39 protein-coding genes and 1 pseudogene (1 of these 40 only partly in view) are annotated in these 57,671 nt (G+C 37.1%); 3 read left to right on the forward strand and 37 right to left on the reverse strand.

Annotated features, from left to right (window positions below):
- Window positions 1-57: 57 nt before the first annotated feature.
- Window positions 58-1,365, forward strand: a complete 1,308-nt coding sequence (locus tag Bccel_RS07970) for a radical SAM protein (RefSeq protein WP_036941385.1) — start codon at window positions 58-60, stop codon at window positions 1,363-1,365.
- Window positions 1,366-1,415: 50 nt separating this feature from the next.
- On the opposite strand, the gene Bccel_RS07975 is transcribed toward Bccel_RS07970, so the two are convergent.
- The 31 genes from Bccel_RS07975 to Bccel_RS08125 all read right to left on the reverse strand — a co-directional run bounded on the left by Bccel_RS07975 (window position 1,416) and on the right by Bccel_RS08125 (window position 49,527).
- Window positions 1,416-2,156 (reverse strand): DUF1189 family protein, encoded by a 741-nt coding sequence (locus Bccel_RS07975; protein WP_036941382.1) that lies wholly within the window; start codon window positions 2,154-2,156, stop codon window positions 1,416-1,418.
- 177 nt (window positions 2,157-2,333) lie between these two features.
- A complete protein-coding gene (locus Bccel_RS07980; protein WP_036941379.1) occupies window positions 2,334-2,831 on the reverse strand; it encodes a GNAT family N-acetyltransferase in 498 nt (165 codons plus the stop codon).
- Between the two features lie 115 nt (window positions 2,832-2,946).
- Window positions 2,947-4,005 carry an HAD-IIIC family phosphatase gene (locus Bccel_RS07985; protein ID WP_242853116.1) on the reverse strand — a complete coding sequence of 353 codons (1,059 nt, stop codon included), beginning with the start codon at window positions 4,003-4,005 and terminating at the stop codon, window positions 2,947-2,949.
- An 11-nt stretch (window positions 4,006-4,016) separates the two neighbouring features.
- Window positions 4,017-5,150, reverse strand: coding sequence for an acyl-CoA dehydrogenase family protein (locus Bccel_RS07990; protein WP_036941375.1), 1,134 nt, complete (start codon window positions 5,148-5,150; stop codon window positions 4,017-4,019).
- Between the two features lie 82 nt (window positions 5,151-5,232).
- Entirely contained in the window at window positions 5,233-5,478 is a 246-nt protein-coding gene (locus Bccel_RS07995) for an acyl carrier protein (protein ID WP_036941373.1), read from the reverse strand.
- 27 nt (window positions 5,479-5,505) lie between these two features.
- Window positions 5,506-6,354, reverse strand: a complete 849-nt coding sequence (locus Bccel_RS08000) for a 3-hydroxyacyl-CoA dehydrogenase family protein (protein WP_036941369.1) — start codon at window positions 6,352-6,354, stop codon at window positions 5,506-5,508.
- A 14-nt stretch (window positions 6,355-6,368) separates the two neighbouring features.
- Window positions 6,369-7,619: an SDR family oxidoreductase gene (locus Bccel_RS08005; protein ID WP_050753262.1), complete on the reverse strand. Its 1,251-nt coding sequence runs from the start codon at window positions 7,617-7,619 to the stop codon at window positions 6,369-6,371.
- Window positions 7,620-7,646: 27 nt separating this feature from the next.
- A complete protein-coding gene (locus tag Bccel_RS08010) occupies window positions 7,647-8,489 on the reverse strand; it encodes an NAD(P)-binding domain-containing protein (RefSeq protein ID WP_036941366.1) in 843 nt (280 codons plus the stop codon).
- Between the two features lie 78 nt (window positions 8,490-8,567).
- A complete protein-coding gene (locus Bccel_RS08015) occupies window positions 8,568-8,831 on the reverse strand; it encodes an acyl carrier protein (protein ID WP_050753263.1) in 264 nt (87 codons plus the stop codon).
- A gap of 36 nt (window positions 8,832-8,867) precedes the next feature.
- The gene (locus tag Bccel_RS08020) at window positions 8,868-9,233 is read right to left on the reverse strand and encodes a carboxymuconolactone decarboxylase family protein (RefSeq protein WP_050753264.1); all 366 of its coding nucleotides are present in this window, start codon (window positions 9,231-9,233) and stop codon (window positions 8,868-8,870) included.
- The gene (locus Bccel_RS08025) at window positions 9,211-10,293 is read right to left on the reverse strand and encodes a PLP-dependent cysteine synthase family protein (RefSeq protein WP_050753265.1); all 1,083 of its coding nucleotides are present in this window, start codon (window positions 10,291-10,293) and stop codon (window positions 9,211-9,213) included. The genes Bccel_RS08020 and Bccel_RS08025 overlap by 23 nt, the downstream gene beginning before the upstream one ends.
- Window positions 10,290-11,453: an LL-diaminopimelate aminotransferase gene (locus tag Bccel_RS08030; protein WP_036941361.1), complete on the reverse strand. Its 1,164-nt coding sequence runs from the start codon at window positions 11,451-11,453 to the stop codon at window positions 10,290-10,292. The genes Bccel_RS08025 and Bccel_RS08030 overlap by 4 nt, the downstream gene beginning before the upstream one ends.
- Window positions 11,450-12,961, reverse strand: a complete 1,512-nt coding sequence (locus Bccel_RS08035; protein ID WP_036941359.1) for a class I adenylate-forming enzyme family protein — start codon at window positions 12,959-12,961, stop codon at window positions 11,450-11,452. Before Bccel_RS08035 ends, Bccel_RS08030 begins: the two co-directional genes overlap by 4 nt.
- Before the next feature lie 40 nt (window positions 12,962-13,001).
- A complete protein-coding gene (locus tag Bccel_RS08040) occupies window positions 13,002-13,973 on the reverse strand; it encodes an ornithine cyclodeaminase (RefSeq protein ID WP_036941356.1) in 972 nt (323 codons plus the stop codon).
- An 85-nt stretch (window positions 13,974-14,058) separates the two neighbouring features.
- The gene (gene sbnA / locus Bccel_RS08045; protein ID WP_201781949.1) at window positions 14,059-15,027 is read right to left on the reverse strand and encodes a 2,3-diaminopropionate biosynthesis protein SbnA; all 969 of its coding nucleotides are present in this window, start codon (window positions 15,025-15,027) and stop codon (window positions 14,059-14,061) included.
- A 51-nt stretch (window positions 15,028-15,078) separates the two neighbouring features.
- Window positions 15,079-19,215, reverse strand: coding sequence for a non-ribosomal peptide synthetase (locus Bccel_RS08050; protein ID WP_050753266.1), 4,137 nt, complete (start codon window positions 19,213-19,215; stop codon window positions 15,079-15,081).
- Between the two features lie 49 nt (window positions 19,216-19,264).
- Entirely contained in the window at window positions 19,265-21,136 is a 1,872-nt protein-coding gene (gene asnB / locus Bccel_RS08055; RefSeq protein WP_036941354.1) for an asparagine synthase (glutamine-hydrolyzing), read from the reverse strand.
- A 31-nt stretch (window positions 21,137-21,167) separates the two neighbouring features.
- Complete coding sequence (locus Bccel_RS08060) at window positions 21,168-26,291, reverse strand: SDR family NAD(P)-dependent oxidoreductase (RefSeq protein ID WP_050753267.1); 5,124 nt, start codon at window positions 26,289-26,291, stop codon at window positions 21,168-21,170.
- Window positions 26,292-26,319: 28 nt separating this feature from the next.
- Window positions 26,320-27,648 (reverse strand): glycosyltransferase, encoded by a 1,329-nt coding sequence (locus Bccel_RS08065; protein ID WP_050753268.1) that lies wholly within the window; start codon window positions 27,646-27,648, stop codon window positions 26,320-26,322.
- Window positions 27,649-27,650: 2 nt separating this feature from the next.
- Window positions 27,651-30,818, reverse strand: a complete 3,168-nt coding sequence (locus tag Bccel_RS08070; protein WP_050753269.1) for a non-ribosomal peptide synthetase — start codon at window positions 30,816-30,818, stop codon at window positions 27,651-27,653.
- Between the two features lie 23 nt (window positions 30,819-30,841).
- Window positions 30,842-32,035, reverse strand: a complete 1,194-nt coding sequence (locus tag Bccel_RS08075) for a U32 family peptidase (RefSeq protein WP_036941350.1) — start codon at window positions 32,033-32,035, stop codon at window positions 30,842-30,844.
- A gap of 49 nt (window positions 32,036-32,084) precedes the next feature.
- Window positions 32,085-33,119, reverse strand: a complete 1,035-nt coding sequence (locus Bccel_RS08080; protein WP_036941346.1) for a PIG-L deacetylase family protein — start codon at window positions 33,117-33,119, stop codon at window positions 32,085-32,087.
- 35 nt (window positions 33,120-33,154) lie between these two features.
- Window positions 33,155-34,321 carry a U32 family peptidase gene (locus tag Bccel_RS08085; protein ID WP_036941342.1) on the reverse strand — a complete coding sequence of 389 codons (1,167 nt, stop codon included), beginning with the start codon at window positions 34,319-34,321 and terminating at the stop codon, window positions 33,155-33,157.
- Complete coding sequence (locus Bccel_RS08090; protein ID WP_036941338.1) at window positions 34,308-35,747, reverse strand: condensation domain-containing protein; 1,440 nt, start codon at window positions 35,745-35,747, stop codon at window positions 34,308-34,310. Before Bccel_RS08090 ends, Bccel_RS08085 begins: the two co-directional genes overlap by 14 nt.
- A 40-nt stretch (window positions 35,748-35,787) precedes the next feature.
- Window positions 35,788-37,053, reverse strand: coding sequence for an ACP S-malonyltransferase (locus Bccel_RS08095; protein ID WP_036941335.1), 1,266 nt, complete (start codon window positions 37,051-37,053; stop codon window positions 35,788-35,790).
- 114 nt (window positions 37,054-37,167) lie between these two features.
- Window positions 37,168-37,872, reverse strand: coding sequence for a thioesterase II family protein (locus tag Bccel_RS08100; RefSeq protein WP_050753270.1), 705 nt, complete (start codon window positions 37,870-37,872; stop codon window positions 37,168-37,170).
- Window positions 37,873-37,895: 23 nt separating this feature from the next.
- Entirely contained in the window at window positions 37,896-41,003 is a 3,108-nt protein-coding gene (locus tag Bccel_RS08105) for a cyclic peptide export ABC transporter (RefSeq protein WP_036941332.1), read from the reverse strand.
- Window positions 41,004-41,028: 25 nt separating this feature from the next.
- Window positions 41,029-42,267 (reverse strand): macrolide family glycosyltransferase, encoded by a 1,239-nt coding sequence (locus Bccel_RS08110; protein WP_036941330.1) that lies wholly within the window; start codon window positions 42,265-42,267, stop codon window positions 41,029-41,031.
- Between the two features lie 28 nt (window positions 42,268-42,295).
- A complete protein-coding gene (locus tag Bccel_RS08115) occupies window positions 42,296-46,789 on the reverse strand; it encodes a non-ribosomal peptide synthetase (RefSeq protein ID WP_036941327.1) in 4,494 nt (1,497 codons plus the stop codon).
- A 503-nt stretch (window positions 46,790-47,292) separates the two neighbouring features.
- A complete protein-coding gene (locus Bccel_RS08120; protein WP_036941323.1) occupies window positions 47,293-48,084 on the reverse strand; it encodes a LuxR C-terminal-related transcriptional regulator in 792 nt (263 codons plus the stop codon).
- A gap of 435 nt (window positions 48,085-48,519) precedes the next feature.
- The gene (locus Bccel_RS08125; RefSeq protein ID WP_050753271.1) at window positions 48,520-49,527 is read right to left on the reverse strand and encodes a radical SAM protein; all 1,008 of its coding nucleotides are present in this window, start codon (window positions 49,525-49,527) and stop codon (window positions 48,520-48,522) included.
- 645 nt (window positions 49,528-50,172) lie between these two features.
- Here Bccel_RS08125 and loaP point away from each other — a divergent pair.
- Window positions 50,173-50,685: an antiterminator LoaP gene (gene loaP, locus Bccel_RS08130; RefSeq protein WP_036941320.1), complete on the forward strand. Its 513-nt coding sequence runs from the start codon at window positions 50,173-50,175 to the stop codon at window positions 50,683-50,685.
- Between the two features lie 29 nt (window positions 50,686-50,714).
- Here loaP and Bccel_RS08135 read toward each other — a convergent pair whose 3' ends face one another.
- The 5 genes and pseudogenes from Bccel_RS08135 to Bccel_RS08155 form a co-directional block, all read right to left on the reverse strand.
- Window positions 50,715-51,851, reverse strand: a complete 1,137-nt coding sequence (locus Bccel_RS08135) for a trans-sulfuration enzyme family protein (RefSeq protein ID WP_036941317.1) — start codon at window positions 51,849-51,851, stop codon at window positions 50,715-50,717.
- Between the two features lie 12 nt (window positions 51,852-51,863).
- Window positions 51,864-53,027: a trans-sulfuration enzyme family protein gene (locus Bccel_RS08140; RefSeq protein WP_036941314.1), complete on the reverse strand. Its 1,164-nt coding sequence runs from the start codon at window positions 53,025-53,027 to the stop codon at window positions 51,864-51,866.
- 111 nt (window positions 53,028-53,138) lie between these two features.
- A pseudogene (gene cysK, locus Bccel_RS08145) lies at window positions 53,139-54,070 on the reverse strand (cysteine synthase A).
- A gap of 186 nt (window positions 54,071-54,256) precedes the next feature.
- On the reverse strand, window positions 54,257-54,433 hold the full coding sequence (locus Bccel_RS08150; RefSeq protein WP_036941309.1) for a hypothetical protein: 177 nt from the start codon (window positions 54,431-54,433) through the stop codon (window positions 54,257-54,259).
- A gap of 17 nt (window positions 54,434-54,450) precedes the next feature.
- A complete protein-coding gene (locus Bccel_RS08155; protein WP_036941306.1) occupies window positions 54,451-55,431 on the reverse strand; it encodes a glycoside hydrolase family 43 protein in 981 nt (326 codons plus the stop codon).
- Window positions 55,432-55,782: 351 nt separating this feature from the next.
- Between Bccel_RS08155 and Bccel_RS08160 the strand changes: the two genes are divergently transcribed.
- A complete protein-coding gene (locus Bccel_RS08160; protein ID WP_036941303.1) occupies window positions 55,783-56,202 on the forward strand; it encodes a VOC family protein in 420 nt (139 codons plus the stop codon).
- A gap of 606 nt (window positions 56,203-56,808) precedes the next feature.
- Here Bccel_RS08160 and Bccel_RS08165 read toward each other — a convergent pair.
- On the reverse strand, window positions 56,809-57,671 hold the 3' portion of the coding sequence (locus Bccel_RS08165; RefSeq protein WP_036941300.1) for an MATE family efflux transporter. The gene runs 487 nt beyond the window's last position; 863 of the gene's 1,350 nt are visible here — the last part of the coding sequence; the start codon falls outside the window, past its right edge — the gene reads right to left on this strand; the stop codon is at window positions 56,809-56,811.

Raw genomic sequence — 57,671 nt, forward strand, 5'->3', positions numbered from 1 at the left:
ATATACTATTTATGTTAATCTTGTACTTATTTAACTGTTATTCTTTAGGAGGTTTTTTTGCAAACATTAGTAATTATCCCAAATCTGATGTGTAAATTTTCATTTTCAGCCCCTTTAGCATGGCTTTTCAACGAAAATATCGAAAAAGTTAAAGGAATATACAGCTTCGAATTGAATACATCAATTGTGAAACAATATAAATCATTTATAGTTGAACTAAACTGGTTTATTGAATTGTATGAATTTACATTGATTACACAATTTATTAAAAAACACAATCCAGATTCAGTTATAATGTTTGGCGGTTTATATAGCCAACTGAAATACAAAGAAATTTTTCAGAAATGTCCCGTCGATTATTTTATAAGAGGTGATGCAGAACTTCCAATGAAAATGTTCTTAAATGATGAAGACCCGAAAACCATTCCTAATATGATTGGGCGTGATTTTGAGAATGAACATACATATATTTGTACAAAAGAAGAGCTTAAATCAATTCGTTATAATATGGATTGGCTACCTAAGTACTTTGATTTAATTCCACAGACTGCTGCTCCTGCAGATATTCCTCCAAAATACGATAAACTGCCATTATATCCGAAATATTGGGAAAGACCAGAAGAAAAGAAACAACCTGACGAATATAGGTGGCGTGTACCGGCAAAAGGCGGCCGATACCATTTACCTATGGTTATTACGTCAAGAGGGTTGTGTGCTGCACATCATGAGGGATGTGATTATTGCATGGGATCAAAAGGCCATACCATACAAAATATTTATAGAAGGCCCTCATTAATTTTGGATAACGAAACAATAATATTACACTTGAAGGATATAGAAAGGAAGTTTAAGAGTGTCTGTTTGTTTATTAACTCTGAATTTAACTATGATTTTACTGGATATTACTTTGACTTGGAAGCAACAATTGAAATTGATTCGCCATGCAAGGCCGAGGATTTAAAAAAAGTTATATACGCATTCCGTAAAACAATTGTTCATACTGCCATTTATCAAGAAGGGCTGACAGGAAAGAAAATAATTGAAAACATTCAAGAATTTCAAAACTTAGAAAATGAAAATCACAAAATTTATTTTTTTGCGTTTGATGAAGATGCGAAGCTTATTCCAGAAAACAGAAGGCTTTATGCTGAAGTGGTTTTACCGTATTGGACTGACTGGAATTTTTATAATGTTTTTGAAAATGCCATGAAGAAGAGTCGTGAATGGTACTTTGTTACCGGACATGTAAATCTTTATCCGCCTCAGAAACAATTGGTTATGAAAGTTCTGAACGTTATTCAAAAGCGTATTTTATATATTCTAAACCGATTAAAAATTATTGATATGAAAAAGAAGTTGATTTAATAATGAGTCATGCTCTTTTTTACCAACCTATAGGATTGCTATCATCATTTTTAACGGCATAAATGGAACCATATAAGTATATTAATGTAATTATAGAATACAGCACATAAATAATAGTTTGATCTTATGTATAAAATTTCCGACACGCTTTTAACAATTATTGGCAGTGTCATAGCATAAAGGCTTAAATTGAGTAATTCTGAATAAGAAAAATAAGTTTTTGCTTTACGATTTATTACTATTCCTATTAAAGCAATAATTAACGATATTAAAATATATATAATAACGTTTATTAATGTTTTTGCCAGTACTCCAAAAACAGCCAGATATTTTGCTGTTTTGAAAGTATTAATTAAAAATGTTTTATTGAAATCGTTAGATATATCACGAGGTTTCAGTTGATTTGAATCTTTTTGAATCAATGCCTTTCCTGTTATTATCATAACAGAATTATATTTACTCATTATAGAATCTTCAATTTTATCACTATCACTTATAATAATTAACTCATCCTTAATTTCCACAATTACAGGAAGTTTTACGTCAGTATAAATTTTTCCATCCTTTATAGAAAATTCAGGTACTTCTTTATCAATTTTATCATTAATCTCTTTAAATGTAATGTTTAAATCATTTATTGAACGAATAACTGAAAATGAGCTCATAACCATGGATAGAATAAGTATATATTTTATTGATTTGCTAATTGGGGGTGCTAAAAAGTGCTTGTAATCCTTAAGGCAAAAAATACTTACAATAAGTTTTTGTAAAAAGCTATAATTTTTACTCAAAAACCAACACCACCTTTTAGTAATTGGTTAGCCTTTTTAATATAATTGATGTATTAAATTCTTTATTCTCTATCCAAAGGAAAATTCCTGCAATAAATAACAACATACTTTCAGCATTCGCGAATTTTTGAATGTTAATTTCGGATCAAGAATTCGCGAACACTGAAATCTAAAGATTTATTGCATATGTTTTTCTAAAACAAAACTACCTTCCTCCATATTTTTCGGATTTTCAATTTTTACAGCATGGAAACCGCATTTATTTATATAAAAATGATGGTTTCTCATTGAAAATATTGGGGTTTCAGTATGCCAGCAAACAGTTTTTGAATAATAATTTTCTATATAATCCCAAACTTGTTTGCCAACATTCTTGTTTTGAATTGTACTGTCAATAAAAAGGTTTCCAAGATAGTTATGCTGTGTTTCCTGGTTTATCCATAGAATAATGGCACCAATTGTCTGTCCTTCCAGTAAAATTTTAAACGCCGTTGATTTTTCATTAAGCCCATACTCCCGTAAAAATTCTCCATTATCATAACCTGGAGGTCCACCACTTTCTTTACCGAGATGAATTCGGGAATCTTCATCAAAAGCTCTTTTCATAATGGGCGTCAGTTCTTCAATATCACTTTCTTCCAGAGGTACAAGTGATATTCCGTTAGATATTTCCATTTTTATTGCCTCCTGTGTGGATTATTTAAGTAAAGCGAGTATTATACATTATTTTACATTATACAATATCCTGGAAATTCATTCAAGTCAAATACTGATATATAATTTATTAAAATCAAATGTTTACTTTTAGTTTTATATAGTTTGGTATCCCTTGTATTCTTTCCAAGCTGTTTTCAAAAACAACCAGGCTATCATTCTCCTCTACTTCCCTAAAACCTGCAAATTTGTATGTTACATACATCATTCTGTTTTTGTCTGTAGGAACAAATTCTGCTCTTAATTTTACGCCTTTATCTTTAGCCATCTTCATTATATAGTTGAGCACAACAGTTCCAACACCCCTTGACATTACACGACATGACATCAGCAAAAGTTTAATAATCCACACATCATCATCATACTCCATCAGTATAAGACCTATTTTTCCGTATGTGCCATATTTGTCATTAAGTCCCATTATAAAAAGCTTATATCGGTCTGAACTGCTAAAACTTTTCAATTCCTCATAAGAATATGTGTAACCTGTTGTGTTTAACTGATGAGTTCTTACGGTAAGTTCCTCAGCTCGTTCCAGATCTCCTTCTTCTACAGGAGCAATTGTTAATTCCATCTCCAGCGATTCTAAAAACTTTTCCTGTGGCCCATCAAATTTTTCTTCAATAAGATTTCTTTTAATGTCACTCATATACATAATTCTTCTATTTTTAGAATCATCTGTTAAAAATCTAGGAATCATTTCCGGCATATCTATTAATCCGCTTAAATCAATTGCATCTATACAAAGAACTTCGGGAATTGAAAAACTGACTTCCTCACGCTCAAACTGTTGATCATCTATAAATGCCAATGTGTCGGTTCCAATATTTATAAGATTTGCAATGGTAAGCACCGATGTCGACTTACTGTTCCAGTTAATTTGCGGGTAGATAAAATACTCATCCAATTTAAATTCCTTCAGCTTTTCCATAGCACTGTTGTAATCATTGCGGCTGGCTATCGATTGAAGGATTCCCCTGCTGTCTAATGTTTTAATAATATCAGTAATACCATTTCTCAAAGTAACATTTTTATCCTCAAGCAATATACCATTCCAAATAGTATTATCCAGATCCCAAACTACACATTTGATTCTCTTGCTGTTTTTTTTACCTTTAGCCATTTTTAATTCCAATTAAATACACCTCACATACCTCTAAAAGCGTTTGTAGCAATTAGAACCTCATGCATTTGTGTCGTGCCTTCAATAATTTCGTTTATTTTGGCATCTCTGTAATATCTTTCAACAGGATAATCCCGGCAGCATCCATTTGCCCCATGAATCTGCACAGCATCACTGGCAACCTTGTTGGCCATTATAGAAGCAAAATATTTAGCATTCCATACTTCCATAATGGAATCAGGGTCCCCTGCTTCCTTCATATATCCTGCACTCCAGCAAAGAAGCCGTGCTGCCTTTATATTCACAACCATTTCGGTAATCATCTTTTGTATCAATTGATTTTGCCTCAAAGGTGCACCGAATTGCTTTCTTTTTCTACAGTACATTATGCTTTCCTCCAGACATGCTTGTGCAAGACCTACACAACCACACGCAATAGTATACCTTCCATAATCAAGGCTTGATAAAGCTATATGTGATAATCCAGTACCAATGCTCCCAATAATATTGTCCTTAGGAATAAGACAATTATCCATAAACAACTCTGCAATCATTGATGCTCGGGAGCCCATTAAACCTTTCATAGGTTTGGTGGAAAACCCAGGGCTATTCTTATCAACAAGAAAAGCTGTCGGTTTGCCTTCAGTCAGTGCAATAATCAAAAAAACATTAGCGATTTGACCCATGGTTGTCCATTTTTTCCTACCGTTTAAAATATAATGCTCTCCCTCAAGAACCGCAGTGGTTTCAACACTTTTTGCATCGCTCCCCACATTAGGTTCAGAAAGACCGAATGCACCTATTATTTCACCACGTGCCATTTTCGGAAGCCAATACTCTTTCTGCTCACGGCTTCCCCAACGCTCAATAGCCATTGCTACCATGCCATGAACCGTTAACAGGCTTCGAATCGAAGAACATCCTCTTCCTATTTCTTCATTTAAGATACCTATTGTAAGCATATCCATACCTTGTCCGCCATATGTACTTGAAATCATTGACCCTAAATAGCCTCTTTCAATTACTTTATTAATAATTTCATCCGCCACGGTTTCCATTAAATCATTTTGACCGGCATATGGAGATATTTCATTATCAACAAAGCTCCTAAACTCAGCTTGTCTTTTTATTTGTTCTTCAGTTAACTCAATCTTCATTCTTTCACCTCTTTTCAACATATTTACACTCGAATTCAAGCCTTTACAGTGTGATTTAGGGGCATTTCCATTGACCAGTTAATTATTTGTTAATACTTAGTTTATTTTCAACAAAAGCAGCTATGGAATCGATGGTTCTGAAATGGTTAAAGTCAAGGTCCTTGTTATCGATTTTTATTTCAAATTCCTTTTCCAAAAACATAACCAACTGCATTGCAAAAAGTGAATTGACAAATCCCAGTGAAAATATATCTTCATCCTCCTTCAGAGTACGTTTTCTGAAAAATCGGGAAAGAAAAGCTCTTATTTGAAGTTTGATTTCTTCCATTTAAACATTCTCCTTTCAAAAATATATTTAATCATATATGTAAAATCCCTTCCCAGACTTCCTGCCTAGAAGACCGGCGTAAACCATTTTACGAAGCAATGGGCAGCAGCGGAATTTTGAATCCTGATAGCTTTCATACAAAATATCTAGAGAGTTTACAACCGTATCCAGGCCTATTAGATCCGCCGTCTCCAGAGGTCCCATTTTATGCCCGTAGCACTTCCTGAATATATCATCCACATCCTCAGGTTCAGCTATCTGATCTTGGACCACAAAGGCCGCTTCATTCATAAAAAGATGGGATATTCTGTTTGATACAAAACCTGGTAAATCGTTTACAATTATACATTCCTTCCCCATCCTATTTAATAGAACTTTAGTAGCTTCAATAGTGTCTTCTGAAGTGTGGTAACCACGAATAGCTTCAACAGTTGATTTAAGCGGGACAGGGTTCATAAAATGTACTCCCATTACCTTTTTCGGCCTCTTGGTCAGTGAAGCAATTTGGGTAATGGATATGCACGAAGTATTCACTAAGAAAATAGATTCATCTTTGCAGAAATGCTCCAACTTTTCATAAACAGTTTTTTTTACATCCCATTTTTCAGTTACATTTTCTATGACAAAGCTTGCATCCCTTAGAAGACTATAATCATTTCCAAATTGGATCCTAGATAATACGCTTTCCGAAGTCTCCAACTGATCCCCTTTTGAAAAAAGAGATTGAAAACGAACACTGTTTTCAATCTCTTCTCTTGCCTTTTTAAGCTGTTCCTCCCCAACATCTATAAGAATAACACAGCATCCCGATTGAGAAAGGTTCTGGGCTACTCCTGCTCCCATAACTCCTGCACCTATAACTCCTATAACCTCCATACCCAAAGCCCTCCTTATACTATTTCCGGTAACAACTGATCCCATACCGGCTTCTTAACAAATCCAATTGTGTAAAAGTAATCAAAATAGACTTGGAGTAGTTCTTTGCTTATTTTAGGGCATTCAATCCCTGTGCCTGCTAGTGCTTGATAAGTATTAGTCTGATCATACAACACATGAGAATTGTTAAAATGTCCACCCCTGATAAATGGGATAACAATAAGTGACGCACTTTGGGCAGATTTTTTAGATGCAGCAACTAAAGCCGTTTTCCATTGGTTGAAATTCATGGTTTTAAGGGAGAACCCCAGAGTAGAGACTATCTTGTAAAATTCAGCTGCAGTCATAAATTCCGGGTTACCCAGGTGATAATTCTTTCCTAATGCATCTTCTTTTTGTGATATTTTCACAATTGCACTGCTTACATAATCCACAGGTGCCATATCAATGAGCATCTCTATATCCGGAACTGCTTGAATTTCAATACAAGCCTTCATGCTTCTCCATAACAGATCTTCAGGCTGACAGGCTCCTGTATTAACATCGCCTGTTATTCTACCCGGTCGATATATGCTTACAGGCAATCCTCGTTCCCGTGCAGCCACCATCAACCGTTCTGCAACCAGTTTACTCTGGGCATATCCAGGCCCATAGTTTTCATTACGAGTGAATATCTCCTGTTCTCTGATCAACGTTTTTTCTTTATATGTATTATAAAAAAATGTGTATAGTGTTGAAATATAGTGTACAGGCTTAATCCTATAACGCACTGCAAGCTTGAGAATCTCATGCGTTCCAAGTACATTGGCACTCCTGTGGTGTGAATATGTGTACAGAAAGTTAACCATGGCACCGCTGTGATAGATAGCATGAATTGTAGCTGATAAATTATCAAATTGCTCTTCTGAAAGGCCGAGGAGCGGCATGGACAAATCTCCCAGCACCGGAATGATTCTAGAATCGTATGCTTTATCCCAGGTTAGATATTTTTCAAAACACTCTTTTAGCCTGTGTATCCCTTCCTGCTCATCAGAAGCCCTCACAAGACAGTATATATCCGCTTTGGTCTGATTTAAAAGCTCACTTAGCAAATATGTTCCTAAAAAACCCGTTGCTCCTGTAAGAAAAATTTTATTTATTTCCTTTACCGGAAGCATAGCACGGGCTTTTGAAGGGTCAATTGCATCATCAAGGATAGAATCCTTTTGCATTTCAGATAATCCGTCTCCATCTTCCACAAGGTATTTTTCCTCTGAAATATTCATCTTAACCTCCCAATAATAATTGTTTCGTCATAAATCAGTCCTCAGATTTGAATTAAACTGTGTTTTTAAAACCCCTTTTATCTCTCCATGCTTTTCCAGAGTATTCTTAAAAAGGCTGTCAAACAAGGAAGGAAGCCCTTTTCGAAGCACTTCAACACCTCTTTCTGTAATACCTCCGCTTGTGGCAACACGTTTAATAATTTCATTAAATCCCAGATTTCTTTCCTGCATCAGTTTGGCTGTGCCATAGAACGTACTTACAAGCATATCTTCAGTATCACTAGGTGAAAAATCACTGTACGGCAGTGAAGCCTTGATATACTCCAGAAATATGGCAGAAATCAGCCCAGGTGCACAACTGGTCAAATCAGCAGCTATCTCAAAATGTTTCTCTTTTATAACTTTAATTGATCCTATAGCATTAAAAAGACTTTCAACCACCAAGGCATCTTCAGATCCCACCTTACTGTTGTGGCAAATTAGGGACACCCCGAATCCTACTTCTGAGGTTACACTGGGTATCACTTTTGTAACTTTACCATTAAAGACACTTTCCAGATATTCGATAGTTACACAAGCTGCAATGGAAACAAGATGGAGTTCTCTCGAAACTTCTTTTCTGATTTCATCCAAAATTCTCTTTACTTCCATCGGTTCGACACATACAAATAAGATTTTACACTCTTTCGCCAATAATCTGTTGTCTTTTACTGTTTGAATTTTGGGGAAACGCTGCTTTAATAGTTCTAATTTTGTCTGTGTCCGCGTAGATATAATAATTTCTTCCTGCTTTAGAATTTGTGAGGATAAAAAGGCATCAATGAGCATACTGCCCATACTTCCATAACCAATCAATCCAATCTTTTGCATAAAACCTCCAGTTAATCTTCAAAACAAATTCACTTGCTATTTTGTAAACATCAATGTTATTGTGAGAAAACAAATTCTTTAATTATTCAATTTTACTATGTACTTTGCGAGATCTTCTATTGAGAATATGGATTCATTGCCCATCTCCTGCATATCAATTTCCACATCAAATTCGTTCTCTATATCCACCAACATTCTAATTAAGCTAAGTGAATTGAGCCCAAGCTTTTTAATCCCGTCTTTACCCTCTTCAATCATATCCTTATCCATCTTAAAATCTGCTACCGAAATTATAATCTCCTTTATTTTATCCTGTATATCCAATACATCTTGATTTTTCATTAATAAGCCCTCCTTTAGCCTTTTTAATCATCATTATCATTTTTGTTTTTCTTCCTGCTCCTTTACTTCAGCCAGAAGTTTTATGGAGAAGTTCATTGCAGATAATCCCCCAAATAAAAATACCAGATTGGAAACAGAATGAAGCTCCTTCCAAGTTGCACCCAATCTTCGTGAAGCAATGGCATGAACCTTTGCACCTTCCCTCATATGAGAGGACAATATCCCAAAAAGTATTAATTGAGCTGTCTTTTCCTCCAAAGCTTCGGAATGGATACAGCTTTTTCTAAATTCCTCCTGTATGTCCAGTATTTCAGGAAACACCTCGGCTGAAAATGCATGTCTTTTCTTTGTCAATTCAGGTACAAACCCAAAAATCTTTTCATATGGCTCTTGAATGCTCATTACCAAATACCTCCTCCTTGATACAATTAACTAGAACGCTATAATCCTTTACCCCATCAATATTTAATATTTGTATAGGGTTTTCATTTTCTTTATCCAAAGTTATCCCATTGTTCCTGAGCCATTCGTCAGAGTATATGGAATCTAAATATTTCTCACCGCCGTCAGGAAGGATACATAGAATGTTTCCTTCAAATTGCCTGGACATTTCTACAGCTGTATATAAAACTCCACCCGAAGATCCTCCGACAAGGACTCCTTCTTTTAATGCAAATTTTCTGCACATGTTAAAGGCATCCTGGTCCGATACCTTGATACCTTGGTCAATATGGTCATATACAAGATTTTTGGGTTTAAAGTAATTTCCGGGTCCCTGCTGCAGATATGAACCCTTTTCTCCACCGAAAAGTGTGGAGCCCTCTGGTTCTACACCGATAATTTTAATGGAAGAATCATATTCCTTGATTTTTTTCGATACCCCTGTGATGGTGCCGCCAGTGCCGACGCTTAAGAATATGGCATCAAACCGTATGCCGGTTTCCTCCATAAATCGTACAATTTCCTCACCTGTGTTTAAGTAATGGGCAATAGGAGCATTCCTGTTTTCGTACTGGTTAGGAATAAAGATATTCTCCATAGTTTTTTTAACTTCATTAACAAATTCAATCCTTCTTTCAGTCAAGTCCTCACTGTCCTTTTTATCGGTTGTCAGCATGACAATGGTTGCACCTAATGCTTTCAAAATCTTAATTTTCTCTGCGGGACAGTTCTGATCGATTACAATAACATTCGGGTAATCTCTTACCCTGCTTACCATGCTAAGTCCTATACCCGTGTTCCCTGATGAAGACTCTACAATGACCGAGCGGTTGCTAAGGAGATTTTCCTTTTCTGCCTGATCTATGATGTTCAGTGCGATCCTGTCTTTGACACTTCTGCCCGGGTTGAAGCATTCCAGTTTTACAAATATATTCTTTCTTTTACCCTCTTCCGGCAGTTTATTTACTTTAACAATTGGTGTATTCCCGATGGTTTCCAAAATATCATTATAAACAATCATAGTGTCTCAAGCCTTAAAATTGCCTCACTGATTTTTGATACAGGCAGATTGATTGCCATTCTGATATAGCTCTCTCCATTACTACCGAACCCAATACCAGGAGTTACAATTAATCCTTTCTCTTTTAATAGGTATTCCGAGAATTCCAATGACGTCATATTAAATCTTTCGGGAATTCTAACCCAGAAGTAATAAGTTGCCGCAGGGGCATGGAATTCCCAGCCCATTTTTCTTAAACCCTGGGAGAGAGTATCCCTTCGATTTTGATACTCGCACTTCATCATATCAAGCCTGTCTGTAGTCTCTGCTAATCCCTTTATTCCTGCATATTGAACTGCTTTGAACACCCCGGAATCAACACAACTTTTTAACTTGGCTAACGAAGCCAAAACCTCCCTGTTTCCGGTAACAAATCCAAGTCTCCAACCGGTCATGGCAAATGTCTTGGAAAACGAGTGAAACTCTACACCACATTCCCTTGAACCCGGTACCGAAAGAAAACTTACCGGTTTTATTCCATCAAAGGTAATTTCAGAGTATGCGAAGTCATGGCATACAATTATGTTATTCCTTTGTGCAAATTCAACAACCTTTAAAAAAAACTCATTATCTGCAAGTGCAGATGTAGGATTGTTGGGATAATTCAAATACATGAGCTTGGATTTTACCAAAACGTCCTTTGGGATATCTTCAAGCACAGGTAAATACCCGTTTTCCCTGGTCAAGGGCATTGCATAGGGTATACCCCCGGAAATAATAACAGCTGATAAGTATGCAGGGTACCCAGGATCCGGAACCAGTGCATAATCCCCATCATTCATCAGTGCAAGAGGCAGATGTGCAATACCTTCTTTAGATCCAAGCAGAACCAATACCTCATGCTCAGGGTCCAGCTCAACACCATATTCCCTTTGATACCATCGGCTGATTTCTTTCCTCAGCTCTGCTTCGCCCTTGAAACTTGGATAACGGTGGTTATCAGGGTTATCCAGACATACCTTCATAGCGTTCAAAATATTATCCTGTGTAGGAAAATCCGGATCTCCCACACCAAAATCGATGAGATCAATTCCCTTGTATTCATTTTTCATCTGTTCCAGTTTTGCAAAAATATAAGGAGGCAGTGAAGCAAGTCTGTTTGATTGCTTAATTTTATTCATCGGCCCACCTCAGCAGTGCTTAATCTATCCACTTCTTCCAGCATTTTTATAAGTTCAATCCTTAAAACCTTGCCCGAGCTGTTTCGTGGTAAGCTGTCCATGAAAACAATTTCCTGTGGAATCTTATAGGATGCCAGTCTTGGCTGTACATACTCTATAATATCTGCTCTTGTCAGCTTCTTATCCGATACAATAGCAGCACAAAGCACCTCAAGCTTTGTCTTTACGCTTTTCTTACCAAATACAGCAACATCCGCTATAACCTCATTTTTAAGGAGCACTTCCTCTATCTCTTTTGGGTCAACCTTTTTTCCTGCTACATCAATAAAGTCCTGTTTCCTTCCCTTTACAAATACGAAGCCGTTTTCATCCATCACGGCAATGTCTCCTGAGAGGTAAAATCCATCTTCGGTTACTCTCCCCTCTAAAAGTCCAGGGAAGTTGTAGTAGCCTCTTGACATTGCACCGCTTTTTATCGCTATCTGACCTTGTTCTCCGCATGGCATACGCTTCCCATCATCATCCATGATTGCTGCTTCTACCCCATTGATGGCTTTCCCCACTGTTTCAATATTCTCAGTAGTATTCAAAATGCAAAGCCCTGTCTCCGCAATCCCGTACAGATCGGATATGTATATCCCTATATTTTCCTTGAATTTTTGCTTTATCTCAGAGTGAAGTACTGTCCCTGATGAAACACACATTCTTAGGGATGTAAGATCGTACTTGTCTTTTAATCTTTCCTCCGACATCAGCTGATAAAATACCGGAAAGGCCACTAATACTGTTATTTTTTCCTTTTCTATGTACTTTGCAACCTGCCGGGGCATCAGGCTGTCCATCATATGAATTTCCGCCCCCACAGATAGTGGGGAAAGCATGGCTGTATTAAACGCAAGACCATGGGTATAATTAGCTATACAAAGCACCTTATCCTCAGCATTCAAGCCTACTGTACTCCGCCAGTTGGTTGCTGCAGCAATCACATTTTCCTGTTGGTACATCATGCATTTAGGAACTCCTGTAGTTCCGGAAGAAAATCTGCATGAGATGATGCCCTTAAGCCTCTCTCTGTCTATCGGCCTGTTATAATTCTGCCTTTCCGAGTACACCAGCACATAGTTTCTATAATTGATAACCACATCAAACTGGTCTTTGAGTGCAAATGTATCCGCCTCATCCTTATGCATCAGAAACCCTCCGAGGTGGCAGTCATTTACAATAGCAAGCAGTTCATCTCCTTTCAAGCTGTGGTCTACAAGCATGGCTATAATCCCTGACTTTATAAGACTGTAATAGCTTATTATGAATTCCGGGCAGTTTTTAAAAAACAGCCCCACCGGATAATCCAATTTGATGGGCAATTGCTCAATTAACGATGATAGAGCCTCGATTTCGTCATGGAGTTTCTGGTAGCTGTACTGCTGATCCTTATACTTTATAGCTGTGCTTAAGCTGTATTTTCTTAAGCTTTCTTCCAGCAATTCAATGATCTTTAAATTATCCATAAACTTTTATTTCCTCCTTCACTTATCCATGCTTGACCGACTATTCAAGTTCCACCCCAATGTTACTGTTTAACGCTTTATTCATGTAATATGATCCTATGGATATATCAAAAACAGCCATCCCCATAGGGTTAAACATAATAGGACAGCTCTTGTCATAATCCTTCATGCACTCATTACAAACTATATCGATAATAGAGCGGGTGTCTTCTTCTTTTAGTCCTTTTTCCCTGCTCATGACCTCAATATCGGTATTTTCCCTGCAAACCTCGTCCCAATCATCCACAATGATTGATTCCTTTACATACTCATAAATATCCGGCTTGTAATCCCTGAGAGAAATATTCATCTGAAGAGACCCCTGCTTGGGCTTATGTTCTATATAAGTTTCCTTAGACACAGTACAGGTAATAAAAACATCCGACTGCTCATAGACTTCCTTCCAATCGCAGGAAAAAACAACCTTTTCTTTGTATGGTGCTAAAATAGGGTGATCTTTTTCAATAGGTCTTATATCATATAGGTAAATGGTTGATATCCTATCCCCGAAAAGGCTTGTGCACATTTTAAAATGGTGCATTCCCACAGGCCCCCAGCCAATAATCCCCAGGCTGAAGTTTTTGAGGGTTCTCGCTATATCAAAGTATTTAAGAACCAATCCACTTACTGAAGCGGTGCGGATAATACTTAAGAGTGCAGTATTTACAATTCCCTCAGGTTTTCCTGTGTCAGCATTGTTGAGGATAACTACGCTGTGAGCCCTCGGAATACTTTTATTTATATTATCCGGAAAGCTTGCAATCCATTTGATTCCCGAAACATTAAATTCTCCTCCGATAAAAGCCGGCATGGCAATTATTCTGTTCTTTAAATCCCTATATCTTAAGTAAGGTTTGACCGGCTGGGAAAAATCCCTTTTTTCAAGGCACCTGACAGCCTTTTCAATAACATTGATGGTTTCATTCCAGTCTATACCTATCTTTTGAATATCACCTGTATTAAGATAAATCATTTGATTCTCCTTGAAAAAGTATTTTTTAACATGAAAACCATGGCGATACAACAAGCTTTTTACCTAACCACCAAGGTTTTCAGGTTTAAATCGCTTTTACAGCTGTAACCTTTTGAGTAAAGTTGCTGTACCAGGCTTCATTATAAATTGTACTTGAATACCTGTCTCCCCGGTCAGCAAATATGGTTAGAACCCTGGGTTTTGTATTAAATTTCTTACCTTGAAAGTATTGTTTTACCGCATGAAATACAGAGCCGGACGAACCGCCGGCAAAAATATAATGTTTTTCCAAAAGCTCATGGCACATTTTGATTGTTGATACCTCATCAACCATAACCACATCGTCAATTTTAGCCTGTTTTAAAATATCAGGTACCATGCTTGAACCAATTCCAGGTATATATCTTTTTTGTGCAGGACCTCCAAAGATTACCGATCCTACAATGTCCACAGCTATTACTTTGATATTTGGAAATTTTTCTTTTAATTTTCGTGAAACTCCTGTAATTGTTCCCCCTGAGCTGACTCCCATGAATATATAGTCAATATTTTCAAAGCTTTTGCATATCTCAGCACCCAATGTGTTATAGTATGCTTCTGAATTATAAGGATTACCATACTGGTTTACCCAATAAGAGTTGGGGATATCCATTAGAAGTTCGTTTACCTTTTTAATGCGGTTCAAAAGATAACCTCCGCTGGCATCCGGCTCTGCAACCTTTACAACTGAGTGCCCCAGTTTCCTGATGATAGCTTCGTTAATAGGATTAATATGTGGGTCTATCACACATAAGAACTTCAACCCGTATTGCTTACAATACGCAGACAAGGCAATGCCGAAATTTCCTGAAGATGATTCTATCAGTGTTGTATCCTGATCTATCTCACCAGAATCCAGAAGTTTTTTTATAATATATGATGCAGCTCTATCTTTTACACTTCCTGTTGGATTGTAATATTCCAGCTTCGCATACAGTTCAATGTCCAAATCCCCCGATATAATATTAGTTAACGGTGTATTTCCGACCCTTTCAAGGATGTTTTCACAAATCACCCTAATCACCTCCTCGCCTTTATTACAGTAAAGGCTCCATGTAAGAAATTTTTAATCATTAAGAGCGATATCCCTAATTTGAATATCAAGATTGCCCGCAAGCCTGTCCAGCACTTTTAGATAGCTCTTGGCAAACCTTTGTACGGTTTCCTTTCTGAACAATTTTGTACAGTACTCCAACCTGAAGAATATAGCACCTTTTCTTTCTTCTGCCTCCAATGTAATGTCAAATTCTGCTGACTTTTTGGATATATTGTAGGGAGTGAATTTAAGCTGGTCAATTTCCATAACCAGTTTTTCTACGTTCTGCCATATAAGCATTACATCAAACAGAGGATTCCTTCCCAGCCCTTTTTGCACCCCAAGTTTGCTAACAAGTCTTCCGAACGGGTAATTCTGGTTTTCATAAGCTTTTAGGGAAGCATCCTTTACTTCCTGCAAAAAGCTTCGTATGGATTTACTACTTTCAGGACGGTTTCTTAAAGCAATAATGTTGACAAACATACCCATCAGGTTTTCCAGTTCAGGATGGGGTCTCCCCGTGATAGGTGTCCCTACCACAACATCTTCCTGCTTGGAGTATTTGGAAAGCACTATATAAAGAGCTGCAAGAAGCACCATAAACACCGTTGTTCCAGTGTCTTCGGCCACTTTTTCCAGCTTGGCGGTCAAGTCTTTTTCTGCTTCAAAGAAAATATTGTCTCCCTCGAAACTTTGCATCCAGGGTCTTTCATAGTCTAAAGGCATGGTAAGCTCAGGGGCCCCATCTTTATAAATGTCTACCCAGTATTTTTCCATCCTTTGCAAATCGGCAGTACCATGACTTCCATTGAGCCATTCCAGATAATCCTTATACTGAATACGGAGCGGCGGCAGATATTCGCCTCTATACAGACTAAGGAAATCCTTTAGCAATATGCTTACCGATACACCATCAGAAATAATATGGTGAATATCATAAAACAGCACATGTTTATCTTCATCTAGTTTGATAAGGCAAACCCTTAACAATGGTGCCTTACTTAAATCAAAAGGTTTTATAAGTTCTTGAACGATGTCGTCGATATTCCCATTTTCACGTTCCAGAATATCCAGCTTTATTTCCACATGCTCTTGTATTACCTGTACCGGATTATTATCAACAAAAGCATAGGACGTTCTAAGGACCTCATGCCTTTGTGCTAGCTGATTAAGTGCCTTTTCAAATCTAGCCGCATCCACTTTACCTTGTACAACCACTGCTGAAGGAATATTATAGGTAACCCCTACACTCTTTTTGCCTTTCATCTGGCTTAAGGTAAAAATAACTTTTTGAGCATCAGAAACAGGATAATAGTCTCTTTTTGTTACAGGAGCAATGGAGTCATAAGTTATGTTTACGCTTTCCTTTATATATTTTGCTATTCCCTCAAGTGTTGCACTGTTGAAAATTTCCCCCAACGGAATTTCCACCCCAAATTTCTGGTAGATCTTTGATATGAGCGTCATGAGGTTGAGTGAATGCCCGCCGATCTTAAGAAAATTATCACTCACACTTATCTTTTCAACACCCAAAATCTCAGTCCAAATTCCAGCCACTTCCTTTTCAATATCATCCCTTGGAGGTATGAATTCTTTATTGGTACTTTTCCTGGGATCAGGAAGTGCTTTATAGTCTATTTTCTTATTTGTTGTCAAAGGAATTTTAGGCAACTTTATGAAATATGACGGCACCATGTATTCCGGAAGTCTCTTTTCCAAATGTGCCATAAGTTCATGACCTGGAATGTCTCTATCGGCTGTAAAGTATGCCGCAAGACATTCCTCCTGAGATCCTTTGTTTTTTAATTGCTCATCATACCCCAATTCTTTCAGAATATCTTTTACCTTTACAGTATCCACTTCTCCTTTAAGTTCTTTATTGGCTTGCTCCAGCGGAATATGCCCTGTTCTGACCTCCCAACTGGTAGGGTAGGTATAATTATCAAAACCACGTTCCTTTCGCTGTATATATATACCTACATCATTAATCCTGCAATTGCTGGAACAGTATCCGGTATCCAATGGATTGTGCCAATGAGTACTTTTGTTTTTCAAAAATTGAAGGATCTCCTCCTTTGTAATATCCGAATACCTGTAAAAGTCAATAAGTTCCACTTTTTTGAGCATTCCTCTATCTATAATAATCTCGGAACCCATAACATCCGATACATAATCCTTCTTGCTGAAATACATCATTCTTTGTTCAAAAATCTTATGTTCTACATCATTCAAATCAAAAATATTATGTTTAAAGAGTTCTGATAGACGGAGTTCGTAAATTTGACCTCTTGAAAAACCGGTAACAATTAACGGAATGCCTTTCTCATATGCCATTTTAGTGCTGCGTGCCCTAAGAACTTTAAAGCATCCGTTGCATACACTGCTTTCATCTTTCAAACCTTCTGTGAAAATTCGGTTCATATGTTGATAGCGATCAACTATATGATCTACACCTAATTCCTTTACTATCTTTTGTGTATTTTCCAATGCAACTTCCGAAATAAACCCATTGTCAAAAGTATATGCCAGTACCCTAAGTCCCATTTCAACGAGCTTGTATAAAACATAAGTGCTGTCCTTTCCGCCGCTGTATAACAGCAAGCAGTCATACTCGCTGTTCTTATCGGTTTTGGCCTTTTCAAATTTCGGCAAAAGCTCCTCCAGCCTCTTAAAATACATTTCAGACTTATCCTTGTAATTCTCATATGCACGGCATGTATTGCAAACACCTTTCAAGTCAAATACGGTATCGGGATATGTAGACGGAAGTCCGCACTTCGTGCAGTATACAATCTCATCCGGCAGGATTGAAGAGCTTTTATACTCCCTGAAATCAACTACACATTCTTGAACGTCGGGTAATTGCAATAATCTATTCTCAATTTCACCCAGTTCAACCCTGAACCCTCTGATTTTTACCTGCCGGTCTGCCCTGCCTAAAAATTCTATATTTCCATCCGGAAGCAGCCTGCCTAAATCTCCGGTTTTGTAAATTAGATCTTCAGTGTTATTGCTAAAGGGATTTGGAATAAACCTTAAGCTTGTATGCTCAGGATCGTTATAATATCCCATTGTCCTATAAGGAGTACGTATATAGATTTCACCCACTTCACCATGACTTAGGATATTCATCTCCTGATCGAGTATAATCACTTTAGCACCATCAATCGGCTTACCTATGGGGATGCTTTTGTTTTTTACATCTGAAGGCTTTATTAAATAGAACACTTTAGCCAGGGTAGTCTCTGTAGGACCATACATGTTCACCAACTGGATCCTATCTCCAAAAACCGAATACCAGAGTGCAAGACTGTTGGAAACAATCTTTTCACCGGCAAGTAGTATGTACCTTAAGCATTTGAAGTTATTCGCAGTTAGAATGCTTGAACCAAATATCCTGAAAAGACCTGGGGTACAATGAATCAATGTAATCTCAGATTTTTCTATCCAATTGACCAGCTTGCCTGTAATGAGTATTGTCTCCTTGTCTGGGGGAATACAAACAGTCCCCCCTGAACATAAGGGTACAAAAACATCTCTTAAAAACGGGTCATGACAACAGGAGGTAAACTGACTAATTCGTGAATTCTGATCAATACCAAAGGTGTTGATTTCCCAGTTTATAAAGTGCATAAGGCTTTTGTTCTGCCCTGCAATGGCCTTTGGCTTTCCGCTTGTTCCTGATGTAAAATAAATATAGATCATATCATCAGGACTTACAACAGCTTCCGGTATGTTGGATAATAATGTGTCATTGGTGTTAAAGAATTCCTCATCCACTACAGCTACCTCAGTGTTTTGTTTCTCATCCTTCAGCTGAACCCAAAGCTCATCTGGTGCACATCCGTCGGTAAATATCAGCTTTACTCTTGTAGAAGTAATCATTGAGCGTAACCTGTCCACAGGATATGAAGAATCAAGGGGTACAAATACACAACCTGCTCTAAGAATTCCTATAATGGTTGAAATAAGCTCAGCCCTGTTCTCGGCTAATACTCCAATCAATGTACCCTTTTGCATACCCTTTCCTATAATGTAGTTGGCAATCTGCTTTGATTTTCTATTAAGATCACCATATGTCACTCTTTTGTCTCCATACTCAAGAGCGGTCTTACCAGCATATTTGTCAAATGCTTCGTTTAATCTGCTTTGAATTGTATTATTCAATATGTACCACACTCCTTCATTTAATATTAGTTCATAGTTTATGCATTCCTTATCTCAATCCGGGTAAATTGAATTCCTCCAAAAAAATCCCGAAGGTCATCACAATAATGAGCATGTCGCTGTCGTACGGAAGGTTTAATTTGAACCCTTCCGTTTTATACTGATTCTTTAAGCTTTCTACCATATCTGCGTTAAAATATCCCTGCCTTTGAATCCTGTCAAAGGAAAGGATATCTTGGATATACTCTGTATTCTGTTTTAACAGGTCCGGGCTTCCCGGGGCCACAAAAGTAAATTTGGGCCTTTTGATTATTTCATCAGGTACAAAGCTTTCCGCAAGTTTCTTCAATATATATTTTTCATTAAAATCTTTTAGCTTAAGACCCGGGGGAACAATCCTGGCGAATTCGATGATATCCTTGTCAAGAAACGGGTATCTTGCCTCGACTGAATTTGCAAAGGACATTCTGTCGCCGTGATCGGCCAGCAGATGCTCGGGCAGACGCAGCTTAAAGTCTATATATGACCGTTTATGAAGTACATCACGGTTTTTAATTCGCTGCTTTTTTATGACCGGATAGTTTAAGCAGTTAACACTCTCAAAGATATCATTTATCCCCTTGGAATAAAGATTTAGTTTTGTACTTTCATAAGCCTTATAATCCTTTTCATAGAAAAAAGTTTCGTCACCCCATACTTCTTCTCTGATCCGGCTTTCTAAGGCCGAAACTTGGGCTACTTGCCCAGGCTGCATTTGTCTCAGCTTGTCAAATCGGTACCCGACATATCCTGCAAACAGCTCATCTGCACCTTCCCCTGTCAGCACCACCTTTATACCCTGCTCTTTTACCAGCTCGGATAAGGAAAGGGAAGCTGTATTATAGGTCTCTTTGAGTGCACTTTCCGAGTGATAGACTACCTTTCTAAGTCGTTTACTGATATCTTCAAAGTGAAAAAGTTTTTCATGGTGTATGGATTCCACATAATCAGCCATCATTCTTTGGAATCTCACTTCAGATATATCTTTTGATGCAAAATCAATGGAAAAGGAATGTCTCTTTAGCCCTGGACTTACCTGTCTTATTTTAGAGGCAATAATAGAAGAATCAAGTCCGCCGCTAATATAAAAACCTACAGGCACATCAGCTTGAAGCCTGTATTTTACTGCTTTTTCAATAAGCTCGTCCAGTTTTTCGATGTAATCACTTTCATCCATACTCTCAATGATTTCCCCTGCTTCAGGGTAAATCAAGTCCCAATATTCCTTAATTTTAATGAATCCATCGCTATTAACGGTAAGATAATTCCCATTTTCCAGGCTGTTTATATTTTTAAACAGTGTTCTTGGGCTAATGACTCCCGGAAATGTCAATATCTGATCCAATGCAACAAGGTCAACCTCCCTGCTTACACCTGGATACTCCAAAAGTGCTTTAATCTCCGAGGCAAATACAAAAACACCCTCAACCACTGTATAAAAAAAAGGGGCTATCCCCACATGATCTCTTGCACAAAGCAGCATATTCCTCTTTGAATCAAAAATGGCAAATGCAAACTGTCCATTAAGCCTTTCAATAAAATCCGGGCCGCTGTCCTCATAAAGATGAACTATCACCTCTACATCAGTGTTGGTCTTAAACCTATGGCCTTTTGCTATCAGTTCCCTCCTCAGCTCCAGATAGTTAAAGATTTCACCATTACATACAAGAACTATGGAACCGTCTTCATTGGATAGGGGTTGCATTCCGCTTTCCAAGTCGATAATACTGAGCCTTGAAAATCCCAATGCTATATTATCTTTAACATAGTAGTCCACTCCATCAGGGCCGCGATGAAGTATTTTTTCTGTCATTCCGGATACTGTACCGATATTTGCCCTGTGGTCATTCCTCATATCAAACATTCCGCATATTCCGCACATATAATCCCCTCAATCAACAATCCTGTAATATTCAAAGTTCTTCATTAAAGTCCGCCAGTAAGGTGCTTTTCTCTAGCCCCGATATAAGCCTAATGTCCCTAAGCTTAATATATGGATTTTGTACCACTTCCCTTGCTGTGTGAATAAAAGATTTTACCATCTGTTCAATACTCTCACGAGTAAAAAGTGATGTGTTATAAACCCATTCAAAATAAAACCTGTCTTCAGTTTCAAATGCCTCAAGCAGTATGTCCTGTTTTGATGTTTTATTCTCCATTTTAACGGGAAGGAATTTGATGTTATTTTCCAAAATGATCTCCCTAAGGACTGTTTTATGGATTTGGAATGAAACATCAAACAACGGGCTACGGTTAGAACTTTTAATTATTTTCAACCTCTCCACAAGAACATCAAAAGGATATTCCTGATGAGTATATGCTTTAAGCAGGTTTTCTTTCACTTCCTCCAGAAACCTCATGAATGTTTTATTTGCACATGGATAGTTTCTTAATGGAAGTACATTAATAAACATCCCTATCACATTCTGAAGATCGGGATGGAATCTTCCCTCCACCGGGACACCTACCACAATATCGTCCTGACCTGAATATCTATGCAGCAGGATATTGAAAACAGCCATCAACACCCAATAGGGAGTTGTCCTGGTCTCAAGTACAAGCCTGTTAATTCTTGCTGAAAGTTCCTTTTCAAATTCAAAGACCACCCTCTCTCCTTCCGAACTATAAGCAGCCGGTCTTGGATAATCAGTCGGCAGCTCAAGCACTGGTATTTCACCGGAAAACACATTGAGCCAATACTGTTCCTGCTCTTTGAAGCATTCCCGGGCTACAAGCTCATCCTGCCATCGTGCAAAGTCCTTATACTGTATCCTTAGTTCCGGAAGATTTTTGCCTTCATACAAGCTGGTAATTTCACCAACCAGGACCTCCATAGAGACTTCATCTGCAATAATATGATGAATGTCAAAGAGCAGCAGGTGCCTTAATGGATTAAACCTTACAATGCCAGTCCTAAAAAGCGGTGGTTTGTTCAGATCAAAAGGTTTGATAAATTCCTGTATGATCTCTCCCATACCCTCCTCATAAGCTTCCCGGATGCTAATTGGGCACTCAGTATCTTCATGTATTTTTTGTACAATTTCACCTTTCACTTCATGGAATGAGGTTCTCAAAGAATCATGCCTATTTATCAGGCAACCTAATATTTCCCTAAATCGTTTCAGGTCAAAGCTTCCTTCAACAATCAGTGCATAAGGTATATTCCAGCTTATTCCAGTTTTATCATTCTGGTTCATCAGGTAAACCCTTCTCTGGGAGGATGAAACTTTATAGAAATCTTTTCTTCCTGTCATAGGAATTTCAGAATATTTGTCACCTTCTCCTGTTTTTCCGAGGTACTTCAATTCTATATATTGTGCAAACTCCCGAAGATTTGGGTTTTTCAGCAGATCAGCAATTTTAATGTTTAAACCCATCTGCTTGTTGAGAATGCCGACAGCTCTAGCAGCAATAATGGAATCTCCTCCAAGTTCATAGAAATTATGGTTTATGTTTAATTCATTGTATCCAAGCACTTGTCCCAAGACATTAGCAAGCTGTTTTTCTGAAGTTGAATACCAACCATGTTCACGTCCAGTAAGTTTTACATCTGCAGTTTTAAGTATGCTTAAGTTTTCTCTGGAAGTTTCGTTTCTGGCACTAAGTCTTTCCATTTGTGATCTTATCCTTTGGGAAATTCTAAAAGCCAAATAATCTTCCAGATAAAACAGTATACTTTTATAATTTATTCTTCCTACAATCACCATAGGACTGTTTTTGTTTAGTACTTCCCAGAAAGATCCGGTTATTTCAGTTGTTGAAAGAATATCAAACATATGCCTGCTCTTATCCATTACCAAACCCGCAGCTTTTACCGTCTCTTCCCAAGGTGCCCAACTCATAGCAATAGTCCTATTTCCAAGCTTGTTGTTATAAGCTGTGAAGGAATCCAGATATGCGTTTGCAGAAGTATAACTTCCCGATCCTGCTCCGCCCATAAGTGTGATAGGTGAAGAAAATACTGCAAAAAAGTCAGGAGCATCATCCCCGGTAACCTGTTTCAAAAGCCATGTTCCTTGTATTTTGGGCTTCAATACCTCTTTGAATATTTCTTCAGTATCATTTCTTATGCTTACGCCTTCCTTCCCGGCACCTATTCCTGCACTGTGAACAACTCCGTTAATCCTCCCAAAACGGCTTTTCAGCCTTGCAACGGTTTCTCTTAATTCTTCTTCCTTTGATACGTCAACACTGCAGCAAACCAGCCTTGCACCTGTCTTTTCAATATATAATATATCTTTGATTTTGCTGCAAAGCTTTTTATCGGTACCGTTCTTTAAAATTGCTTCCCATTCTTCCCTTTCAGGCATTTTTGTTCGGCTTAGCAAGGCAATGGTTATTTTTCCTTTTGAAGCCAAAAACTTTGCCGTTTCAAGTCCTAATCCGCCTAAGCCTCCAGTAATAATATAAACTCCATCATGTTTAAGCTTTATTTCCTTCTCTCTGTATTCTTCCGCATCAATACAGTCTAATTCTTGTATATATCTTTTTCCTCTGCGGTAGGCAACATTGTATTCCTTGTATCCGGCATAGATTTCCAAGATCATTTGTTCTATATTGGTCTCTCCATCTACATCTATGGCTCTGCACCTTATTTCTGGGTTTTCCATATTTATTACCTTACCCAGTCCAAACATTGCGGCATTTTCAGGATTAATGCATTTTTCATTTTTATCCACTTCATTGACATACTGTGACAGCAATACAACATCCAGATCTTTAACTCCTACACTTTCCAAAGATCTATACATATGAAATAAGCTTAAAACTCCATTATCAAGTTTCTCATCCAGTTTTTTTACACTGTCAACGGTAGCTGATGTTATTGAAAACATGTGGACAATTCGGGCTATCTTTTCACCTCTTAAATCTGCAAAAAGCTTCTTAAAATCTTCTTCATCCCCTGAAATGGTATAATTGATTGTGCTACTTTTCTTATATTCATTTCCACACTCAACTTCTATGACCGTCATGCCGTCATTTCTAAGCCTTACTGCTATTTCTTTTCCTATACCGTTTACATCCTCAAGTATTAAAACAATTCCCTCGTCTGCACTTTTTTCCAACAGATTTAAGTCCTCATTTTTCCATACTACTGTATGATACATTGGGTATTGCCGTACAGGTATTTGCAGCCAGCAGCGAGTAGACTCAAAAGGATACGTAGGCACGCAGACCCTGTTTCTTATCTCCCCGGAATAAAATCCATCCCAATCCATATCAACACCTTCTACATACAGCCTGCATATTTCATGTAAAATCTTTTTATCTCTTCTTTTCGTGCCAACGAATTCATTTATCTTTTTGTTTGCTTCTTCACTCATGATCCCAGCCTTCAGGGATGTAATTTCTCCGCTTCCTCCAGCACCTCTGTCTTTGTATATGTCTTTGTCGGAACCAAAATATATTCCCTGATCCGGATATGTCTTTATCCCTTGTTTATGAATTAGTTCCAGCTTTTCTTGAAAATCCTGATCAGTAGTTAATATCACAGCCAGTCTGAAACCATAATGTCCTCTTCCCGTATTCGCAGTAAAACAGACATTATCTAGCCCTTCTGCAATAATTTTGTCCTGTTGTTCAATATATTCTTCCACCAGCCTTTCAAGGCTTTCTTCGCTTTTAGCAGACAAAGTCAGTATTTTTAATTCCATAAGCTCTTCACCTTTTTTATAAACAGCAGGTGCTTCCTCCAAAACTATATGGCAGTTTGTGCCGCTAAATCCAAAGGATGACACACCACACCTTAATGCTGTACCCTCTGATAGCCACTCTTGTGGCCTATTAACAACATATACCGGAGATTTATGGAACCGTATTTTCCTGTTAGGTCTGCTGAAATGAAGGGATGGCGGAATTGTTTTATTCTTTAGAGCTAACGCTGCCTTTATAAATCCTGCAATACCGGAAGAAGCATCCAAATGTCCAATGTTGGATTTCACCGAACCGACAGCACAAAACTGTTTTTTGTCTGTATACCTTCCAAAAGCCCTTTGTATTCCTTCAATTTCTATTGGATCACCTAGTTTGGTTCCTGTACCATGAGCTTCAATGTAAGTAACCGTTTCCGGGTCAATTCCGGCATCTTTCCATGCCCTGATGATTACATCCTCCTGAGCTGCAGGGTTTGGGGCGGATATTCCTATGGAGTTTCCATCCTGATTCACTGCACTACCCTTAATCACGGCATAAATATGATCTCTGTCTTTCAAAGCTTTGCTTAAGGGCTTTAACAGCACTGCTGCTATGCCTTCACCCCCGGCAGTTCCGTCCGAATTGTCATCGAACGTTTTAGTTTTGTTATCAGAGGATTCTATACCAATCTTTACCTCTCTCACCGGAAGAACATAAATCTGTGAACCACCTGCTATGGCCAAGTCACACTCACCACTTCTAATTGCCCTGCATGCCAGGTGAACAGCAACAAGAGAGGAAGAACACACAGTATTTACCACCATACTTGGACCCCTAAAGTCCATTAAGTATGATATTCTGCTGGCTACGATAGGAGATAGATTGCCGGGTACTGCCATTGAAAGCAGTTCCGGTTCTACATCCCCGATCAGTTTTTTATACTCGTTTTCACCTGAAAATCCCACATATACCCCTGTCCTGCTTCCGGCAAGTTTTCCGCCTCCATACCCAGCATCTTCAACAGCCTTCCATGAGGTTTCAAGAAACAGCCTTTGGTTTGGATCCATAAGACTTGCTTCTTTTGGTGACAAACCGAAAAATGCGTAGTCAAAATTATGAATATGATCCAAATAACCAGCTTTTTCATATGCTGCTTCGCTTAATTCCCTGCCTGTAAAGCAATAATAATCCTCTATGTCTTTCCGTCTGCCGTCAGGGATATGCCTTATGCAGTCAATTCCGTTTATCAAGTTGTACCACAAACCGTCGATGCTATCGGCCATAGGGAATTTCACAGAAATACCAATAACTGCAATATCTCTGCCTGATACCATTTCTATCCTTTTTTCGCTTCCTGTTTTAATTTCCTCGATATCAATCAAATCAACAAGCTTTTTACCCATTTTTATTCCCTTTCATATAACAACGCTATTATTTCACAGCAGCAGAGGCTTTTTTGCAATGATGCCTTTCATACAATTCCCCGTAAAGGTTCTCATAGTTTATTATCATTTTTTTCAATTCAAACCTGCCGGCAGATTGAGCAGCATTCCTTGCCATTTCATCCCTTAAGGTCTTATTTTTTACCAACCGGATGATTGCCTCTGCAAAAGCTTCAGGGTTGTTCGGCTCCACCAAAATTCCACTAATTCCGTTCATTACTACTTCCGGCACAGCACCAATTGTCGTAGAAACTATGGGCAAACCTGATGCCATAGCTTCCACCAAAACCAACCCAAAGGCTTCTGTAATGGACGGAAATGCAAAAATATCACTGGAGGCAAAGAGTGCCGGCACGTCACTTCTTATACCCAGAAACTCTACATAGTCTGTAAGATTCATCCTTACAGCTTTCTTCATTATTTTCTGCCTATATTCTCCGTCACCTACAAGTAAAAGCTTAACATTTTTGCATTCCTTGACCACCATTTCAAATGAATCCAGCAACATCTCCTGATTTTTTGCCTGTTCAAACCTTGCTACATTAATAAGGCGTATCTCCCTATCATCTCTTTGATCCATTCCCGGACTAAACCTGCTTATATCGACCCCGTTATAAATCATATGGATATTCTCCAATTCAAATACCTTCATTATCGATTCTTTAACATTTTCAGAAACCGCAACCGGAATGAAATTGAAGTACCTGAATGCTATATCCATCAGTCTTGACCCAGTGCATGCCTGTTCAGTAAATTCATTAATATTGATGGCTTTATATATCTTTGAATTCTTATTGAAGCAAATGCCTTTATATGTATTTGCGGCAGGATCACCTCCATTGATTTCACCAATAAGTTTCTTAACCCTGTGTGGAGCTTTCCCTTTTAAAAGCTTAAACGCCTTAAAAAATTTCCCTTTCAATCTGTTTCCTATGTAATTAGTCTCTAGAAGCCCATCTACATGCACAGTATGTATCCTTACAGGAATCCTGTTAAGTATTGCCGGCAGCATGCAATACCTTAAGCTATACATGTGAGAGTGTATGATGTCAGGCTTGAAGTCTCTGATTATTTTATTTATGCGTATAAATCTCAAAAAACCTCCGAGCTTACCATCTTGGCTTTCCATAAAGAGTATCCTGACATCATTACGTTCAAGCTCCTTATCAAAAATAAAATCCCCTGATTTAGGAGATAAACTTAAAACAGCCATTTCATATTTATTCTTGTCGTAATGGGTTACAAGATCGATAATAAACCTTTCTACCCCTCCGGTTGTAAACTTTTCGAGAACATGGAGGATTTTAACTTTTTCCATTCCTATGATTCCCCCTCATAATGATCCACCATCACACCAGCCAATTTCAGGTAACTGCTTATTAAATGTTCAATCATATCACCTTTCAACCTCCCTGCATCATATTCGCAGGTAAAACAAATCCGGTTTTCCTCATCATTTGATTCCAGTACAACATCATAAACATCCAACAATCCCCGGGATGCTGTTAAATGACCGTTTTTACAAAACATAAGAAAAACATCTTTATCGCTTTTTCGAACTCCCATTCTTAAAATATCATCTATCGTATAGCATGTTCCCTTCATACTTTTGATATAACTGTCTATCAATTGAATAAGCTCTGAAAAGTCTTCTACTTCTTCAATATCAGCTTCAACCAAGTAAACATGCTCCTTTTTATCTATGGCTGTATGAAGGATGACACGGTTTTTCTGTGTGATTTTTGCCAACAGAGTAATATATAAGGATAACATTACCAGGTTTAATTCCACCTTCTCCTTTGTTGAAATTTCTTTCAGCCTGTTAAAAAGCTGTCCTGAAACCTCAAAACGCAGATTGGTATTGGAACTTTCCTGCACATCGCGACTAAAATACCCTTCCGGGAAGGTTATATATTTTATAACAGCAGCATTATCCTTTTTTGTTTTTTTAGACTCAATAAATTTGGCCAATTTGCAAATGGTTGTATGTTCAAACAGGTCAGTAATGTTTATACATCCTGGGAAATGCTTTTCTACCCGTGAATTTACCTGCATCAAAAGCATGGAGTTTCCGCCAAGATCAAAGAAGTTATTGTGAATTCCTATCTTTTCTATATTGAGTACTCCACTCCATATTTCTGCCAGTATTTTTTCGGTTTCATTCTCCGGTGCTTTATACAATGCTCCAGTATCAGAAGTATCGTCAGGATCCGGAAGTGCTTTTCTGTCCAACTTACCGTTTTGTGTCAAAGGAAGATTTTCCAGTTGTATAAAACGAGATGGCACCATATAATGAGGCAACTTCCTGGAAAGACTTTCTCTCATTTCCTCCCAATCCATTCTTTCATCTGACACAACATAGGCACAAATATACCTGTTGCCTGATTTGTCTTCCCTGTCCAACACTACAGTCTGTTTTGCATTTTCCAATTTAAGGATGGCATCTTCTATTTCTTCCAACTCAACCCTATAACCTCTTATCTTTACCTGGAAGTCTTTTCTTCCAAGATACTCTATGTTCCCGTCAGAAAGCCATCGAGCTATGTCACCGGTTTTGTACATGTATTGACAATAGCTGGATCCCGATTTATCTGCGAAGGGATTTTCCACAAACTTTTCTGTCGTAAGCTCAGGGTTGTTTAAATAGCCTCTTGATAAGCTGCTTCCAGTTATGCATAGTTCTCCCGGAACTCCTTCAGGTACAAGCCTGTTCCTCTTATCCAGAATGAATATTTTATTGTCCGCAACAGGACGTCCGATGACTCCAACATTATCCTGCTTCATACCTATTAATGATGTTGTTGTTATACTGTTTTCTGTAGGACCATACTCATTGATAAGTAGAATCTCTCCGGCAATTTTTCTGCTTAAACCGATCAATTCGCTGTCAGCTCTTTCTCCCGCCAGCACTACCATTCTCAGTGTCTTCAAATCACCTTCGGAGGCGTTATCAAGGATTGCTCTATACATTGCAGGAACAACACTCATATTTGTAACATTTTTCCCCTTGATAAGGCCGCTTATAAACTTAAAATCACCACGGCGGTTTAATCCCGGAAGGACAAGTGCACCTCCAGAAAGTATGGCTGAATAGAGGTTTGCCCCAAATCCGTCAAAGGATACAGAAATAAGCTGCAGAATCCTGTCTGCCGGAGTAAAGTTATAGTTTTTTATTCGCCAATCTATAAAGTTGATAAGACTGCGGTGCTCTATCATAACCCCTTTAGGTCTTCCTGTAGATCCTGATGTATAGATCACATATGCTAGGTTTTCCGGCTGGATTGGACTTTTCAGATTGGCATTATCGCCATTGTACAGCTTACTGTCATCCAAATATATCGTTTCACCTTTAAATGAGATTTTGCTCGCTAATGATTGGTGTGTCAATATGATATCAACATTGGCATCCTCCAGCATGTAGTTTACCCTATCCGAAGGGTATCCAGGGTCTATAGGAAGGTAAGCTCCCCCGGCCTTCATTATTCCCATAATGCCTACGATCAGTTCAATGGAGTAATCTGCCATGATTGCAACTATACCTTCCGTTTTAAGTCCCTTTTCCTTAAGTACACGTGCAAGCTGATTTGCTCTTTCATTCAAGTCATGATAGGTAATCACTTCATTTTCAAGGATTACCGCTGGATGCGAAGGAGTTTTTTCTACCTGCTCTTCAAAAATCATTGTGATGGTTTTATTCATACGACAACTTGCTTCTGTATTGTTGAAATTAACCGTCAGCCGCTGCTTTTCATCCTCTGAAAGCAGCTCTATATTGGTTAGCTTGATATTTATATCTTTCATCACCTGTTCAAAGATATTGAGATAGTGTTTCGAAATACGCTCTATTGTATCTTCTCTAAATAATGCAGCATTGTAAAAAATACTTCCTTCCAAGCCGTCCCCGGTTCTTACAATGGAAATGGTGAGATGGTTTTCAGGTGCATCCAGAATATCATTTATATCGACACTTTTATGGATATTTTCCATATATATGATAAACCTGTGTAAGAAAGGTCTTAAGTCCTGTATTTCCAGGTGGTCAAATATATTCTCCATAGGGTAATGCTGGTTCTTATAACCTTCTGTAATAGTCTTTCTTATATTCACCAGCAGTTCCTTGAAGCTCAATTCATCATCGATATAATCCCTGAAAGCAATACACTTGTTATAATCATAATTCTCCTCCAAAGTAGTATATACGGGTGATGAAATGATAATATCATTTTGTCCTGTGTACCTTGCCAGCAGAACCTTCATTACTGCCATAGACAACATAAAAAGCAGCAGGTCTTGGTTCTTGCATACTCCAAGAATCCTTTCGGACAATTCTTTTCCAAATACCAGACGTTTTTGTCCTCTCCTATATTCAGAAGTTCTTTTATAATCATACTGTAGATTGAGTTCGTTAAGCTCTCCAGATAGCTTTTCCTGCCAGTACTTCCTAGTATCTTCAAATTCTTCAATGGATACTAATAAATTTTCATTCATTAACATACCTCCCTCTAAACAATTTATTTATCGAAATCAAAGTCCAAATTCAGTTCTTCTCCATCCAAAAATTTCTTTAAAGGCTTGTAAGTACTGGTTTTATCCTTATCCTTTTCAATATTGCCCACAATATTTACGAAATGATCATATTTACTATAAAACTCATTTGCTAGGTTAAATACTTCTTCTGTTTTTTGATAATCGGTACATTTCTTAACAAATGTATCACAGTAACTGCAGTTTCCACAATCATTCCTGCAAAAACCCGGATTCTCGTAAAAAGGATTGATAAACCCATCAAGCTTTTTATTATCCACATTTATCATAAACGAATTTGTGGGAGCGAACATGTCCAGTAATTCGATAAAATTCCCTTGGAAAGATTCCTTGAAATAGCATTCTGTGGCCTTTACAGGATCTCCTTTCATCACTGCCTGCCTTCCCTGAAGCTTAAAATAGTGAATGCCTATTTCTGCATAGTACTGGATATCCTCCGGTCTGATCCAGCCAAGCCGCAAAATATTGCCGACATTTTCACACCTTTTCATCATGCACCTGTGAGAATAATAAGTAGCACTAGGAGCACTTGAGTCATTCCCCATATCATGTGAGGTCTGGTTATGGTGAAACATCTCATATATACAGTTTTTATGGCAAATTACATTGGTGATTACCTCAACCTTTTCTCCGAAAGCATTTACTATCCTCTTCAATGCATCAAAGTCCCTGTTGATGGATTCATCCAGGACAATCTTGTCAACACCCATCTTTTTATAAGCCATAGCTTTGTTTGCATTTACAATCTGACAAACTGTCGAGGCTTTTATTTCGAAGTCATACCCCTTAAGCCTTACCAGCTCTATAAGAGAAGGCAGTGATATGGTTAATGAACGTACACCTGCCTCATATAATTCCTCTAAGAATCCTGTAATTTCATTAACACCTTCTTTTGTAAACTCCTTATTACTGATACATGTAGCATTAAGTGTATAATTGAATCCAATGCCCTTGCTTTTGGAATAAGCTACATAATCCTTAAGCTTTGATATGTCGATTTTAGGTATCAGATCATAAGCCCTTCCTGATCCTATGGGATTGCCTATAGTAATTTGTCCGTAGGTTTCTATAACTTTTGAATCCTTGTAGGCCTTGTTTAATTCATCATACCGGTCAATGGTTTCCTTTTTGAAGTCTGCCGGAATGTTATAAAAATTCATATTCACTCCCCCTTTTATATTGTTGTGAAAAGTAAATAATCTTTTACATTTACTTTTCACTTAGTTTCCATAGACGTTCAGCCAGAACAGCATTCGCAGAAACGGAATGGTTTTGAAATTCTGCCTCAATGATAGTAGATTGTGCAAGCTCCTTCACTGTCCGAAGTATCTTGTCATAATTCCAATGAACCAGTTGAGATTTGTAAAAATTAATCATTACAGCCTTATCACCAATAAAATCACTTACATTGGAGTAAAATGGTTCTATCTGAAAAGAATCCCGTATTTCCTTAAGTCTCCCCCAATAGCTGTATCTGTTTCCATCACAATACGGATAATCTTCGTACATGTAAACTCTCACATTCAGCTTCTGATCACTGAGTGCATTTAAAACTGCAGTATGTACAATCCGGTGGTCGTAATGCCATCCTATGGCAGAAGGCATCAACAGAATTTCCGGGTTCAAGGACTGAATAGCCCTGCCTAAATCTGCTGTTATCGCAGAGACCATCGGCAAGTCCTTCTTAAATATCCCATCTCGAAAAATAAAATTTAGAGCTGTGCCTCTCTGTGCTGCATCCCGGTATGGAAGAAACTCTACTTTCCCATTGAAATACTGGAAAGCCAGCAAATCCTCCTCCTTCCTAAGCAGTGTATACGAATCATCTTCCATGCATACCTCACCCTTCCAAGGGAAGCTCTCCTTTGTATAGCTGCCAAACACGGTTATACAATGAATGTCAAAGCCTTGTTCAAATTTCAGCCTGGCTAAAGTCCCTCCGCACGAAAGTGCAAGATCGTCGCAATGGGGCTGAATAGCCAATGCACGGCCTAATGGCATCTTTCCCATCGAATTGTAGTTTTTTAGTTTTACAATGACTCCCTCATTCATCAGCCTGGACAACACAACCCTATTAGCTGTTTTTTCTATCTCTTCGGACGTAAATACACTACCTGCCTCAATAAGTGCCGACAGTTCTTCAGGAACAGCAATATCTGTGTTAACAGAATTCATAAAAAACACCGTGTGATCTTTTATACTATAATGAGGAAGCCACTTTAGTTTCTCTTCACCTTCACTCATACTGATTTCCCCCGTAAGTCTTCTATTTTATAAACTTAAAAATCAAAACTACATTCCAGGTCTTTTCCATCAAACAACTTCTTGACCGGCTTATAAGCATTTAAACTTTTAATAAGCTTGGTATATTCATCATATTGATTATAGAATTCCAAGGCTTTTCCATGAAGTTCTGCCGTTTTTTCTACGTCCATGCACTTTTTTGCATAGCTTTCGCAATAATTGCATGATGAACACACTTCCCTGCAGAATTCAGGATATTTAAAAAACTTATCTAAAAACCCATTAAGCTTTTTATTGTCCATGTAGGGCTGAAATGCATTGTAAGGTGCAAACAATGTAATAAGTTCAAACAGATTCCCCTCAAAATTCTCCTCGAAATAGTGCTTCAAGGTTGCCACAATATCCCCCTTCAACACGTTCTGCCTTCCCTGTAGTTTAAAATACCGCACCCCTGTTTCATAATAATATTTAATATCTTCAGGCCTTACCCAGTTAAGCCTCACAGGATTTTTAAACTCACCGGCCTTTTGCATTGAGCAACGGTTGAAATAATAGTCCTTTACTTTTTGTGATGTATTATCAGGCGTACAATGAGATTCGTGGTTATAATGAAACATCTTGTATGCACAACTTTTATAACACACATTGTTTACAATCATTTCCACGCCCTGATCGAACACTTCACAAATCCCTTTTATTCTATTAAATTCCCTAGTGATATCAGGATCAATTACAATTCTTTCTACCCCCATTTTTTTATAGAACAATGCTTTACTTGGAGAAGTGATCTCACATATGGCAGAGGCCTTTATTTTAAATTTATAGCCTGAGGCCTTTACCAGTTCCATCAGTGAAGGTGTTGTTAGGGTTAGGGACTTAATGCCAATGTCATTTAGCTTTGCCAATAGGCTGTTTATCTCTCTTGCTCCTACGCTCGAGAATTCATAATTTCCAAGGCAGGCTGGATTTAATGTATAATTAAAATCGATCCCCCTGTCAACCGAATATTGGATATATTTCTCCAGCTGGTTAAAATCCAGCTCTGGCAGTACTCCTGTGACCCTTCCGGAGTTCACCAACGCACCTTGTGTTACCTGCCCATATGTTTCAATGACCTGTGATTTGGGGAAAGTGTTGTTTAATTCATTAATCCTGTCAATGGTTTCAACTTTAAAATCTGACGGTATACTAAAATATCTCATCAAAATCAACCTCTTCAATTAGTTTTAAATCTTCATTATTTTGTTTGATTCTTAATAGCATCTGCTGTTTTTCCTCCTGATCCACCACCTGAATATCCTTGATAAGTATGCTGGTTCCTCTGGCATCTCCGATAATGGCTTCCAAGATTTTCACAAAATGCTCAGACATCTTTCTTATGCTTTCTTCATTGAATAAACAAGTATTGTAAGTAAAGTCCAGTATCACACTATCAAAGACCCTTACCCCCAGTGCCAACTCTATCCTTGTAACGTAAAATCTTTTGTGCAAGCTTATATTTATTGGGCTATCACTTCGAAAGAGTCTCTCATCCATAGGATAATTTTGTATAACTACAACCGTGTCAAAAAGGTTATCCTTATTTCTTAGTCCGCTATAGGACAGAACATCTATCAATGGGGTATTCTCAAAGTCCTCTCTTCTGGCAAGTTCTAAATTAATTTTATTAAGGAGTATGCATACTTCTTCTGACGGATCAATTCCCATACGTAGAGGTACTGTATTTATAAAAATCCCCACCATATCCTGTATACCTTTAATATCTACAGGCCTGCCGGATACGGTAGTGCCAAACAGTACATCATGGATTCCCTTGTATTTATGCAGCAGTATTCCCCATGCACAATAAAAAAGTGTTGCAAGAGTTAACCCTTTCTCTCTTATAAATACAGTTATGCATTCCATAAATTCCCGACTCAACTCTTGTTCGTACCTACTTATACCATATGCTTTGCTTTGTTTTTCAACAGCAGCTTTGAAAGGTTTCCAATCGGAAAATCCTTTCAGGTAATTACTCCAGAACTCCTTTTGTATGTCTCTGTCCTGTTTTTGCAGCCATTTAACATATTCTCTGTATTTGTTTTTCGCACTAATATAAGGCTCATTCCCTGTATAAAGGCTTTCATAGGCTGCTACAAATTCTTTTAAAATTATTCCATTGCTCCATCCGTCCAGAATTATATGGTGATTGCTTAAAATCATTTGATATTCATTTTTAGAAAGCTTACATAGTATGATCCTAAAAGGCTGCCGACTGATATCTATTCTTACATTTCTATCATTTTTCATCAATCGGTCGACCATGTCCAGTCTTTCTTCACAGTTGCAGCCAGAAAAATCATGCTCAAAAAACGGTACCTGATGGTTTTTCAGTACCACCTGTACCGGTTCGGCAAGTCCTTGCCAGCGTAAAACTGTTCTTAATATCTCATTTGTTTTTACAACATATTCCCATGCATTTTTGATTTTTTCCGGATGGATTCTGCCTGTCAGGTTATAACATGCCTGTTCGAAATACTGCTCGCTCTCGGGTTCCTTTAGATAGTGAAGAAGCATTCCTTTCTGCATAGGAGTTAATGCCAGAATATCCTCCACATTGTTTCTATCCAGTTTTTCCGGGTTGCTCATATCCTGTAATCTATCCTTTCATTTTGGTATTAACAAATAATTAACTGGTCAATGGGGCAATGTGTGTTTTTGTTTTTTCAAAAATCCTTTGAAGTCTTTCATTTTGCTCTTTAGAAGAAAGCTTTTTGCTAAAAAAGATACACTTAAGAATTGCCAAAGCTTCCTCCATTTGCTCTATCCCGGAAATGGTTTCATTGCTTTCAAGCTCCTCCAGAATCGCCTCAATTCTTTCATACGGTTCTATAACCCCTTTCTCATATTCCTGTTTGTTATGGTTTTTATTTTGAGTACAAACTGCTTCTGCCAGGCAAGAAGACACAAACAAAATCGTATCATTTTTCCTGCTGCTTTCCATAGTAGCGATGCTGTTTGTTTCAGTCATTTCCAGCAAAGGTCCAATATCGCCCTTTTGGCCTAAGGACATTATATTAAAATTATTTGAGTGCATTTTCACCAGGTTGGACAAAACAGCCTGTGTCCCCATTTCTACAGTGATTGTAACTCCATCCTTCTCTAAATTTTCAATTGTCGCACTCCACCTAACAGGACAGGTCATTTGAAGCACCATGTTATTAACGATTCCTTCCACATCTGTACTGGGTAAAGCAGTAACATTGGAAATAACAGGCCATTGTGGAAAGTTGTACATATACTTTTTCAACTCCGCTTTAAGCATACTTGCCGCTTCCTCCATGAGCGGGCTGTGTAAAGGCGGACTTAACAGCATGGGGGTAATCTGGGCGTCCAGCTCAAACAGCTTATTCTCCGCCTCCATCACCGCTTCATGGTGTCCTGATATAACATATTGCTCAGGTGCATTATAGCAAGCAACACATACTGTTTTAGAACAGGTGGAAACCCCTTTTAATATGTCCTCCAAAATATTTGCAGGTACACCGTTTACTACAGTCATAGTCCCATTATGTGTTAAACGGCTTTCCTGTACAAATTTTCCTCTCATATATACTATTTTTAATGCATCCCGGAAACTCATGAAACCGCTGCATGCTAATGCTGAATATTCTCCCAGGCTGTGCCCTGCAGCATAATGCGGAGTAATACCTATTTCCTGCATATATACTCTGAAAGAAGACATACTGGAGGTAAGTATAGCCGCAAACATGTTTTCCAATTGATTTAACTCAGATAGACTGCCTTCAAAACATATTTTTGAAAGATCAAACCCTAATACATCATTTGCTTCCTCAAAGGTTTGCCTGGCAATTTCAAACTCATTATAAAGTTTTGCACCCATTCCGATATACTGTGATCCCTGTCCTGGAAATAATAAAGCAATCCTGCTCATCTAAGACCTCCTTTTTCTAAAAAATAAAAAAGTGATAATTCCATTGCATTTGTCTGTCTCAAATCTAATAATCTTATTATTTGTCTATCACAAAACAACAAGTGTAATAACTAGCTATAAATAAGACAAAAGGGTATCCCTTACAATCCGCACAGTAGGTTCTTCGCTTTCATGAATGAAGAAATGGTTGCCCTCAAGGATATAGACCTCGCACTTTCTGCGTGTATGTTTTCTCCATTCACATACATCACCTATTGTCAGCTTATCTTCTCTGCCGCATAAAACTGTGATGTTGCAGTCAAGCTCTTTTTTTTCAATATAGTTATATGTTTCTACAGTCTTAATATCTTCTCTAATCCTTTGTAAAAAAATATTTAAAAACTTTTGGTGATAAATCACGTGATCCGGAATTCCCCCAAGCTTTAGAATCTCTTTTTTCAAATCCTCACCTGGGAGACGATGCATCATAATTATGTTTTTCTGAATATTTGGTGCGTATCTGCCGGAAAGAAACATATGGATGGGCTCTTGTTGGTGAAGTTGTCTGATTTTGTGTGTAAGTTCATAAATTATAAGGCTTCCCATACTATGGCCAAAAAAAGCATATTTTGAACCGATGATCTCATCCTTTACGGCTTCATATACATCATTTACAACATCATTAAAATCTTTATATAAAGGGATTTGCCACCGTTTTCCTCGTCCAGCCAGTTCTACGGAGTGCAGTTCGATGGAAGGGTGAAGGTATTTTCCCCAGTTGCTATATATCTCCGAAGATCCTCCTGCATAAGGAATGCAGAATAACTTTATCTTTTTCATTTTTGACACCCCACTAAGACTTTTTATAATTTGCAGCAAACATCAACCACTCTGCCCATTTCCATTTTTATAACTTCATCCGCAGTATCAAAGTAACGGTCATCATGTGTTATGGCTATAACACATTTGCCTCTTTCTTTTAATTCCGGGATCAGTCTTTCATAAAACATCTTTCTGAATTCAGGATCCTGATCTGCTGCCCACTCATCAAATAGATATACAGGTCTGTCTTCAAGATAGCTTGCAAGCAGTGCCATTCTCTTCCTCTGTCCTGTAGACAGCTTGGTTGTACTAAAAACTCCTTCCTGGATCTGAAGCTTGTCATCGATATGCAATGTTTTTAAATACTCTTGTATCTCATTATGCTTGGATCTGTAATCAACCCCATAAAGCTTGTCAAACAGGTAAAAATCGCTGAAAACAGCAGAAAACCGCTTTGATAAGTCTTGAGGCTCCACTTTTTTCCCATTTATCAGGATTTCGCCCTTATGGGGACTATATAGTCCTGAAATTAGTTTAGCCAGTGTTGATTTACCACTTCCATTTCCTCCAGTGATAAACACAATATCTCCGGATTTGAATTCATAACTAAACGGCCCCACTGTAAACGTCTCACCATTAGTACTTATGTATCGATATTCTACATCGTTCAACTGTATTTTAATTTCCTCGTTAACCTCATTTTCTTTACCTGATGGCTGCTGTCTTGATTCTATAAAGTCCATTTCATCTGCAAGTTGTCTTATTCTTTTCCAACTGATTTTCATTTGTATAATACTAGGAATATTGCTTAAAATGCCATGCACAGGACCGGTCATATATAAAAAAACAAAAATATAATTCCTCAGAGTACTGCCTGTAATATCCGTAAATAATACCGGAAAAACAAAAGCAACTACTCCTATGATAATAGTAAAAAGCAGTTCGCCAATGATAAATACATCTGTGAATTTTAGATCCGCCCTTGTACGCTTACACCGATATGTATCGCAACTTTCCTGCATATCTTGTTTGAATTCGGCTCTTTTCCCCCTGTGAATGCTTAACTCCTTAAATCCACCAATTAAATCATTGATAAACTTGAAAAATATGTTCTGGATGTCTCGTGCCTGACCTAGGAGTTTATCTGCGGACTTACCGAAAAAGTAATAAAGGGTGGTCACAAGAATGATGACTACAACTGATGCTAAAAAAGCATATATATTCATTACACCCAGATAAACAAAGCAACATGCAAGGGTAATCAAGCTTGTCAGTCCGTTGATTGCTACGTTGGCAAAGTTGCTTACCGTTTCGGTATCATTATTTAATCCTGCAAGGATCTTGCCTTTTTCAATAGTTTCCAGCTTGTCGTAGGATGTGTTGAGAACTTTTCCTATAAGCTCCATTCTCTTGTCATATATCAAGTTATTCGTAATATTAACAAGCTTTGTTCTTACCAGCTTTTGTCCTAAAATATAAATTACTATACCCAGAATAAAGTATAGAAACAAACTACTTTCAAACTTTATGTCAGTACCCATGTTTCTATTTACCGCTTCATTTACAATAAATATAATCAATGCATTCCCTAAACCGCTGCATGTGCTTAGAACAAGCAGTACAAACGGTGTTTTCTCTCCAGGCATTGGGAAAAGAAAAATTAAAACAAGATATAAATAAAACAGGACTACACTTAAAGTCAGGATGAGAATTGCAGTTATAAAAGTTTCTGGGGCCCATACAGTAATAAAATTCCATGGCAGTTCCCAGTAAAGTACATCATTAAGGTGATACAGGCAGTAGCCGAAACCTCCTATTAAGGGAATGGAACAAAACAAACCTAAGAGCTTCTTTTTTTCTCCTCTGAAAAGTTTCCTTTTTCCTTTGATGAGCTGTATTAAGGAAGTGATGAGCAAATACAGTATAGCTGCACTTAAAGGTAATCCTACACATATAACAGTGAAGGAAACACTATCAAGGCTCTTTAACATATCATCAGTAGCTGCAGTCATTTTCTTTCCCTTAAGCATATCTATTATTCCCTGTGCCACAGCAGCAGTATATGATGAATTAATATTTGCAAGCACTGCAACCCCCAGCTTGTCCCCAGGTCTGAATACAGTGAATGAATAGAAATTAGGATTGGTTCCTCCATGTGAAAGCTCTCCGCTTCCGCTTTGATATACATGCCATCCGGCGGCATAGGAGCTGCCCAGTTCAGTTGGCAGAACGGTACGGTCGGGCACGTGAGACTCTTCAATTAAAGATTTGTCAAAATCCATTAATTCATTAGTTCCAAGCTGTATCATAAGCCATTTGGACATGTCCTCTATATTGGAAATCACATATCCTGCGGGAGTATTCCCCCTGTATACAGGAGCAATATATTCATCTGCTCCCAGATAACCGTACTTGTAGCCCTTTGCCATATCAAACCGTGAAGCTTCATCCCTAAACATAAAAGTGTTGTTTAATCCAAGGGGTTTTAATATGCTTTCTTTAATATAATCTTCATAAGTTTTATGAGATACATTTTTGATTATTAACCCAAGAATGTCATAATTTATTGTGGCATACAAAAACTTCTCCCCTGGATTATGATCCAACTCCAGTCCTGTTACTTTTCTAACTGTATCCTCCAATGCACTTTCTCCTTCACCAGGTGGTATATCTCCTATGGTCTTAAACGGAATACCGCTTGTATGGTGTAAAAGATGCCCTATTCTAATACTCACCTCTTTTCCTTTATACCTTGCTTTGAAAAAGGGAATGTATTTGTCTATCGGGTCGTTTAACTGAATTGCTCCACTATTTATAAGCTTTAGAATACCTAATGCTGTAAAGGCTTTACTGTTGGAACCGAGCTCAAACAAAGTGCCGGTGGTAACAGGCCGTTTCTCCTTTAAATCGGCATAGCCAAAGCCCTTTTTGTATACAGCCTTGCTTCCCTTTACTACCACAACAGCCATCCCAGGAATCTTGCCCGATTTCATGTGTTTTTCTATAAATTGATCAATCTTGGCTGTCTGAGCACTATCCAATCCTAAAGTATTATTCATACCCGTACTTTGGGCATATGTACAACTGAATATAAACATGGTCAACAATAAACTTAGGATCGCAGCACATATTTTTTTATGAATTTGCATAATATGTTTCCTTTCACCGTTATCACTAAATTCCAGCCTTTTCTTTTAATGCAAAAATCTCGTCCACCGCCTCTTTATACCCTCCGGTGGATTTGAACGAGTCCTCGATGATCTTGCAATTATTGATGTAGGTTGGATCTTTAAATATTTTTTCCGCTGCCTCCCTTAATTCTCTCGGATTTAGGCCGGAATTCCTTAGACAGATTCCTGCCCCCAGTTGCTCCACCTGCATTGCCACGATGGGCTGATCCCCTCCTTGTGGATAGACAATCATGGGCACATGGTGATAAAGTGCTTCATTTACGCTGTTCATTCCTCCATGGGTAATAAAAAGGCTTGCCCTCTTTAATATCTCAATCTGTGGAACAAAGTCTCTCACAATAAAGTTGCAGGGAATTTCTCCAAGAAGCGATGCTTCTATATTACCGCCTAGTGACAGGACCACTTGCATATTGAAATCACCGAATGCTTCAAAACACATTTTATAGAAGGATTTACTGTTTTGATGACAGCTAACAATGGACCCCATGGAAATATAAATTAATGGTTTTCCTTCTAGTTTTTCAAAAGGAAACTCCGTTCGGTCATTTCTATCTGCTACTTGCGGACCTACAAATTTATAACTTTCGTCAAAACATTCAGAAAAAACCTGAAAACACTTGGAAGTGTACACAATATTAAGCTTACGATCATTATTGCCTACTACCGCCTGACTTCTTCCATATTTTACGGCTATATCTATCATCCTTTTAGTTTGTTTAATATTTGCAAGATAGCTGTCAGATAGCCTGAATATATCCCTTATTACAAATTCCGGATTGACGTCGTACATTTTTTCACAGTAAGCAAATGTTGTATAGTAAGTAATTTCAGGTATATCCAATGCTCTTGCAATACCCTCTCCCCATTTTGCATAGGAATCATGAATAATATAATCAGTACAATCCTCCAGAACATCATTCATAGTATCCTGCTCTATATCCTGATAAAACTTTTCCTCCCTGTTCCAGTATGCAAACAGGTCGTCCATATCGATAGTCTTACTTGTTGATTCAATCATTTCATCGGCAGTATACTTGACATCCCAGTTTTCATGAGGCCTATAGCTCCGAAAAACCGCACCTGTATCTTCAATTTTCTTCCGAAAAACATCTGTTGCATAATAAATAACCTCTTCCCCTCTTTGAATCAATTCCCTTACCAGGTCAAGTGTAGGATTAATATGCCCATGAAAGGGTAAACTTAAAAAAATAACCTTCGACATTTTTTATCTCCTTTATATACTAAAAGTATTAATCTAAGAACAAATGATCAAGCTCTTTCTGGGATATATCGACTGTCTCAAAATCTGAGGGCGTATACTCAGCACCTTCCTTTTCACAACAGTGAGAAATTATGGATTTAAGTGTATTCCAGTAATCATCTGCCAAGCATTCAATCGTTGCTTCCCTAAATCTGCTTTTATCGTAAGTGATAGTAATATGCAGCGATTTATCCATTATTACAGCTGCCATATCAATTAGACATGTCATTGGATTACTTTCACAGTAATCAGGACCTGAATCCTCAACTCCAATTTCAAAATAATCATTTCTAATATCAAATTCTCCAAGATAGTTAAACCTTATATACTTATTTCCCTGATCATCCAGTATACCTGCTAAATACTTCATTATGCCAAATCCAATACCGTGATGTGGTATTCTTTTTAGCTGTTCCTTTAGTGACTTGATCTGTCTGCCTAAAACCTGGTGCTCCACCCTCAAAGCAATAGGATACATGCTTGTAAACCACCCTACCGTTCCGGATACATCAATATCACTGTAGAGTTCCTCTCTTCCATGACTTTCAAGTTCAACAACAATTTCATCCCTTTCACTCATCCTGCTGATGGCGATAGCAAGGGATATAATCAGCAAATCCACAGGCTTGGTGTTATATGCCGTATTGGCTTTTTGCTGCAATTTCATAGTTTCTTCTTTGGTAAGTTGTCTTTTTAGTATGCCGAGCTTCCCTGTGAAACCGTCCTCCGGCACAAAATCCAAGGAGAGTGAAAAATTACTTTTAATAACACCTTCCCAGAATTGTTTTTCCTTCAACACATTATCTCTGCTATATTTTTCAAGTACATGTGCCCATTTTTGCAAGGAATGGGCTTTACGGGAGAGTACAGGTTTTATACCTTTTTCAGAAGATTCAATTAATACAGCAAAATCCTCAAGCAAAATCCGCCACGAAACCCCATCAACTACCAAGTGGTGAGCTGTAAGCAACAACCGTTTTCCTCTCTCACCCAGATCGAAAATGCATGCCTTCAGTAAAGGTCCATTTTCAATATCCATGCTCCCTTTCAATTGAATAGATAGGTCTCTTAAGGAACGATCCTGCTGACTATATGAATATTGTGACAGATTGTAAACTTGTACCTGGTTCATACTGGCAAGATGAGAGTTATTGTAGAATAATACACCTTTTTCGGCATCATAATTTATTCTAAGCGACGGATGATGATCTATTAGGGTATTCAATGCCGCCGATAATATAGCAGGTTGAATGTCCAGTTTTAATGAAAGCAGAACTGACTGATTCCAGTAATTCCTGTTTGTAAGTTCTAGAGAGAAGAACCATTCGGTAATAGGGGTTTTCCCTATATCACCCTCGCAGAGTTTTTGATCCTCAAGAACTTCACGACTTTTCATCTCCACGTTAGCCGTCAGTTCACCAATTACAGGGTATGAGAGAATGTCCTTTACTTTTATTGAAATGCCGCATTCCTTAAGCTTTGATGCAATTTGAATAGCCTTGATGGAATCACCCCCCAGGTGGTAGAAATTATCCTCAGGCCCTATGCCTTTGACTCCTAGCACCTCACATATTGTCTCCACCAACTGCTTTTCTGCATCACTTTTATAAATAGTATAAACTACTCCCTTATGTTGGTCCTGCAACGGCTTTGGGAAATCGTTTCTGTTTATCTTTCCGTTTGGAGTAATCGGCAGCTTGTCCATTATTACAAAATATGCCGGAACCATATAGTTTGGCAGCCTCTTTGAAAGATATTCCCTAATTTCCGAAACAACTGCTTCGCGGTCACAAACCATATATGCACAAAGGTATTTGTTCCCTTTCTCATCATCCCTATCAATAACAACCGCATCCTTTACCAGATCATGTTCTGTTAGGCAACTTTCTATTTCACCTGTTTCTATCCTGTGTCCACGTATCTTTACCTGATAATCGGTTCTTCCGGTATAGAGAATTTTACCACTTGCAGTATGCCTTCCCAGATCGCCTGTCTTATACATTCTTCCCTTTTGTGTAAAAGGATTTAATATAAATTTCTCATGGGTCAAATCAGGCCTTTTTAGATACCCTCTGGCAACCCCATCTCCAGATATGTATATTTCACCATCTACCCCTAATGGAACAGGCTGTAGATTTTTATCCAATATATAAATCTGTACATTATCTGCCGGTACACCAATTGGAACCGATGACCACGTATCCTGTGCAAAATCGTATCTATGAATCATACATCCCACAACCGTCTCAGTTGGCCCATATTCATTGTATATTTCTATGTTACCTCCAAAACTTTTGTGGATAGCAGCACAAAGGCTTGTCTTTAAGTCTTCTCCCCCGACAATGAACCTCCTAACGGAAGAATTAAAATTATCCAGGCCTTTTAAGAGAGACAAGTGAGATGGAGTGAGTTTTATTATACTGACCCTGTTTTCTCTTAAAATTCTATACAATATAAACTCGCTTTGGTCATCATCATAGACAATGACACAGTTTCCACTGACCAGAGGGGTAAACACCGAAGTAACAGTAAGGTCAAATGAAAGGGATGAATAAAGAGCAAACACATCATCCTGGTTATGCACATACATCTTTTTCGCCCACCATATATAGTTCACCAATCCCCGGTGCTCAACCATAACCCCTTTAGGCTTTCCTGTAGACCCCGAAGTGTATATAACATATGCCAAATCCTCCGGCTGGCTGATCACTTTTGGGTTAGTCCCTTCGCCCTTGTAGAGTTTTTCATCTTCAAGGTCAATCCTTAGACCATGATACTCTGTTCCTTCCTTCAAACCTACATTAGAAAGCAGAATAGAGATTCCGGAATCCTCAAATATGAAATTCTGCCTTTCGACCGGATATTCCGGGTCGATAGGAAGATATGCACCTCCTGATTTTAAAATTCCCAGAATTCCAATGAGAGTTTCCACCGAATGCCTTGTCATGATTCCGACAATTAAGTTTCTGCTTATACCCTTATCCTTCAGTATATATGCGATCTGGTTTGATCTTCTATTCAATTCAGCATATGTTAATTCCCTATTACCAAAAACTACTGCAATTTTTTGGGGGGTCCTTTCCACCTGCTCTTCAAACAATTCGAAAATGGTCTTTTCTTTTGGATAGTCTGCATGTGTTTCGTTAAACTCATATATTAGATTTTGCTTTTCAGCTTCTGTTAATAGCTGCAAATCCTTCACCTTGGCCTCAGGGTTTTCCAGCATCTGCTCAACGATATTATTTAGTTTACTGTACATGTAATGAATCTGTTCTTCACTAAAATCACTAAGCTTATAGTCAAAATCAAGGGTTAATTCCTTATCATCAGACCAATCCTTGATTACAAGCTGGAGTGAATAAAATTGATTTCCATTATAAAATTCCACATTTTCAATTGGTACACCATCTATATTTGAACTCAGCCTGGTATTATAATAGTTGACATAGATCTGAAAAAGGCTGTCATAACCTTTTTTCTTTAATTCAAGATCCTGCACAAGAAGATCATAGGGATACTTTTGATTGAAGTAAAAGCACATTAATTCATTGTTGATTTCATTAATAAGTCGCGATATTGTATGCTGCTCATTTATGGTTGTCCTAAACGGCATAGTACTCGTAAACATACCGAACATACTCTTTTCCTTTTTGCCTGATCTGTTTAAAACCGGTGTCCCAACTACTAGATCCTCCTGCTGGGTAATTTTATTCAGGTATATAAGCACAGCACTAATGAAAAAAACATTTAATGAGCACTTTAGTTTTTCTACATAAGCCTTTAGTTGTCTTGATTTATTTTCATCAAAATAATATGTTTTTCTTCTTCCTTGAGTATCTTCTGAATTTTTCATCAAAAAATCTGGAAGGACCCTAAACTTGGCCAACCAGAAATTCTTGTTTTTAACGAATCTATCAGAAGTCAGATAGTTCAGCTCCTTTTCTATGTATGTTAGATATGAATTGCCAGGCTCATAACAAGTCTTTTCATTTCTTGAAAGCATGTGGTAGTTTTGGCAAATCTGTTCTGTCATAACATTGACTGACCAACCATCAGCGATGATATGATGAAATTTCACCATATATCCGTTAAAATTATCGCTCACCCTGAACAAAGCAAAATAGAATAGGTCGTTATCCACCAGGCAAAAAGCTTTCCTTGCTTCATCAAAAACCCATTGTTCAAATTCTTTTTCTGGGTTTGGACATATGCTGAAATCAAAAAGCTCCAATTTATTTTTTCTATATTCTCCAACATATTGAAATGCTTTTCCATCCTGCTCTATAATTTTCAATCTCAGACCTTCGGTATTCTTTATAAACAGTTGAATAGACTCTTCAAGAAGTTTAAAATCCACACTTCCTTTTATCCTTATTGTTCCACCTATATTATGCATAGATGTTTCAGGATAAATATTCTCTATATACCATATTCGATTTTGAGGATGGGTCAATGGATAAATTTCTGAGCTATTTCTATTCATTTTTATTCCCCTCCCTAGCAATACTTTTTTATCTTAAACAATTTCCTATACAATAAAAAAAGGCCCTACAGCATGTGAATAATGCACATACCTTCGGCCTTTCGTCTGCAGGTTTTGCACATTACCTATTAGATAACGAACAGAAAACGCAGATAAATTTAATAAAGGCGCCCTTTGAGGTAAACAAAATCATGAAATGAGATTGTTTACCTCAATTTTGTCGTGAGAAATTGTAGTGTTGTATGCACCATAATTTCCCAACATCAAATAATCCGGGCAAATGTATGATTATCCTTATTAACTACTTTACCTGATCTGTCGCTTCGCTGTATAACCTCTTTGCTCACTGCCGGGCCGCAACACCGTACAGTTTTGCTCTGATTTTGTCACTTGCTGTCAGTATTAGTATTATATTCTACTCTTAAATCAGTTCCAATTACCACTTTTAGGTAATAAAATTTTAATATTAAAATATATACACTTGTGTGTAGTATATTTGAGATTTATTCTAACTGGTCCAAGGATATTAGGTTTAGTTTTAGAGCCTTGATAATCGCATTTATTGTACAATCAGCGTTTAGTTTGTCAAATATTTTTCTCTTATGATATTTTATTGTTTCATAATTAAGGCCTGTCTCTATTGCAATGGCCTTCTCTGTCATACCTGAGGAAAGCATTTTCAGGATTAGAAGCTGTTTTTCCCCAAGTTGAATATGTAAATCCTGATGTATAATTTTCTTACCGACTTTTTTTCTACATTCACTGGATATTCTATAGCTTAGCAATTCTGTAATCATAAGCAATTCACTTTTAATAGTATGTATGTCAACAGCTACAAGACATCCGCTCAGATTACCGTTGTAAATTATAGGCGTAGAATAAAAATACAAGGTCCTTAGAAAATCGCAGTAATGATGTTCCGGAATAGTGTAGACTGCTTTTTTTAAATTAATAGATATTTCTACAGCACTAGTACCGATACTCTTTTCCATTAGGGATATTCCTTTTTTAAGCTCTATTGCTCCTTTCTGTTTATAACCTATACGGCTTGCCTCTCCTAATAGAAAACCATCAGAACTCACCAAAAGGAAAAAGTAATCTCCTTTCATGAGGTATCTTATACTTTCAACGGCATTCTCAAAACTTCTAATTATTAAATTATTTTCTTGCAATTTAGTGTCTAAGGCACCTTCTGCAAGATGTAGAACAGGATATAGAATAGTATTTACCAATCCATGTTCGATACATCTCCTCCACGAAGCCAATACTTCCTTTTCATGTTGTAAATGTTTCATTAAACACTCCCCCTAGTCAAGCATTTTTAAACTCCACCATATTTTTATATAATTCTACCTATTTTTCCATATTGTTTACATACACAAACATTAGTAACGATAAACTAATATTTTAATCATTACTTACAATATAAATAGTGTTAATAACCTTACATTAGATGGAGCAGTTAACAAACATCTCAACAGAATTTGCGACTTTACACTTTTAGTTAAACGTATAAGAGAGGTTTATTTACAACAATATTTATGCTTAGCTTTTTGGAATCTTTTTCAAGTCATTAATATTAAAAGCAAATATAGTTTGTTAGTAATAAACGGAAATAGTTGAAAAAAGCAGCAGGAAAACAGAAACACATTTTGGGGATCGGTTCTTTCGCTTCCCTGCAGTGCTGGTTTTTTCAAATTGAAGGTCTTAAGAAATGATTCTCGCAACAATTAGCCATTTAATGTATAATAATAATTCAATGCCGTACAAGGCCCCTTACATTGTTCATTTTCGCAATTCATAACATTGCATTTGCTTTCATACTTTTTAGAAAACTCCATGTATTTTGCACGCAGAGTATCTATCATGCTATTATAATCCGGGTAATCAAAAACATTATTTATGCTCATTTCAGGAATGCCTTTCAATGCAAAACACCAATGTGATGACATATCGGGCAGGATATCGGCATTAGGCTCCGGTTCACCACATACATATCTTAGATTGTATCCTATATTTTTAAGCTCTTCATATAGCTTATGGTTAATCATGCATCCATTTATTGCACATTCAGTTGATAAATGCAGATCAGGTTTAATCTTTAAGCATTCAGTAAGTACTTCAAAAACCTTATAAAAGTACTCATCCCCAAAATTCTTTTGGAACTGGTTTTTGTACTCGAAACCAACACAGGAAGGTGCCAATCTCAAGTTATTTATTTTGTCCCTGCCATTTTCTAATATATCATATAAAAATGAAAAGTCTTTTTCAAGACTTGATACAGTAGCTGATATGTTGTATTGAAATCCATTTCCAGTATTAGTATTCAAATAATCAAGGTTTTCTAAAATTTTTGATTGGTTTCTCACATTGTTGTCAGGTTCAAATTGATCAATATTCGCAAAAATTACTACCTTTCTTTTTAACACCTCTTCCAGAAGCATATTGTCACATGTAAGATTTGTTAACAACATCTTGGATATCTTTGGATTATGATTGGTTATTAAGTCTAAAATATCCAGCAATTGAGGATGTAAAGTCGGTTCGCCGCCTAATATAAAAATGACCGGGGTAAATCCATCACTCCAGTCTTTCCATTCCAAAAGCCTTTTAATGTTTTCAAGCGACATAATTTGAGTTTCACCGTTTTTCCATGTCCCCTCAAAACACCATGAGCACTTTTGATTACACTTATTGATTATAGTTAAGCCCATTCTTGAAAAAAATTTTTTATTCATCATTATCCCCTTTCTCATTATCAAACTGCCAGTATTTATATAATATCCTAATAAGTCAAATATGCCGTGAATTCAGGATATTGTATTAACTGTCATTTTTAGCTGTCATCTTTACTGTTGTTTAGTATTATAAAGTGAAAAAGAATAATACTGAATTACTACATTAAGGTAACATAATGGCATTCCCCAACAATCACACTTTTGTGTAGTGACCTGGTATAATAACAATTAAATTCCAAATGCAGAAATATATAGACTAACGACTGAAGTTATGGCATATATTATAAAGTGTGTAAACCGTAGTTCAGTCATCTTATCTATATAGCCTAATTGCTGTATACCTCAATACTCCTAACCTATATAAAAATTTAAAAGTCTAATACATTTGTATGTGGTACTATTATTAACACTTTTAATATAGCTTCATTATAAAAGCATTATCATCTTACACCTATAGAAAATAACTACATATTTAGGTGTATTTACCTTAACAAACAAAACCATTATTATAAAAGAACAAAAAGATAAATGTAAAAGATTTATCACTTTTAAAATAGACATAAAAAATTAAGGAATGATTAAAATATTTAATTATTAATTACTTTCGACTTTGGATCATTCCAATATAACTAAGGAGAACCGAGAATGGATTGGTATGCACTTTTTGTGGAAGCAAGTAAAGAAGATTATGTACATCAACACTTGTGCCTGGATTTTGACAAATCAGTCCTGAATTCAATAGTCCCAAAAAGAAGATTAACAGAAAGAAAAGCTGGAAAAGTACACCATGTTTTAAAGAATTTATTCCCAGGTTATGTACTGGTTAATACTCAAATGAGCAACAATATCTACAGTAAGGTAACAGCTATTCCAAGAGTAATCAAAATCCTCAGCAGCGGCTCCTACTATACACAAATTGAAGAAAAAGAAATTCTCCCCATTTTAAAACTGGTTGGAGATGGAGGAATTTTAGACTACTCAAAGATATATCTGGAAAATTCCAGGGTTATAGTAAAATCTGGACCTTTGAAAGGCATGGAAGGAATGATAAATAGATTAGACAGGAGAAAAAACAGGGCCAAAATTCTGATAAACTTTTTAAATACATCCAGACTGATTGATGTAGGTATAGAAATACTTGATATAATAGATAACTAATCCATCAAAAAGATTGTAATAAACCGTCTTTATTCCTCCATCAATGCTCTTTCAAAATCCTCAATCAAATCATCAGAATCCTCCAGGCCTGCTGAAACACGTATAAGATTATCCTTTATACCCAGTCTTTCACGTTGGTCCTTCGGGATAGCTGCGTGAGACATCTTTACAGGGTATGACACAATGGTTTCAACACCGCCCAGGCTTACTGCAACAGCTGCCAACTTAACCTTTTTCATAAATCTTCTGGCTGTTTCCTCATCTTTTGCCTCAAATGAAAGTACGGCTCCAGGGCCGTCAGCCTGCCCTTTATTGATTTCCCTTCCAGGGTGTCCCACAAGTCCTGGATAATAAACCCTGCTTACATTAGGATTTCTATTTAGCCAATCCGAAAGCTTTATGGCATTTTGCTGCTGATAATCAACCCTTACTTTAAGAGTTTTTAATCCCCTTAATAAAAGCCAGCTGTCTTGTGGTCCTAAAATTGCCCCAAAACCATTTTGGACTGAATAAATTCTTTTTGCCAATACCTCATCCTTAACTACAACAAGTCCTGCAACGACATCACTATGACCACCTATAAACTTGGTTGCACTGTGTATTACTATATCACATCCTAGCTCCAAAGGCCGCTGAAGGTATGGAGACATAAATGTGTTATCTATAAGAACCAGGAGTCCATTACCCTTCGCAACTTTTACGGCACCTTTGATATCAGTTATCTTTAACAAAGGATTTGATGGGGTTTCGAGAAATATTGCTCTGGTATTTTTCTTTATATTGTTTTTTATATTATCAAGATCAGATGCATCCACAAATGTAACTTCAAGGTTAAACCTTTGAAAAAAGGTTGTTGCAATTCTATAAGTTCCGCCATAAACATCCTCGCATACTATGATATGGTCCCCAGCTGAAAATATTGAAAGTGCAGATGATGTAGCTGCCATACCGGAAGCAAAAGCATAGCCCTTTTTTCCACCTTCAAGGATTGCAATAGTTTCTTCCAATGCCTTTCTTGTCGGGTTTCCTGACCGCGAGTAATCAAATTCCTGTGGGGTGAAGACATCCTGGCTATAGGTAGATGCCTGATAAATAGGTATGCTCAATGCCCCAGTGGTTTTATCTATCTCATGTCCATTGTGAATTAATTTTGATCCGAATTTCATAACTTATTCCCCCTAACCCATAGCCTGTTCCAGGTCTTTTATAATGTCTTCATCATTTTCTATTCCAACTGACAGTCTTAAAAGATTTTCATTGACCCCAATCCTATCCCGCACTTTCTTTGGTATGGCCGCATGAGTCTGTATCATCGGATAAGTTATCAATGTTTCAACCCCACCAAGGCTTTCGGCAAACATTATAAGTTCTATCCTTTCCAATATTCTCTCAACCAAAGCACTATCTTTTACGGTAAAGGATATCATAGCACCAAAGCCTGATGCCTGTTTTTTATTTATTTCATATCCATCATGCTCTGGGAGGCCAACATAATATACCTTTTCAACCTTTTCATTCTGTTTAAGCCAGTGGGCAATTTCCAGTGCATTTTCCTGCTGTTTATTCAGCCTTACACTAAGCGTTTTAATACCTCGAAGTATCAACCAGCTATCAAATGGTGACAAAACGGCCCCTTCAGATTTTTGAATCAACTTTATTCTCTCAGCAAGATTAATATCATTTACTACAATAAACCCTGCCAATGTATCATTATGGCCGCCCAAGTACTTGGTACCGCTATGAACAACAATATCAGCCCCAAGGTCTAAAGGCTTTTGATATAGTGGTGTATGGAAAGTATTGTCTACTATGGTAAGAATATTGAGATTTTTAGCCAACTCCGTAATAAGCTTAATATCCGCTACCTTCATCATCGGATTGGTAGGTGTCTCAAAAAATATTGCAGCTGTATTTTCCTTAAGACAGTTTTCTAATTCCTCAATTTTACTTGTGTCAACATAGCTAAACTCTATACCATATTTCTTATAAACCTCTTCAAAAAGCCTGTAAGTTCCGCCATAAAGGTCATCCGATACAACTATGTGCTGGCCAGGTGCAAATAAGCTCAGTATTGTGGATATAGCAGCCATACCGCTGGAAAATGCAAATGCAAAATTGCCATTTTCCAGGTATGCCAGCGTATTTTCTACTTCTTCCCTTGTGGGATTTTGAAGTCTTGAATAATCATAACCAGTAGTTTGATTTAAACCCGGATGCCTGAATGTTGCACTCTGGTATATCGGAAAACTAACTGCTCCTGTTTGAGGATCATAATATTTTCCTCCATGTACAACCTTCGTTTCAATGCTTAGTTTTCTACCATTCCCATCAAAGACCACCATCCTGTCTCCTTTATCAAAATATTTTTATAATGGATTTACTTTTGTGAATTCTAATTATTATTTTTCCTATATTTTTAGTCGGGTATTTGTTAAAAAATATATTACTCCGCATTAATCCTGGAAAAGCTGTGTTGAGAGATATCTTTCTCCAGTATCCGGAAGTATAACAACAATATTTTTGCCTTCATTTTCCGACCTTTTTGCAATTTGTGTTGCTGCAAATACCGCAGCACCTGAAGATATTCCAACCAAAAGCCCCTCTGTGCCGGCTAGCTTTCTAGCTGTTTCAAATGCCTCTTCATTTTTTACCTTTAATATTTCATCAACAACCTTCAAATTCATAATATCAGGCACAAAACCTGCTCCAATGCCCTGTATTTTATGAGGACCCTTTGTACCGCCTGATAACACCGGCGAATCAAATGGCTCTACTGCAAATACCTTTAATTCCGGCTTTCTTTGCTTTAGTACTTCTCCTACACCTGTTACCGTTCCTCCAGTTCCAACACCTGCAACAAATATATCTACTGTACCATCTGTATCTCTCCATATTTCTTCAGCAGTCGTCTTTCTATGGATTTCAGGGTTTGCCGGATTTTTAAACTGTTGAGGCACATAGGAATTCGGAGTTTGTGAGGCTAATTCTTCAGCTCTTTTAATTGCTCCTGCCATTCCTTCAGATCCTGGAGTAAGAACCAGTTCTGCTCCTAAAGCTTTCAGAAGATTTCTTCTTTCAATGCTAAAAGTTTCAGGCAGAGTAATAATAAGTTTATATCCCCTTGCAGCAGCAACAAACGCAAGTGCAATTCCAGTATTTCCACTTGTAGGCTCAATAATAACTGTATCTTTGTTAAGCAAGCCTTTTTCTTCAGCATCCCTGATCATTGCATATCCAATTCTATCTTTGACACTGGAAGCAGGATTAAAGTATTCAAGCTTTGCTATAACCTTTGCCCCAAGATTATTCTCCTTGTTATAATTGCTTAGTTCCAACAATGGCGTATTACCAATAAGGTCAGTGAGATTTTTGCTATTTTGGACATATCTTCGCCCCCATAATAATTATTCATAGTTTTCTTATATGTTTAATATTATTTTATGCTCATCTGTAAAATATGTCAATACAATATAGAAATATTTTTATTATTCCAATACACTTAGTAGGATTTATTATAATTTTTTAGACATAAAAAAATCCCCAGGACTAATGTCTTAGGGATTTTATCCGGTTAAGTCTTAACTTTTTCTTTAAAGCTTTCACATAACTTACCAATAGATTGATAAACAACTATTGATGGTAATTGTCTTGATTTAACTCCATACAATTTACAGCCAAAAGGAAACCTATTATCCCATGTAATATAATGATATATACACTTTCTGCAATTTACATTTCCAATTGTCATCCAATATTCACCTTAGTTTATTTATATGGCTCTATAGTTTGTATAGTTCCATCATCATTATAAAATAATTCTGTGTATTTCACACATCTCTTATGATTAATTCCGTTTGATAAGGAACAATCATGATAGAACAAGTACCACTTTTCACCAAACTTAACTATGGAATGATGCGTTGTCCAACCTATAACAGGTTCAAGAATTCTTCCTTTATAAACAAATGGACCCTTAGGATTCTTACTCATAGCATAAACTATGTAGTGTGTTGTACCTGTTGAATAGGACAGATAATAATAACCATTATGTTTGTGCATCCATGGGCCTTCAAAATATCTTCTATCTTCGTCTCCAGCAAGAATTGGATTACCGTTTTCATCTACAATTGAAATTTGTTGAGGAGTCTCTTTGAAGGAAATCATATCATCGCTTAATTCAGCTACTCTTGGTCCTAAAGCAGGTGATGTTGGAGGAATATCTGCAGGTTCAGAAATAAATGTTCCTGTCTGCCACTTTTCCAGTTGTCCCCCCCATAGTCCCCCAAAATACATGTACGCTTTGCCATCGTCATCAATTAGTACTGCCGGATCTATGCTGAAACTGCCTTTTATATAATCAGGCTGGGGATTATATGGACCTGAAGGACAGTTGCTTGTAGCAACACCAATTCTGAATATACCGTCTTTATCCCTTGCAGGAAAATACAAATAATAAGTATTGTTTTTAAATGCTGCATCAGGGGCCCACATTTGTTTGCTTGCCCATGGAACATTATCGATATGAAGTGCAATACCATGATCAATTACAGGAGAATTCAAATCATCCATAGACAGTACATGATAATCCTCCATCATGTATTGATCTCCATTGTCATTTGACTCAATTTCCAAATCCGTATCATGGGACGGATAAACGTAAATCTTGCCTTCATACACATGTGCTGAAGGATCAGCGGTATAAATATGTGTAACTAATGGCTCCTTTTGCTTTGGGATTCTCTCCATTTAAATTCTCTCCTTTGATTATTATATTACTATAGACATTTCTAAAAAAATTATGACATAATATAATTATATCCATTTTTTAAAATTTGAAAATGCTTTTTATTATATTTCTTAAATGTTTATATCAAATTCATTGCATCGATTAACCGTTTGCTTTACATTTTTAGTTATTTACTTCATATTAATGTATATATGGTGACATAAATTGGAGGTATTACATAGTCAACAAAGCAGCCTTATGTTTATAAATGAATAAAAATTACTTGTTTTTTTATGCAGATTTAAGGGTAATTTAATTATTATGGCCATTCTTATACGTCATATATAATTCAATAAATGAGGAGTGATAACATGGCAATACAAACATATATTAATTTTCATGGAAATTGTCGTGAAGCTGTTTTATTTTATGCTGATATTTTCAAAACAGAGCCCCCAAGATTTATGCTTTTTGGAGATATGCCGCCAAACCCAAACTTCCCTATTGATGAAACTACCAAAAATTTAGTAATGCATACAGACCTTAATATTAAAGGCAGCATTGTTATGTTTTCTGATGTGCCTAAAGATATGCCCTTTACAGTTGGAAACAACATTAGCATTGTTTTCAGCAGTAACGATACAGATGAGCTCAAATCAATTTTCGAAAAATTAAAAGAAGGGGGCTCCGTTATAATGGACCTGCACGAAACATTCTGGAGCAAATGCTATGGATTTGTTACAGATAAATTTGGAATAGGTTGGCAGCTTAGCTATTCTGAGGAAAGCTGAACTAATCATGAAGTAATTTTGTGAACTTTATGTTACAAACAAAAACAAAGAATCTTAATAATTCTTAACTCCTGATTAAATATTGTAATATAATAGTAATAATTTTTAACAATTTATTCACAATTTATTAAATTTATTATTGTATTATTTATTTAACAGGTACTCCCCCTGATTATATAATAGATTAATTTTCACCCCATAATAAAAGAGCCCCCCAACATAGGCTCTTTTATTAATTTATTTTTTCTGCCAAATATAAAGTTAATCACACTTTTTATATCGTCACATTTTTAATAGTCACTTTTACTTAAGTTCAGTAATATAATATTGATATGAAATTAAAACTTTTTACATAGATTAAAAGTGATAAATCTATTACATTTGTCTGTCGCAAATCCTGCTAAAACCATTCGTTATTTGCTCCGCCAAATGTAAGATTATTAGCACTTTTAATATTGTAAATATTAATAATTTGTTCATAATTTATTTAATTATATCCATTATACTTATAACATAATGAACCTAAATAGTTTGCAACCTCCTAATAGAAAAGAGCTTATTATAAAGCTCTCTTTTTTTTAAGTGTTATTAACATTTTTATAATTATTAAAGTTTTATTTCTGTCCATTTACCCCTGACAAATCTTCCATGCATAATTATACTGAAGATAATGACGCTGATTATTTCAGCCGCCCATATACTTTTTACACCCATTCCAAGATATTTAACTGCTATATACGAAAGGGGCAGGAATAAAACCCACAATCTTATAGATGTCAGAATCATTACTGTAATTGTATCACCAGCCCCCCTTAATGCACCGGAAACAATAAATATATAGTTTAATAAGGGCTGATCTATCCCCACTATGAACAATGCTCCAACCAATATTCCTATAATTTGTGCCTCGGGTGTAAACAGACTGGCTACAAATGATGGGAAAGCCATAAAAACAATTCCAATCAATATTCCCCATAATATACCCATTCCAAAGCATACATACCCTGTAAAATGTGCCTTCTTTGGCTCACCCTCGCCCAAAGCTTTACCAACTAGGGTAGCAGATGCTATTGATATCCCTATGGCAGGCATTATTGAAATCTGCTCTATGGTTAATAATACTCTAAAGCCGGCTTCCTGGCTTGTATCAAGAAATTTATAGATAAAATATCCAGCAAGGAAAAAAGCGGTCTGAGTCAAAAACTGCTCAACCCCTGCTGTACTGCTCAATTTGCATAGCGGGAGAAGCACATGTTTTTTGAATTTCAATGATGCAGTCTTAATCTTAAGATAATTATCATCTTTAACCAATACAAATAAATATATAAATGCACCAATAATTCTGGATATTGTTGTTGCAGCAGCAGCACCGTCTACCCCCATTTCGGGAAATATCCATATACCTTTAATAAGAAGATAATTCATAATTACATTTAGTACATTCATGCTAGCGGTAATGAGCATAGGAG

This window comes from Pseudobacteroides cellulosolvens ATCC 35603 = DSM 2933, assembly GCF_001262605.1.
GTDB lineage: Bacteria > Bacillota > Clostridia > Acetivibrionales > DSM-2933 > Pseudobacteroides > Pseudobacteroides cellulosolvens.

Coding starts and splice junctions, on each gene's coding strand:
- Bccel_RS07990 (WP_036941375.1), bottom strand. CDS start 5,150: ATGAAGATTGAGTTAACTGAAGAACAAATAAAAAGACAAGCTGAGTTT.
- Bccel_RS08150 (WP_036941309.1), bottom strand. CDS start 54,433: ATGACAATTGGAAATGTAAATTGCAGAAAGTGTATATATCATTATATT.
- Bccel_RS08155 (WP_036941306.1), bottom strand. CDS start 55,431: ATGGAGAGAATCCCAAAGCAAAAGGAGCCATTAGTTACACATATTTAT.
- Bccel_RS08015 (WP_050753263.1), bottom strand. CDS start 8,831: ATGAAAAATCAAGATGTATTGGATATACAGGATAAAATAAAGGAGATT.
- Bccel_RS08080 (WP_036941346.1), bottom strand. CDS start 33,119: ATGAGTGAAGGTGAAGAGAAACTAAAGTGGCTTCCTCATTATAGTATA.
- Bccel_RS07995 (WP_036941373.1), bottom strand. CDS start 5,478: ATGGAAGAAATCAAACTTCAAATAAGAGCTTTTCTTTCCCGATTTTTC.
- Bccel_RS07980 (WP_036941379.1), bottom strand. CDS start 2,831: ATGGAAATATCTAACGGAATATCACTTGTACCTCTGGAAGAAAGTGAT.
- Bccel_RS08030 (WP_036941361.1), bottom strand. CDS start 11,453: ATGAATAAAATTAAGCAATCAAACAGACTTGCTTCACTGCCTCCTTAT.
- Bccel_RS08160 (WP_036941303.1), top strand. CDS start 55,783: ATGGCAATACAAACATATATTAATTTTCATGGAAATTGTCGTGAAGCT.
- Bccel_RS08125 (WP_050753271.1), bottom strand. CDS start 49,527: ATGAATAAAAAATTTTTTTCAAGAATGGGCTTAACTATAATCAATAAG.
- Bccel_RS08065 (WP_050753268.1), bottom strand. CDS start 27,648: ATGGAAAAAGTTAAAATCCTCCATGTTCTCGAAAAGTTTACAACCGGA.
- Bccel_RS08025 (WP_050753265.1), bottom strand. CDS start 10,293: ATGATTGTTTATAATGATATTTTGGAAACCATCGGGAATACACCAATT.
- Bccel_RS08090 (WP_036941338.1), bottom strand. CDS start 35,747: ATGAGCAACCCGGAAAAACTGGATAGAAACAATGTGGAGGATATTCTG.
- Bccel_RS08120 (WP_036941323.1), bottom strand. CDS start 48,084: ATGAAACATTTACAACATGAAAAGGAAGTATTGGCTTCGTGGAGGAGA.
- Bccel_RS08085 (WP_036941342.1), bottom strand. CDS start 34,321: ATGAGATATTTTAGTATACCGTCAGATTTTAAAGTTGAAACCATTGAC.
- Bccel_RS08135 (WP_036941317.1), bottom strand. CDS start 51,851: ATGAAATTCGGATCAAAATTAATTCACAATGGACATGAGATAGATAAA.
- Bccel_RS08095 (WP_036941335.1), bottom strand. CDS start 37,053: ATGAGCAGGATTGCTTTATTATTTCCAGGACAGGGATCACAGTATATC.
- Bccel_RS08000 (WP_036941369.1), bottom strand. CDS start 6,354: ATGGAGGTTATAGGAGTTATAGGTGCAGGAGTTATGGGAGCAGGAGTA.
- Bccel_RS08110 (WP_036941330.1), bottom strand. CDS start 42,267: ATGTCGAAGGTTATTTTTTTAAGTTTACCCTTTCATGGGCATATTAAT.
- Bccel_RS08020 (WP_050753264.1), bottom strand. CDS start 9,233: ATGAGCATTCAAGAGCCATATGAAAAGATTTTTGGGTTTGTACCTGAA.
- loaP (WP_036941320.1), top strand. CDS start 50,173: ATGGATTGGTATGCACTTTTTGTGGAAGCAAGTAAAGAAGATTATGTA.
- Bccel_RS08040 (WP_036941356.1), bottom strand. CDS start 13,973: ATGATTTATCTTAATACAGGTGATATTCAAAAGATAGGTATAGACTGG.
- Bccel_RS08005 (WP_050753262.1), bottom strand. CDS start 7,619: ATGAATATTTCAGAGGAAAAATACCTTGTGGAAGATGGAGACGGATTA.
- Bccel_RS08010 (WP_036941366.1), bottom strand. CDS start 8,489: ATGCAAAAGATTGGATTGATTGGTTATGGAAGTATGGGCAGTATGCTC.
- asnB (WP_036941354.1), bottom strand. CDS start 21,136: ATGTGCGGAATATGCGGAATGTTTGATATGAGGAATGACCACAGGGCA.
- Bccel_RS08115 (WP_036941327.1), bottom strand. CDS start 46,789: ATGAATAGAAATAGCTCAGAAATTTATCCATTGACCCATCCTCAAAAT.
- Bccel_RS08075 (WP_036941350.1), bottom strand. CDS start 32,035: ATGAATTTTTATAACATTCCGGCAGACTTCAAAAAGGAAACCATTGAC.
- Bccel_RS08140 (WP_036941314.1), bottom strand. CDS start 53,027: ATGGTGGTCTTTGATGGGAATGGTAGAAAACTAAGCATTGAAACGAAG.
- Bccel_RS08105 (WP_036941332.1), bottom strand. CDS start 41,003: ATGCAAATTCATAAAAAAATATGTGCTGCGATCCTAAGTTTATTGTTG.
- Bccel_RS08060 (WP_050753267.1), bottom strand. CDS start 26,291: ATGGGTAAAAAGCTTGTTGATTTGATTGATATCGAGGAAATTAAAACA.
- Bccel_RS08100 (WP_050753270.1), bottom strand. CDS start 37,872: ATGAAAAAGATAAAGTTATTCTGCATTCCTTATGCAGGAGGATCTTCG.
- Bccel_RS08035 (WP_036941359.1), bottom strand. CDS start 12,961: ATGGATAATTTAAAGATCATTGAATTGCTGGAAGAAAGCTTAAGAAAA.
- Bccel_RS08070 (WP_050753269.1), bottom strand. CDS start 30,818: ATGAATGAAAATTTATTAGTATCCATTGAAGAATTTGAAGATACTAGG.